The 55,360-nt window shown below is 68.8% G+C and carries 52 protein-coding genes and 3 pseudogenes (1 of these 55 cut by a window edge); 19 read left to right on the forward strand and 36 right to left on the reverse strand.

Translation table 11 applies throughout. From position 1 onward, the window contains the following. Positions 1-846 precede the first annotated feature (846 nt). A complete protein-coding gene (locus ACZ5U5_RS00005) occupies positions 847-1,269 on the forward strand; it encodes a hypothetical protein (protein WP_469014379.1) in 423 nt (140 codons plus the stop codon). A gap of 239 nt (positions 1,270-1,508) precedes the next feature. Here ACZ5U5_RS00005 and ACZ5U5_RS00010 read toward each other — a convergent pair whose 3' ends face one another. Beyond that, positions 1,509-2,195: a maleylpyruvate isomerase N-terminal domain-containing protein gene (locus tag ACZ5U5_RS00010; protein WP_469016793.1), complete on the reverse strand. Its 687-nt coding sequence runs from the start codon at positions 2,193-2,195 to the stop codon at positions 1,509-1,511. Between the two features lie 117 nt (positions 2,196-2,312). Here ACZ5U5_RS00010 and ACZ5U5_RS00015 point away from each other — a divergent pair. Beyond that, positions 2,313-2,528, forward strand: a pseudogene (locus ACZ5U5_RS00015) (TIGR03620 family F420-dependent LLM class oxidoreductase); the annotation flags it as partial. Between the two features lie 320 nt (positions 2,529-2,848). Continuing rightward, positions 2,849-3,115, forward strand: a complete 267-nt coding sequence (locus ACZ5U5_RS00020) for a hypothetical protein (RefSeq protein ID WP_469014382.1) — start codon at positions 2,849-2,851, stop codon at positions 3,113-3,115. Between the two features lie 174 nt (positions 3,116-3,289). On the opposite strand, the gene ACZ5U5_RS00025 is transcribed toward ACZ5U5_RS00020, so the two are convergent. The 3 genes from ACZ5U5_RS00025 to ACZ5U5_RS00035 all read right to left on the reverse strand — a co-directional run bounded on the left by ACZ5U5_RS00025 (position 3,290) and on the right by ACZ5U5_RS00035 (position 4,604). Further along, positions 3,290-3,652 (reverse strand): hypothetical protein, encoded by a 363-nt coding sequence (locus tag ACZ5U5_RS00025; protein ID WP_469014385.1) that lies wholly within the window; start codon positions 3,650-3,652, stop codon positions 3,290-3,292. Between the two features lie 99 nt (positions 3,653-3,751). Beyond that, a complete protein-coding gene (locus ACZ5U5_RS00030; protein WP_469014387.1) occupies positions 3,752-3,958 on the reverse strand; it encodes a hypothetical protein in 207 nt (68 codons plus the stop codon). 106 nt (positions 3,959-4,064) lie between these two features. Further along, positions 4,065-4,604: a GNAT family N-acetyltransferase gene (locus ACZ5U5_RS00035; RefSeq protein ID WP_469014389.1), complete on the reverse strand. Its 540-nt coding sequence runs from the start codon at positions 4,602-4,604 to the stop codon at positions 4,065-4,067. Between the two features lie 704 nt (positions 4,605-5,308). On the opposite strand from ACZ5U5_RS00035, the gene ACZ5U5_RS00040 reads away from it, so the two are divergent. Then, entirely contained in the window at positions 5,309-5,686 is a 378-nt protein-coding gene (locus tag ACZ5U5_RS00040) for a hypothetical protein (RefSeq protein ID WP_469014390.1), read from the forward strand. 36 nt (positions 5,687-5,722) lie between these two features. Here the strand turns inward: ACZ5U5_RS00040 and ACZ5U5_RS00045 are convergent, their stop codons facing one another. Then, positions 5,723-6,268, reverse strand: coding sequence for a pyridoxamine 5'-phosphate oxidase family protein (locus ACZ5U5_RS00045; RefSeq protein WP_469014392.1), 546 nt, complete (start codon positions 6,266-6,268; stop codon positions 5,723-5,725). A gap of 191 nt (positions 6,269-6,459) precedes the next feature. After that, positions 6,460-7,044, reverse strand: coding sequence for a hypothetical protein (locus tag ACZ5U5_RS00050; protein ID WP_469014393.1), 585 nt, complete (start codon positions 7,042-7,044; stop codon positions 6,460-6,462). 231 nt (positions 7,045-7,275) lie between these two features. Between ACZ5U5_RS00050 and ACZ5U5_RS00055 the strand changes: the two are divergent. Then, positions 7,276-9,047: pseudogene (locus ACZ5U5_RS00055) on the forward strand (aminotransferase class I/II-fold pyridoxal phosphate-dependent enzyme). 406 nt (positions 9,048-9,453) lie between these two features. After that, positions 9,454-9,618: an SRPBCC domain-containing protein gene (locus ACZ5U5_RS00060; RefSeq protein ID WP_469016796.1), complete on the forward strand. Its 165-nt coding sequence runs from the start codon at positions 9,454-9,456 to the stop codon at positions 9,616-9,618. Between the two features lie 65 nt (positions 9,619-9,683). On the opposite strand, the gene ACZ5U5_RS00065 is transcribed toward ACZ5U5_RS00060, so the two are convergent. From ACZ5U5_RS00065 to ACZ5U5_RS00080, 4 genes are all read right to left on the reverse strand, one after another. Further along, positions 9,684-10,901 (reverse strand): lytic transglycosylase domain-containing protein, encoded by a 1,218-nt coding sequence (locus ACZ5U5_RS00065; RefSeq protein ID WP_469014394.1) that lies wholly within the window; start codon positions 10,899-10,901, stop codon positions 9,684-9,686. Between the two features lie 29 nt (positions 10,902-10,930). Then, complete coding sequence (locus ACZ5U5_RS00070; RefSeq protein WP_469014396.1) at positions 10,931-12,187, reverse strand: lipase family protein; 1,257 nt, start codon at positions 12,185-12,187, stop codon at positions 10,931-10,933. A 101-nt stretch (positions 12,188-12,288) separates the two neighbouring features. Next, the gene (locus ACZ5U5_RS00075; protein ID WP_469014397.1) at positions 12,289-13,500 is read right to left on the reverse strand and encodes a glycosyltransferase; all 1,212 of its coding nucleotides are present in this window, start codon (positions 13,498-13,500) and stop codon (positions 12,289-12,291) included. Then, positions 13,497-13,742 (reverse strand): hypothetical protein, encoded by a 246-nt coding sequence (locus tag ACZ5U5_RS00080; RefSeq protein ID WP_469014398.1) that lies wholly within the window; start codon positions 13,740-13,742, stop codon positions 13,497-13,499. The genes ACZ5U5_RS00075 and ACZ5U5_RS00080 overlap by 4 nt, the downstream gene beginning before the upstream one ends. 607 nt (positions 13,743-14,349) lie before the next feature. Here ACZ5U5_RS00080 and ACZ5U5_RS00085 point away from each other — a divergent pair. Further along, positions 14,350-15,510: a DUF6801 domain-containing protein gene (locus ACZ5U5_RS00085; protein ID WP_469014400.1), complete on the forward strand. Its 1,161-nt coding sequence runs from the start codon at positions 14,350-14,352 to the stop codon at positions 15,508-15,510. A 105-nt stretch (positions 15,511-15,615) separates the two neighbouring features. Beyond that, positions 15,616-16,665: a COG1470 family protein gene (locus ACZ5U5_RS00090; RefSeq protein WP_469014402.1), complete on the forward strand. Its 1,050-nt coding sequence runs from the start codon at positions 15,616-15,618 to the stop codon at positions 16,663-16,665. 185 nt (positions 16,666-16,850) lie between these two features. Here ACZ5U5_RS00090 and ACZ5U5_RS00095 read toward each other — a convergent pair whose 3' ends face one another. Further along, positions 16,851-17,801 carry a DUF6801 domain-containing protein gene (locus ACZ5U5_RS00095; RefSeq protein ID WP_469014404.1) on the reverse strand — a complete coding sequence of 317 codons (951 nt, stop codon included), beginning with the start codon at positions 17,799-17,801 and terminating at the stop codon, positions 16,851-16,853. Between the two features lie 501 nt (positions 17,802-18,302). Between ACZ5U5_RS00095 and ACZ5U5_RS00100 the strand changes: the two genes are divergently transcribed. Both ACZ5U5_RS00100 and ACZ5U5_RS00105 read left to right on the forward strand, forming a co-directional pair. After that, complete coding sequence (locus ACZ5U5_RS00100; RefSeq protein ID WP_469014406.1) at positions 18,303-19,562, forward strand: DUF6801 domain-containing protein; 1,260 nt, start codon at positions 18,303-18,305, stop codon at positions 19,560-19,562. 102 nt (positions 19,563-19,664) lie between these two features. Beyond that, a complete protein-coding gene (locus tag ACZ5U5_RS00105) occupies positions 19,665-20,813 on the forward strand; it encodes a DUF6801 domain-containing protein (protein WP_469014407.1) in 1,149 nt (382 codons plus the stop codon). A 90-nt stretch (positions 20,814-20,903) separates the two neighbouring features. On the opposite strand, the gene ACZ5U5_RS00110 is transcribed toward ACZ5U5_RS00105, so the two are convergent. From ACZ5U5_RS00110 to ACZ5U5_RS00195, 18 genes are all read right to left on the reverse strand, one after another. Further along, complete coding sequence (locus ACZ5U5_RS00110; RefSeq protein ID WP_469014409.1) at positions 20,904-21,650, reverse strand: methyltransferase domain-containing protein; 747 nt, start codon at positions 21,648-21,650, stop codon at positions 20,904-20,906. 159 nt (positions 21,651-21,809) lie between these two features. Beyond that, on the reverse strand, positions 21,810-22,832 hold the full coding sequence (locus ACZ5U5_RS00115) for an HTTM domain-containing protein (protein WP_469014412.1): 1,023 nt from the start codon (positions 22,830-22,832) through the stop codon (positions 21,810-21,812). Continuing rightward, positions 22,829-23,467: a DUF5819 family protein gene (locus ACZ5U5_RS00120; protein WP_469014414.1), complete on the reverse strand. Its 639-nt coding sequence runs from the start codon at positions 23,465-23,467 to the stop codon at positions 22,829-22,831. The genes ACZ5U5_RS00115 and ACZ5U5_RS00120 overlap by 4 nt, the downstream gene beginning before the upstream one ends. A gap of 13 nt (positions 23,468-23,480) precedes the next feature. Continuing rightward, positions 23,481-24,062: a hypothetical protein gene (locus ACZ5U5_RS00125; RefSeq protein WP_469014416.1), complete on the reverse strand. Its 582-nt coding sequence runs from the start codon at positions 24,060-24,062 to the stop codon at positions 23,481-23,483. A gap of 27 nt (positions 24,063-24,089) precedes the next feature. After that, positions 24,090-24,746, reverse strand: coding sequence for a hypothetical protein (locus ACZ5U5_RS00130; RefSeq protein WP_469014417.1), 657 nt, complete (start codon positions 24,744-24,746; stop codon positions 24,090-24,092). Between the two features lie 11 nt (positions 24,747-24,757). Continuing rightward, positions 24,758-25,303: a hypothetical protein gene (locus ACZ5U5_RS00135; protein WP_469014420.1), complete on the reverse strand. Its 546-nt coding sequence runs from the start codon at positions 25,301-25,303 to the stop codon at positions 24,758-24,760. A 33-nt stretch (positions 25,304-25,336) separates the two neighbouring features. Continuing rightward, positions 25,337-25,933 (reverse strand): hypothetical protein, encoded by a 597-nt coding sequence (locus tag ACZ5U5_RS00140; RefSeq protein ID WP_469014422.1) that lies wholly within the window; start codon positions 25,931-25,933, stop codon positions 25,337-25,339. A 46-nt stretch (positions 25,934-25,979) separates the two neighbouring features. Continuing rightward, positions 25,980-26,480 (reverse strand): hypothetical protein, encoded by a 501-nt coding sequence (locus ACZ5U5_RS00145; protein ID WP_469014424.1) that lies wholly within the window; start codon positions 26,478-26,480, stop codon positions 25,980-25,982. 14 nt (positions 26,481-26,494) lie between these two features. After that, on the reverse strand, positions 26,495-27,706 hold the full coding sequence (locus ACZ5U5_RS00150) for an MlaD family protein (protein WP_469014426.1): 1,212 nt from the start codon (positions 27,704-27,706) through the stop codon (positions 26,495-26,497). Next, entirely contained in the window at positions 27,706-28,857 is a 1,152-nt protein-coding gene (locus ACZ5U5_RS00155) for an MlaD family protein (RefSeq protein WP_469014428.1), read from the reverse strand. Before ACZ5U5_RS00155 ends, ACZ5U5_RS00150 begins: the two co-directional genes overlap by 1 nt. Then, positions 28,854-30,089, reverse strand: a complete 1,236-nt coding sequence (locus ACZ5U5_RS00160) for an MCE family protein (protein ID WP_469014430.1) — start codon at positions 30,087-30,089, stop codon at positions 28,854-28,856. Before ACZ5U5_RS00160 ends, ACZ5U5_RS00155 begins: the two co-directional genes overlap by 4 nt. Next, positions 30,089-31,132, reverse strand: a complete 1,044-nt coding sequence (locus ACZ5U5_RS00165; protein ID WP_469014432.1) for an MCE family protein — start codon at positions 31,130-31,132, stop codon at positions 30,089-30,091. The genes ACZ5U5_RS00160 and ACZ5U5_RS00165 overlap by 1 nt, the downstream gene beginning before the upstream one ends. After that, a complete protein-coding gene (locus ACZ5U5_RS00170) occupies positions 31,129-32,163 on the reverse strand; it encodes an MCE family protein (RefSeq protein ID WP_469014434.1) in 1,035 nt (344 codons plus the stop codon). The genes ACZ5U5_RS00165 and ACZ5U5_RS00170 overlap by 4 nt, the downstream gene beginning before the upstream one ends. Then, positions 32,160-33,488: an MCE family protein gene (locus ACZ5U5_RS00175; protein WP_469014436.1), complete on the reverse strand. Its 1,329-nt coding sequence runs from the start codon at positions 33,486-33,488 to the stop codon at positions 32,160-32,162. The genes ACZ5U5_RS00170 and ACZ5U5_RS00175 overlap by 4 nt, the downstream gene beginning before the upstream one ends. Next, positions 33,485-34,318: an MlaE family ABC transporter permease gene (locus tag ACZ5U5_RS00180; protein ID WP_469016799.1), complete on the reverse strand. Its 834-nt coding sequence runs from the start codon at positions 34,316-34,318 to the stop codon at positions 33,485-33,487. The genes ACZ5U5_RS00175 and ACZ5U5_RS00180 overlap by 4 nt, the downstream gene beginning before the upstream one ends. A gap of 12 nt (positions 34,319-34,330) precedes the next feature. After that, positions 34,331-35,128, reverse strand: coding sequence for an MlaE family ABC transporter permease (locus ACZ5U5_RS00185; protein WP_469014437.1), 798 nt, complete (start codon positions 35,126-35,128; stop codon positions 34,331-34,333). Continuing rightward, positions 35,125-36,141 (reverse strand): ABC transporter ATP-binding protein, encoded by a 1,017-nt coding sequence (locus ACZ5U5_RS00190; protein ID WP_469014440.1) that lies wholly within the window; start codon positions 36,139-36,141, stop codon positions 35,125-35,127. The genes ACZ5U5_RS00185 and ACZ5U5_RS00190 overlap by 4 nt, the downstream gene beginning before the upstream one ends. 111 nt (positions 36,142-36,252) lie before the next feature. Next, positions 36,253-37,689, reverse strand: a complete 1,437-nt coding sequence (locus ACZ5U5_RS00195) for a DUF6801 domain-containing protein (protein WP_469014441.1) — start codon at positions 37,687-37,689, stop codon at positions 36,253-36,255. Positions 37,690-38,416: 727 nt separating this feature from the next. Between ACZ5U5_RS00195 and ACZ5U5_RS00200 the strand changes: the two genes are divergently transcribed. Next, complete coding sequence (locus ACZ5U5_RS00200; RefSeq protein ID WP_469014444.1) at positions 38,417-39,661, forward strand: PucR family transcriptional regulator; 1,245 nt, start codon at positions 38,417-38,419, stop codon at positions 39,659-39,661. Positions 39,662-39,664: 3 nt separating this feature from the next. Here ACZ5U5_RS00200 and ACZ5U5_RS00205 read toward each other — a convergent pair whose 3' ends face one another. Then, entirely contained in the window at positions 39,665-41,281 is a 1,617-nt protein-coding gene (locus ACZ5U5_RS00205; protein WP_469014447.1) for a hypothetical protein, read from the reverse strand. Positions 41,282-41,448: 167 nt separating this feature from the next. Here ACZ5U5_RS00205 and ACZ5U5_RS00210 point away from each other — a divergent pair, with 167 nt between their 5' ends. Further along, positions 41,449-42,948 carry a hypothetical protein gene (locus ACZ5U5_RS00210; protein WP_469014450.1) on the forward strand — a complete coding sequence of 500 codons (1,500 nt, stop codon included), beginning with the start codon at positions 41,449-41,451 and terminating at the stop codon, positions 42,946-42,948. A 117-nt stretch (positions 42,949-43,065) separates the two neighbouring features. Beyond that, on the forward strand, positions 43,066-43,362 hold the full coding sequence (locus ACZ5U5_RS00215; protein ID WP_469014451.1) for a hypothetical protein: 297 nt from the start codon (positions 43,066-43,068) through the stop codon (positions 43,360-43,362). Positions 43,363-43,411: 49 nt separating this feature from the next. On the opposite strand, the gene ACZ5U5_RS00220 is transcribed toward ACZ5U5_RS00215, so the two are convergent. Continuing rightward, the gene (locus tag ACZ5U5_RS00220; RefSeq protein WP_469014454.1) at positions 43,412-44,908 is read right to left on the reverse strand and encodes a HEAT repeat domain-containing protein; all 1,497 of its coding nucleotides are present in this window, start codon (positions 44,906-44,908) and stop codon (positions 43,412-43,414) included. Between the two features lie 666 nt (positions 44,909-45,574). On the opposite strand from ACZ5U5_RS00220, the gene ACZ5U5_RS00225 reads away from it, so the two are divergent. Beyond that, positions 45,575-46,714: an SGNH/GDSL hydrolase family protein gene (locus ACZ5U5_RS00225; RefSeq protein ID WP_469016801.1), complete on the forward strand. Its 1,140-nt coding sequence runs from the start codon at positions 45,575-45,577 to the stop codon at positions 46,712-46,714. 48 nt (positions 46,715-46,762) lie between these two features. Here ACZ5U5_RS00225 and ACZ5U5_RS00230 read toward each other — a convergent pair whose 3' ends face one another. Then, positions 46,763-47,329 (reverse strand): TetR/AcrR family transcriptional regulator, encoded by a 567-nt coding sequence (locus ACZ5U5_RS00230; RefSeq protein WP_469014457.1) that lies wholly within the window; start codon positions 47,327-47,329, stop codon positions 46,763-46,765. 160 nt (positions 47,330-47,489) lie between these two features. On the opposite strand from ACZ5U5_RS00230, the gene ACZ5U5_RS00235 reads away from it, so the two are divergent. Together ACZ5U5_RS00235 and ACZ5U5_RS00240 are read left to right on the forward strand one after the other, a co-directional pair. Next, entirely contained in the window at positions 47,490-48,965 is a 1,476-nt protein-coding gene (locus ACZ5U5_RS00235; RefSeq protein WP_469016804.1) for an MFS transporter, read from the forward strand. A gap of 190 nt (positions 48,966-49,155) precedes the next feature. Then, on the forward strand, positions 49,156-49,641 hold the full coding sequence (locus ACZ5U5_RS00240; protein WP_469014459.1) for a phospholipase: 486 nt from the start codon (positions 49,156-49,158) through the stop codon (positions 49,639-49,641). 141 nt (positions 49,642-49,782) lie between these two features. On the opposite strand, the gene ACZ5U5_RS00245 is transcribed toward ACZ5U5_RS00240, so the two are convergent. Both ACZ5U5_RS00245 and ACZ5U5_RS00250 read right to left on the reverse strand, forming a co-directional pair. Beyond that, positions 49,783-50,529 (reverse strand): phosphotransferase family protein, encoded by a 747-nt coding sequence (locus tag ACZ5U5_RS00245; protein ID WP_469014460.1) that lies wholly within the window; start codon positions 50,527-50,529, stop codon positions 49,783-49,785. A gap of 156 nt (positions 50,530-50,685) precedes the next feature. Then, complete coding sequence (locus ACZ5U5_RS00250; protein WP_469014463.1) at positions 50,686-50,922, reverse strand: hypothetical protein; 237 nt, start codon at positions 50,920-50,922, stop codon at positions 50,686-50,688. 206 nt (positions 50,923-51,128) lie between these two features. Between ACZ5U5_RS00250 and ACZ5U5_RS00255 the strand changes: the two genes are divergently transcribed. The 3 genes and pseudogenes from ACZ5U5_RS00255 (at position 51,129) to ACZ5U5_RS00265 (ending at position 52,864) form a co-directional block, all read left to right on the forward strand. Beyond that, a complete protein-coding gene (locus tag ACZ5U5_RS00255; protein ID WP_469014464.1) occupies positions 51,129-51,899 on the forward strand; it encodes a methyltransferase domain-containing protein in 771 nt (256 codons plus the stop codon). A gap of 217 nt (positions 51,900-52,116) precedes the next feature. Further along, positions 52,117-52,407, forward strand: a pseudogene (gene gvpJ / locus ACZ5U5_RS00260) (gas vesicle protein GvpJ); the annotation flags it as partial. Between the two features lie 187 nt (positions 52,408-52,594). Further along, positions 52,595-52,864 (forward strand): DUF1905 domain-containing protein, encoded by a 270-nt coding sequence (locus tag ACZ5U5_RS00265; RefSeq protein WP_469014466.1) that lies wholly within the window; start codon positions 52,595-52,597, stop codon positions 52,862-52,864. Between the two features lie 118 nt (positions 52,865-52,982). Here ACZ5U5_RS00265 and ACZ5U5_RS00270 read toward each other — a convergent pair whose 3' ends face one another. Both ACZ5U5_RS00270 and ACZ5U5_RS00275 read right to left on the reverse strand, forming a co-directional pair. Then, positions 52,983-54,194: an alpha/beta hydrolase family protein gene (locus tag ACZ5U5_RS00270; RefSeq protein ID WP_469014469.1), complete on the reverse strand. Its 1,212-nt coding sequence runs from the start codon at positions 54,192-54,194 to the stop codon at positions 52,983-52,985. A gap of 269 nt (positions 54,195-54,463) precedes the next feature. Then, positions 54,464-55,360 carry the 3' portion of a glycoside hydrolase family 6 protein gene (locus ACZ5U5_RS00275; RefSeq protein ID WP_469014470.1) on the reverse strand. 837 nt of this gene lie beyond the right edge of the window, so only the last 897 of its 1,734 coding nucleotides appear in the window; its start codon lies beyond the right edge, outside the window; the stop codon is at positions 54,464-54,466.

The following is a 55,360-nucleotide window of genomic DNA, read 5'->3' on the forward strand; positions in this document are numbered from 1 at the left end:
GGCCAGGGAAAAGGCGCGCAGGGACTCTTCCAAGGCTGCGGCGTACGCGCACTCGAAGGCCGGCACCCACTTCTCCACGCGCTTGTCGGCCCGCAGTTGGGCAACGAGTTCGGCCGGAGCGCCCACTGCAGGGGCGAGGACGGTGGCGGGTGCATGGTCGGACTGCGCGCTCATCGCATCCTCCCGGCGGGCCCTGTCCTCACAGAACGCGCACGGGTGCCTCACGGATACGGGCATGCCCAGATCCCCTCCTACTGGTCAAGGTGCGGGCTAGGGCCTGGGCGTGCCGGCACAGCGGGGTGCCCTGCTTGTACCACGTGGCGGGCCACGTAGTTGAGGAGTTCGGCCATGGCGCGCACCGACCCGCTCGGGTCCCTGATCAGCAGCCGGTCGGCGACCTGCTCGCGGGGCAGCGTGTACAGGTCGTCGGCGTCGGTGTCGGCGTCGATGTCGGCGTCCGAATCGGGCTCCAGCTGTCACAGGTAGCGGGTGGCCGCCGTCTGGACGCTGATCGTGCTCCGGGTTACCTGCGGATGCGACTGAGCGTCTCAGTTGGCGAGTTGAACGCATGCCGGGCGGTTCGCAAGAGCCCGCCCCAGCTCGTAGAGCCACGTTCTCTGCTGCGTCCGCCGACGTGCGGCAGGGCCGCGCTCCGCGACGTGGCGGGCGACCTCGTCCACGCCAGGGCTGGCGTACCGCTCTCATGAGACGAACCTGCCAGGCGCGATGGGTGGGGCGGCTGCGGGGCGCCGTCGGTGGCTGGGCGCAGATCTTCCTCAAATACGGGTTGGCTCCAGAGGGCGCGGGAACGCCAGGGGCAGAGGCGGGTCGGCCCTTGGGGGAGGCATGACACAGCAGAACAGTCAGGACCACGATGCAGAGATCATCGCTCTGCTCATGCGGGAGTACGAGTCATTGCGGGCGGAGGTCGCCCAGCGTGTGACGTCGAGGATGCAGATACTCGGCTTCTCAGGAGTGATCGCTGCCCTCGTCGCGGGAACGGGCGGAGTCTCCCTGGACAGACCCTCGGCGTACATCGCCGTCGCCACGCTCCTGCTGGGGGTGCTGTGGCTCAGGGACTGCAACCAGGGGATTCAACGCATCGGCAAGCATCTGCGCAACGTGGAAGAGGAGGTGAACCGCCTAGCCACGCGTGCATACGGCAGCGGTGCGCTGTCGTGGGAGACGAAGCGGCACGAGGGCCGGCAGCAGGAGCGGCCGGTGTGGCGTCTCCTGGGCCGGCTGGGCGGCTGGACCGGCCGCCACTGAGTCTTCCAGCTCACCCAAGCCGTCGACGCCGCCCGCTCCATTCGCCAACTCACGCGCTCACTCGCCAACCGAGACGCTCAGTCACAGCGTGTGCCAATGCGCAATGGGTGTCACCGACAGCATGGTGGAACCTCGGCGTTCACCTCGTGCGAAGCACGCTGATTGTCAGCAGCGAGGCAGGCCAACTGTCACAGACTGCGAATTTGCGAACTTGTTGTCATCCTCCCGCGCCACAGCGATCATCCAAGAAGCGGGAACCGATCAGCGTCGCTGCCAAGTCGGTGTTTCTCAGCGGCGGTCAGTGGCCGTCGACCGGTGGCGGCCAGCGCGTAGTGCTCATCGCTCCAGTTCACGGGTACCGGACGACCGAGCAGACCATCGAGAGTGGCCCGTACACGCCCCAGCCCGACGGCTGCCGGCGGAGATGTACTGGCCGGAAGGTGAGCAACGAGGTCAAGATGATGAATCGTGGCCTCAACGGCGAGGGTCTCCATCAGGTTGCCGGCGGTGAGTACGTGCCCCTGCGTGCTGACGAACTGCTGGGGATCGCTGCGCTCAGCCGCAGTGACGGCCGCTGCTGCAGTCACCAGATACAGCTCTCGCAATTGCTCGAACTCCGAGAACATACTGGCGCCCACCCGAATGTAGCGCTGCTCGTTCGCCGCGTCTGCCGTGCCTGGCCGCCAGTCCGCCCAGTAGGTGACGTCATCGCGGTCTGCAGGCTCATCAGCGGGCGTATGCAGAGCCACCAACCCCCTCTGAGCGTCGGCCACGCAGTGGAAGACCAGATCCCGCACGGCCCACCCCACGCATCCACTTGGCAGCCAGGACTCCTCCTCACCGAGCAAGGACACCACACCCGCAAAGGATGCGTACGCGCCCTTCAGAGCACTGAGCGCCCCGCGCTCCGTCTGTCCTGTGTGCATGCTCCCCCGTACCTGGTCGAACCGCGAAGCTGTCCGGCTTCCCCGCAGCAGCTCACCACTGATCGTAGGCGGCTCTGCCTTGCCCGACCCTCGTTCGGCTGATCCGACCGCGCAGGTGTCGGCGGTCCAAGTCGCAGACTGGTGGACGCCATCGTCGTCTACGGAGACACAGAAGCGATCCGCCGACGCGTTCAGCAACACCTCCAAGCTGGAGCCGATCACGTCTGCCTGCAAGTACTGACCGCCGACCCGGCCAGGCTGCCGCAGCGAGAATGGCGCGAGCTCGCCCCCGTTCTCGCGCCCCGCCCATCCGGGACGGCCACCCCACAATGAACAGCCGGACGCGGGAGGCGGCTCGAGAAGTCGCATCGCCTGCCCAGTCAAGAGCCTGGCTCGCCAGCTGAGCCGCGCAGTCACAGACGGGCATCACCTCACGAACCGTCTCGTGAGAGCCGGGAGACCAGATCAGCGTCGTTTCCATTTCTTCTGCATCTCCGCGGCGCAGCGCGACGTCCTGCATCAACCCGCTGTCACCGCTGTCACCGCTGTCACCGGTATGGCCCACCAGTTCGGGCGGCACCGCCTGCACGGCCGGAACGATTGGCAGCATCCCGGCGCATCACGCCGGTACACCGTCAAGGAAGGGAGACGTCATGCGCCGTCTCAGCACCGCCCTGTTGGGAGCCGCCGTCATCGTCGGCGTCCTCGCCGTTCCCGCCCACGCAGTCGATGCCACCGCAGCACCTGCCGCATCCGCAGCTGCTCCCACCGACCCCCTGCCTCCGATCTCAATTCCGGAGATCAAGTTGCCCGAGATCAAGCTGCCCGAGATCCCCGGCGTTGAACTGCCCGAGATCAAGCTGCCCCAGATCCCCGGCGTTGAGCTGCCCCCGATCCCCGGGCTCCCCAAGTTGAGCTGACTGAGGCGCGGAGCCCCACGAGGCGGCAAGAAACAAGCGAGCCAGTGCCGACCGGCGCCCCAGTTGGTACGGCTACCCACCGAGCATCTGCCAGCGCTGCACGAGTGGCAGCCTCGCTTCGGGGCCAGCGGAGCATTGCGCTGAAGCAGGCTCTCATCCCGGTGTTGTGCCGGGTCAGCGCCGCCCGGGTACGAGGTCAGGCGGGATCAGCCGCTGGTCGGGGTCCGTGTAGTGGTCGGCCGGACGGTAAGCGCGCTCCTGCGCTCGGTCGGGGAAGCGGGCGCAGGGGCTACTGCCCAGGCCTGTGACCTCCTTGAAGTCTGAATGCCAGCGGATCGACAGCCGGTAGTCGTCCTTGTCGGCGACCACACCGAAGTTCTGCTTGTTGATGGATTCGCTCCACTCGACGTCCCAGCCCTCTTCCGTCAGATGGCGCTGCAGACGGTCGAAGGCGTCCCGCACCCCGGACTCGTCCTTGATGACCGCGGTCCAGCCATGCTGGATGTTGTAGACCCCGTCGAGAGGGTCGTCGTTCATCGCTTCCAGGCCGTCCGGGTAACACTCGCCCGTCGAAGCGGAGTTGCTGGAGTGGTGTTCAGTGGGATCCTCCGGCCCAGACCGAGGCTTCAACACGGGTCAGAGATTCAGTACGCGGTAGGCAACCTGGTTCTGGGCCGCGATACGCCGCAACATCTCCGGCGGCGATTCTTTGTCGTACCACTCCGGCCAGCCATACATCGCAAACCAGGCGCCGGCGCCGAGCAGGGCCACTGGGGTAAGCAGGAGGGCAATCGTCCGGTGCCGCCTGCGTCTGGACGCGGACGAGGAAGCTGGTGCAGTCATGGACCTCACCGTAGGCAGCCCCGCGCCGATCCGAATCCGTGCACGTACTCACATCATGATCCCTGCGTACCCAGGTAGTAGATGGCTACCTGTTTGGAAGCGCAGCTCACCTGGGTGTGATTCTGGTGGCGGGTGGTTCGGTGGCCTTGAAGGCTTCTGCGGTGATGGCCCAGCGCTCATGGTCTCGCCATTCGCCGTTGATGAGCTGGAAAGCGGGCGAGTAGCCCTCGGCCTGGAACCCGAGGCGCTTGACCAGCTTGAGCGAAGAGATGTTGTCGGGCTGGATGTTCGCTTCCAGTCGGTGCAGCTGCAGTTCGTCGAAGGCGTGCTGGAGGACCAGCCTGAGGCCCTCGGTCATGTAGCCCCGGCCGGTCGTGGATGCGTATGCGGTGTATCCAAGGGTGCCGCTCTGGAGTCCGCCCCTGACGATGTTGTTGATGTTGGCTCCGCCGACGATTGCGCCCGTGTGGCGTAGGCAGACCACGAACCCTTCGTGAGTTGGCTGCTCGAACCGTGCAAGGCGGCTGTGGAATGCCTCCTTGGACTCTTCGCGCGTCCCCAGCCAACGGTGCAGCATGTCCGTGCTGGCCCTCCTCAGCGCTGTCACCTCTCCGTAGTCCGTGCGCACGATGTGACGAAGGGCCACCGCGGCCCTTGCAGGAGGTAGCTGGATATGGTCATCCGCTGATCTTAAGCAAACGTCATGCTCGACCAGCCAGTTCGCAGGACCTCGCGCGTGCGCCGCTGGGTCATGAATGTGTTAAGTGGCCAAGTCGTGTGGGCTTGAGCGCGCTACGGCAAGCGTTCGTGGTTACGGGCACTGCGCCGGCGGACGTGCGGACTCGTGCCATAGCGGATATGTGGGCGTTCCGCGACGCGCTCACCAGCTGGGCAGCGAGGCTCCTTCAGCCGAGCGCGGCACTCGACGTAGGACTGGTCCAGAAGCACTGTCCTCAAGCACGCCGTCCGCTTCGTGCCGGTGGGGCTCCGCCTGAGCGAGTGACGAATGGCGAAGACCTCCCTCAAGTGCGAGCACCGTTCGAGGCAGTGCTGCCGACACGTCACCATGGCCACGCACTTCGGTCGACAAGGTATGAAGGCACGCGAGCGGGCAAGGGGCTGCGGCAGTACGCTGGCGTGCCGCGTAGTGACAGGGTGTGACCTGCGAGGGAGGGGTACCAGCATGAATTTCTACCGGCCGGATGACGTCGGAGGAGGCTTGCGGTGACTTCGACGGAAATACCCGGGCCCGAGTCCGACTGGCAGCCGGCCACCAGCCCGCCTTACTACACGGGAAAGAACCCGGCCCATCAGTGGAGCGTTTGGGAGCACTGCTCCCCGCTCTTTCAGATGATCGGAGGGCTCGAACTTCCGGTACAGCCCGTGGCAAACCGCCTGAATCTGCACGTGGAGCGGTCGTGGGACGGACTGGATGATCTTGACGTCGTGCTGTTTCTGCTGCGGGGCTTCAGCTTCGCCGTCAGCAGGCACGTCGGCAATCCTGCCGGGGTCTCCTTCGTCTGGCTGACTCAGCCGCACGTGGACGCGGACAAGGCCCTGGATGCCCTCCTGGAGGTGCTCGGAGTGAGCGAGGAGATCGTGGCATTCCGCGGCGACTTCCAGGACACACCAAGTGAACGCACCGCTGAAGATGTTGCCACGCCCGGCCGGACTTCATGGTGGGCAAGAGTCCGGCGCACGGTCGGCACGCCAAAGACCACGGAGTAACACGCAGTCAACGTGCAACTCAAATGCGCAGCCCCGCTAAAAGCTGTAGCGGGTGTGGCTGAACACCTGGCCGTCGTGCCCGAAGCCGAACGCCGTGCCCGGCGCCACCGCGAACAGCAGGTCGTCGCCCGTGCGGATGCTGTCGCCGAAGCCGAAGAAGACCCCGTCCGGCGATGTGATGTGGTTTCCGTACTGCGACTCGAAAGCGCCGATGACCTCGTCTTGCCGCGAGGGATCCATCACCCGCTCCGCCGTTCCCTCGATCACGATGTCGAGTCCTTCGGAGAGTGAGTTGTGCCCTGTGGTCAGTGCGCAGTGCGCATCGCCGGCCAGGTTCTTCGCCTTCTGCTCGCCACGCCCGGTACTGAAGTGCAGCGCCCCGTCGTACCAGGCGGCGATCAGCGGAGTGACGTGCAACCGGCCGTCCGGCCGGATCGTGGTGATCCAGAAGATTTCGGCGTCCTGCAGCCTGCGCTGGACCTCGGCCCAATCGGTGGCCGTGACGGCCCCCGCGCCCGGGCGTGGGTTGAGCGCGGAGCTGTATCGGGCGTCAAGCTCGGTCTTGGGTTGCTTCTGCGTCATGCGGAGCTCTTTTCCTTCTTCTCGCGGCGAAGGCACGCACGTCGTAACGAAGACTACGCACGACAGCCTGGCTGCGCTCGGCTCAGGTTCTGTGTCGACCGGAACACTCACCACGCCGGGTCAGGCGGCGGCTTGCCTCGACGCATCCCGGGAGTTGGGGGCCACCACGGTGCAGGGGGTTCGCCCGGCCCTCAGTCGAAGATGTCCAGGGCGTCCGGCCAAAAGCCGTCGGCGCTGAGGCGGGAACGCATCGGGACTGGATCCGGGTAGGTCTCCGCTGCGGCCCTCGCGCGTACGATGTCCGGACCGCCGCACGCTGCGACCGCGAAGGCGCCGAACGTCTTGGCGAACGCCACCGGGTCGCGAAACTCCACGCCAAACGCCTGGCCGCTCCGCAGCGGCACCCAGACCACCCGATCGAACCGTGCCCACTCCAGCACCAGCTGCTCGTCCGCGGTCGACCGCCCCTCCAGCCACAGCCGCGCCACGTGCAGCAGGTTTATTTCCTCCATCGGCAACCGCTTGCGCCTCACCCGCAGTTCACGCACCGTCAGTTCGACCCGCTGATCCTTCTTCGGGTACCAAACGACGCCGATCCCGAACGGCACCCACAGCAAGATGCCGATCATCGGCCAGACCAACGCGTCACCCCACGACCGGAGCAGCCCGCCGTCCAGCAGGTACAGGACCCCGAAGACCAGAACCCACTTCGCTGTCATCCGCCAGAACCCGGTGCCCTGCCGATACAGGACGCGCCGCTTCTCCGTCATCACCATGGCCGCACGCTATCCGTCGCGCCCGCGGGCGTCTCAGGCGCCGGTCGGCTCGACCGGGGCGAGCGGCGCCACGGCAATTGCTCACGTACTCAAGTACGCGTACTCATGTGCGGCCGCAGGGCACCCCCAAAGATGTGCTCATGGCGCGAACTCCGGTAAGGGCTCGCCCCAGCTGCTGCTCAAGGGCAGAGCGCCGCCCGGGCCTGTTGCCCTTTGCCGAAAGAGACATGCATGAGTCGCGACCTGCACATACGAGCTGCCACTCCCGAGGACCTGGACTGGATCCACGAGTTGCGGCATCGCGTGTACGCCCAAGAGCTCGGTCAGCACACTCAACAACCGGAGCGGCGGTTGTACGACGCATTGGACGGTGACAACGTCTACCTGGTCGCGGCCCGGGGGCCCGTCCGTATCGGCTTCGTCAGTCTCACCCCACCGTGGCTGGGCCGCTACGGCCTCGACAAATACCTCACCCGCGACGAACTGCCGCTGTTGTCCGAGGGCGGAGTCTTCGAGATACGCATTCTCACCGTGGAGCCGCGCTGGCGCAGCACCATGGTGGCACCCCTTCTGATGTACGCGGCCCTGCGCTGGATCTCCTCCCGGGGAGGCCGCACGGTGGTGGCGATGGGCCGCACCGAACTGCTCGACATGTACCTGGCGGTCGGCCTGCGGCCCGTCGGACACACCGTCCGCAGCGGTGCGGCGACCTTCGAAGTACTGACGGGCGAGGTGGCCGGGCTGACGCAGGTGGCCGCCACCCGGTATCGCGCCGTCCTGGAGCGGCTCGGCTCCTTGGTGGACTGGCAGTTGGACATGGACTGGGCGCCCGGGCCGGACGGCTGTGAGCACGGCGGTCACTGCCATTGGAACGGACTTTCGCACCTTGCACCGGCGCCACGAGGTCGTCGCTGCCGACGTGTTGGACGCCTGGTTCTCGCCCTCTCCAGGGGCATGTGCGGCGCTCACGGAGGACCCGGCCTGGTCCGCCAGAACTTCGCCTCCCACCGGCGCCGATGGCCTGCTGTCGGAGCTCGCGAGGGCCCGGGCGCTACCGGTGGAGACGCTCGTGGCCGGGGCCGGGTCGTCAGACCTGATCTTCCGGGCGTTCGGCCGGTGGCTGACTCCGGAGAGCAGAGTGCTGCTGCTGGACCCGGGGTACGGCGAATACGCCCATGTCACCGAGCGCGTGATCGTGTCGCGTGGATCGCTTCCGACTCCACAGGAGGGACGGGTGGCGCATCGACTTCGCCCGCCTGGCCTCTGTCGTCGGGGCGGGCCGTTACGACCTGGTGGTCGTCGTCAACCCGAACAACCCGACCGGAGGCCACGCATCCGCCGCCGAACTGCGCACCCTGATCGAGGCCGCCCCGGCCGGGACCCGCTGGTGGCTCGACGAGGCCTACCTCGGCTACGTGGAACTGGCGGAGTCGCTCGCCCCACTGGCCGCGGTGGACCCGCGGGTCGTGGTCTGCACCTCGCTGTCCAAGATGTACGCGCTGTCCGGCGTGCGTGCCGCCTTCCTGGTGGCCGAACCCGCCACCGCGGCGCTGCTCCGCCGGTGGACGCCGCCCTGGGCAGTGAGCCTTCCCGCGCAACTCGCCGCCGTGGCCGCCCTGCGCGACCCCGAGCACTACCGCTCCTGCTGGCTTCGCACCCACACCCTTCGCGGTCAACTGGCCGCCGACCTCGCCCGGGTGGACGACACCGCCGTGGTCGAAGAGGGCGTTGCGAACTTCCTCAACATCACCCTGCCCTACGACGGACCGAGCGCTGCCCGCCTGGTGCGGGAGTGCCGCCGACACAACGTCTATCTGCGCGACCTGTCACCCCTCTCGCCCCAGTACGAAGGGCGCACCGTACGCGTCGCCGTCAGGGACGCGGCGGAGAACGCGCGCATCCTTGCGGCGTACGAAGCCGCGCTGCAGACGCTGCGACCCGGCTCTCTCACGCGGCAGTCCACCGGGACCCCGGTTGACGCCATTGCCGGCCACGTACGGTGACCAGCGTCGCCTCCCTCGTGCCCTTCCTCGGCGGGGCTCTCGCACTTGGTGGGATCGTTGCGGCACTCTCCGGTCGCCGCGAACTGCTGGTCCGTTGGTGCTGCTGGGCGGTCGGAGTGCCCCTGGTCGCCTGAGCTTTCTGGTGGGGAAGCCCGGCGGTGACGGCCCTTGCGCTCGTGGTCGGGGTGATCGCAGCGATGGAGTTCGGCGGATTGGTGGGTCTGCCCCGGCCGGACCGAGCGGTACTGTCCGCGGCCGTCTCCGGCGTGGTGCTGACCTCTTGGCTGGCCCCGGGACACGAGGTGCGGGCGGTGGCGGTCGGCGCGCTGGCCATCGCCGCGGTCCCGCTACTGGCCGGTGACTCCTGCTGGCCTACCGGTTCACCGAGGGCACCCTCGACACCACCATCACCTGGACCCTGCACCCCGAGAACGTCGGCACCCGCCTCGTCCTGACCCACGCCGGCTTCGACCTCGACTCCCCCATGGGACGCCAGGCGCTCGCGGGCATGGGCAACGGCTGGCCCCACGTCCTGGACAACCTCGCCCAGACCCTGGCCGCCACCGACTGACCCGCTCACCACAGCCCGGCCACCACCCGGCGGGCGCAGTCGTAAGTACCCGGGGCTGGTCAGGCCTACGAGCTGCAAGCGTCCGGAGGCCGTGAGTCGGTCGGCGAGGGCGATCCCGTCGATGAGGGTGACGGCGAAGGAGAAGAGGGGGCCGAGGGCGTCGGGGTGCCGGAAGGGAATGGCTCGCGGGTCGGGGTCGGGGCTTCGGAGGGGGTCGGAGAGGGGCAGTCCGGGGCGGTGGGGTCCGGGTCCGTGGGGCTCGAAGTAGTAGGTCTGGGGCGTGGACCTGGCGCAGTGGGGCGTGGGCCGGGGCGAGTTGGGTCCGGTGAGGCGGAGTGGCCGGGGTGGGGGTTCGTTGGGTTTGTGGGCTGGGGGCCGATGACCAAGCCGCCTCCGCCGGCCGGGCGCGTGGCGGGGGTCTTGCCGCCCGGGCCGGGGCTGGTCGGCAATGGGCCCCGGCCGTCGGGGATCTCGTGGGTGCCGCGGCGGTAGAAGTCCAGCCAGGACAGGACCGTGCGCAGGTAGGCGGATGAGTGGTTGTAGCTGAGGATCGCTCGGTCCAGGTCCGCCTTGCGGGTGAGGTTGCGGTCGCCGGCGCACAGGTAGCGGCCTGCGGCGAGCGCGGCGTCGTGGATGTTGTTGGGATCAGCGCGGCCGTCCTTGTTGGCGTCGGCGCCCCAGCGGGCCCAGGTGGAGGGGATGAACTGCATCGGCCCCACCGCACGGTCGAAGGTCGAGTCGCCGTCGTACCTCCCGCCGTCCGTGTCGGGGATCCGGGCGAATCCGCTGCCGTTGAGGACGGGACCGAGGATCGGGGTGAGGGTCGTGCCGTCCGCGTCGACCCGGCCGCCGCGGGCCTGCCCGGACTCCACCTTGCCGATGGCCGCGAGCAGTTGCCACGGCAGGCGGCAGCCGGGGTCGGTGTCTGCGAGAGCGTCCTCGGCGTTGCGATAGGCGGTGAGGACCGTGGCCGGGATGCCGGACTGGGTTCGGACCTCGGGCGTCTCGTCCTCGCCTGCGCCGCCCGGTGTGCCCTTGCTGCCGCGCAGGGGCGGGAGTTCGGTGTGGTAGGCGTCGGCCGAGGGGCCCGCGGGCGGGAGCCACCCGCCGTTTTCGCCGGTGGCGCTGTCCGGGGCGGCGCCGCGGCGGGGTGCCGCCAGTGGGCCGCCCGGTGCGCCCGATGCGGTGAGTCCTGCCACGGCGACGGCCGCGACGACGGTGCCGGCCATGCCCCGGCGCACGCGGCCGCTGCCTTTCTTGCGGTGCTTGTTGCTCGTTGCCATGACTCACTCACCTCTCGGAGTTGCGACGCTCAGCAGTTGGGGGCGGCGGGCCGGTCCGCGAAGCGGTCAGCGAGATACGTCATCGCCTCGGCGTTTGCCGCCTGGATGGGCCAGAGGTGGTCGGCCACGGGCGGATGGCCCGTGGTGTCGTACGTCTTCCAGGTCAGCGGCACGCCCTGCGCGCAGTACTGCTTGTGCAGGGCGTCGGCCTGGTTCGGTTCGACGAGGGCATCCTGGGTGGCGTGATACTGGAGCACCGGCACCTTGATCTTCGGGCTGCTGCCGAGGGTGTTCTCCGTGTAGCGGGCGACCCAGGGCGCGTCGACGAGCGGGCTGCGGGTGACGTACGCGGACAGCGGTCTGTTGCCGTACTTGTTGATCATCTCCAGGGCGCAGCCACCCGCTTCGAGGTCGGCGACCATGGCGCGGCCCGCGTCATTGAGCACGTCGCCGAACTTGAGCTCGGGATAAGCGTTGTTGAGGCCGATCAGGGCGTAGAAGAGGAACCCGGAGCCGGGGCGGCCGTTGAGCGGCAGGGCCACCTCCATCAGGCTGGCGGGGACGCCGCCCGCGACGATGCCCTTGAGGTTGAGCTCGGGCGCGTAGTCGGGCTGGAACTCGCCCGCCCACAGCGCGGCACCGCCGCCCTGGGAGTAGCCGCGGAAGGCGACCGGTGCGTCGGCGGAGAGCCCGGTGGCGGGCAGCCGCTGGGCGGCGCGGACCGCGTCGATGAGGGCGGGGCCCAGGGACTTGCCCACCATGTACGTCGTCTTCGGTCCGGGCCGGTAGCCCTCGTAGTCGGGGACGGCGACCGCGTAACCCGCCCTGAGCATGGCGTTGATGACCCACTGCTCGTAGAGGGCGCCCTTGGCGATCATCCGGGACGGGGTGCAGCGGAAGGCGGGCCCCTGCGTGCCGGGCCCCCAGCCGACGATGGGCCGCGAGGCGGGCGTGCCGCCCTTGGGCACCATGACGGTGGCTGTCACCGCATGCGGCTTGCCGAGCGCGTCGGTGGAGCGGTACATCACCTGCCAGGTGTCGGCCAGGGCGCGCGGGGTCGGGGTGCCGGGCTCGACCTTGCGGGAGCGGATGACGTCGCCGGGCTTCCCGTCGGGCATGGCGGACGGCGGTACGTAGAAGTCGTCGGGCGGCAGCGGCGCAGCCTCGCTCGCTGGAGCGTGGCGGGGCCGGCTGCCCGCCGTGCCCGGAAAGAGCGTGCAGGCCGCGAGGATCAGGGCGAGGACGGCGGCGAGTCGTCCCGCCCTGCGGGATATCCGTGTCGGCATGTCAGTTCCTCTGGAGCTGGTGGCGTGTGGTGGCCGGTGGAACGGGGTCGCTCTGGCGGCCGGTTGCGGCTGGCGTTTCCTCGGCGGGCGTGCGCGCTCGGCTATATCTGCAGTCCCTGCCGTGGGTTCTCCTGCTCCGCGATGGCGAGTTCTTCAAGATGTGTCGCCGCGGTGGGCGCCCCGCCTGCCTCACGGAAGGAGCGGCTGACGCGGCGAGCGGCGGCGGTGTAGTGGGGTTGACCGAGCACGGCGTCCAGGGCGGATCCGACGGCCTTGGCGTCGGTCCGGCCGAAACGCACCCGCACGCCCGCGCCCACTGCGGTGACCTGGGCAGCGATGGCGGGCTGGTCATAGCGGACCGGTGCCACCACCAGGGGGACGCCGTGCCACAGGGCCTCGGTCACGGTGCGGTGCCCGGCGTGACAGACGAGGGCGTCCGTGCGGGCCAGCAGGGCGAGTTGGGGTACGGAGGGGCAGATCAGGAGATTGTCGTCGTCGCGGGGCTGGCCGAGGACACCGTCGGGGTCGACGACCACTGCCCGCATGGTGCGTGATCGGGCGCGTATGCCGTCGACGCACTGGGCGAGGAAGTGGGCGCCCACCGTGGTGTCGGCGGTGTCGAGGCAGACCAGGACCAGCGCCCGGTCGTCGTCCCGCTCGATCCACCCCCAGGGGAAGTCGGCGGTAGCGGCGTGCGAGTCGGGTACCTGGCCGAGCGCCGGGCCGATGAAGGACACCGGACCGCGGTTCGGCGCGTGCGGGCCGGTGAGTTCGCTGGTGGAGAAGACGAGCGTGAGCCTGGGTGAGAACCGCGGATCGTAGCGGGCCGAGGGGTCGCCGAGGCGCAGCCGGAGGCCGTCGAGAAGGTCGGTGAGCCACTGGTCGGACTGCGGGGTGTCGCCGGGACCGTGTGACAGCTCGGCAAAGGTGGCCGATGAGGTGGCGTAGGGGACGCCGAGCCGTTCGGCGACCAGTGCGCCCGCGAGGGTCTGCTGGTCGACGACGAGCAGGTCGGGCCCGAACTCCAGGACGGCGGCGGTCACTCCGGGCGCCATGGCGTACGCGAGCGGGGCGAAGAAGTCCTGCCACAGGAACCTCAGGGCCGCCACGCCGCGCAGGTCGCGCGGTCTGCCGGGACCGGGCGTAACCGCGCAGGGGAAGACGGGGTCGTCGGCGGCCACCAGACCTTCCAGGACGGCAGGCAGGCCGGCCCAGGCCACATCGTGCCCCCGGGCGGCGAGTTCGGCGGCGACCGCCGATGCCGGGTTGATGTGGTCGGCGAGCGGCGGCACCACGAAGAGGAAGCGGCTCATCGGGCATCGCCGCCGCGTACCGGCCGCGCACCGGAGCGGATGCGCAGGCCGGCGGGGGCGAACCCCGCAATGCCCAGGGCCGGTTGAGCATTGCGGGTGTCGGTGAGCCGGGCACTCCGGTGTTCGTCCGCGTCGGAGACGGAGGGGGCCGGCTGGCGGCGGGGCAGCCGGGCGAACTGCTCGCGAGCGTGCCGGATACCGATCAAGAAGCCGGGTATGCCGCGGCTCCCTGTCCGGCGCACCGCGCTCATTGATTTCCCGTCCGCGCGGCCGGAAGGGCTCAACCCCGGGACCGTGTCCGGGATTGCCTCACAAGACAGCATCAGAACTCCGACCGCTCGGCGACACAGACACAAGCACGAAGTGCGGGCACAGGCACCGGCACCGGCACCGGCACCGGCACCGGCACAGACTCGGGCGCGGGCACGGCCAATTGCGTTGAATTGACACTCGAACCGAAAGCGGAAGCTAGTCGCGCGTCGAGAAGCTGGTCAAGAGCCATTTCGGTGCGTACGGAAGATCTGTTGTGGGGTGAGTAAAGAGCGCGGATCAGTTGTCACCCGGGCCCACTCGGGCTCGCTCAGGCCCACGCCGGGAAGTTGGCATCGACGTACAAGTCGGTTTGCGCACTGCTCACCAAAGGATGAAGTAGCCGTCAAAACCAGGCAGCTGAATTCTGCTGGTAATTGACACCTTGACCGCCCAACTACCCGTCAGTAGTTTACCGATCCCAAACAGGACCGTATCTGGCGAAGATAACGACATGTACGGCCATTCTTTCTTCACCCGTTCTGCTCGTTCACGCAGTACGAGAGGCAGCTCATGAGAGCTCATCGAAAAAGAGCCGGGGTGCGCGGCGCCCTGGCAGCGGTCGCGACCGCCGGGCTGGTCACCGGCCTGATCACCGCCACCGGAGGTACCGCCTCAGCCGTTCCGCTGAAGCTGAACCAGAAGTACACCTGTAAGTTCCCGATCATCAACAACGATCCGATCGAAGTTGAGATCACCGCCGACATGCCCACCACCATGAACGTCGGCGAGACAGTCCCCGAGTACGACATCAAGGCCGTCACCAAGGTCAGCGCCCGCGCCGCACAAGGCCTGGGCGTCATGGGCGCGGTGACCCTGGAAGGCAAGGCCACCGCCGACGTCAACGTGACACTGCCCGGCGGCACCGGCAACCTCCCCATCAAGGTCGTCAACACCGTCGCCAAGGCCAACATCCCCAACCCCGCGGCGGCATTCACCGTCGACGCCACCGGCAAGTCGCCCGGTTCCCTGCTGACCTGGGCCGACCCCGGAACCGCCAAGTTCGACGTCACGGGCCTCAAGCTGCACAACATGATCGCCCGTGACGCGGCGGGCAACGCCGTCCAGCTCCCGCCGTTCGGCGATGAGTTCGAGACGGCCTGCACGCTCGACACGGGTCAGCCGACGCTCCTGCACACGATGGAGATCCAGGGCGGCAGCACCGACCCCGGACCCGACCCGGACCCCGGGCCCGACCCGGATCCCGGACCTGACCCGGACCCGGGCACGGACCCCTCCACGGGCAAGCAGAACGTGAACACCAAGGTGACCCCCAAGCAGGGCGGCGGTCAGCTCACCATGGCCCAAGCGGGCGACACCGTCGCTCTGTCCCCGGTCCAGGAGGGCGCGGGCGGCAGCTCGACCGGCGATCTGCAGAAGGTGACCGTCAAGGACGCACGTAACGGCGCCACCGGCTGGTCGCTCACCGGGAAGGTCACCGACTTCACGGGCGGCGCCGGAAGCATCGGCGCGGACAAGCTCGGCTGGACTCCGTCCTGCGAGACGGCGGCCGGGTCGGCAAGCACCTGCGTGCCCGGCACACAAGGCACGGTCGGCGGGACGGGCGCCACGCTCGCGAGCGCGCCCGACGCGGCGCAGACCGGCGGCGAGTTCACCGTCGGCGCGGGCCTCGCGCTCGACGTACCGGCGACCGCGGCCGCCGGTGACTACGCGGCCGTGCTCACGCTGACGCTGACCTGATCCAGCGCTCCGCCTGGTGGACCGGCCTTCGTGCGACGGCCGGTCCACCTCTTCGGCGTTCCACCGTCCGCGCAACTTCCCGCATCTCATCGTTCTGGGGGCCGCATGCACCTCGTTCGTACGCAGCTCATGCATCGCAGATACGCCGCCGTGCTCATCGCAGCCCTGGCCCTGGCGCTCGGCCTGCTCACCGCGAGCCCGCCACCGGACGCGTTCGCCGCCGACAACGGCCGCTGGTCCGTCTTCCCCGCCGACAAGACCGGCAAGGAAGCCAAGGAAGGCAAGAACAGCGAGGCCGACAAGAAGGGCGGCAAGGACCGGGCCCACCGGGCGTACTTCCGGATGAAGGCGGATCCGGGGCGCACCGTGCGCGACAAGGTCACCGTCTCCAATCTCGCCAAGGAACCGGTGACCTTCCTGCTCTACGCCGCCGACGCGTACAACACCCCGCGCGACGGCGGCTTCGCGGTGCGCGAGCCCACCGAGAAGCAACGCTCGGTCGGGGTGTGGACGCGCCTCGAGCGCTCCGAGGTCACGGTTCCGGCGGGCGGCAAGACCACCGTCCCCTTCAGCGTCGCCATTCCGCGTACCGCATCGCCTGGCGACCACCCCGGAGCCGTCGTCGCCCTGGACAAGCGCGTCGCCCGCGCCAAAGGCACCGGCGTGGGCATCCGGCAGGCGGTCGGCGCCCGCATCTATCTGCAGGTCAACGGCGAGCGGGCGCCCGGCCTGAAGGTCCAGGACGTCCGTTTCGACTACGAGGTTCCGCTGGTGCCTGGCCTCGGCAAGGACGCCACGGTCGCGTACACGCTCGTCAACAGCGGCAATGTGCAGCTCGAGCCGAGGGTCGACCTAAAGGCGAAGGGCCTGTTCGGCCGGACGTCCTTCGACAGTGCGGGCAACAAGCTGCCGGCCGAGCTGATGCCGGGCCAACAGGTGCGGATTACCCAGAAGTGGGCGGCGCCGCCTCCGCTGGACTGGGGCAGCGTCGAGCTGACGGCCAGTGACGAGGGCGGTGAGCTGGTGGAGAGCGGGAGCACCGCCTACCGCACGGTGAATTGGGGTGTCCTCGTGACGCTGGCTCCGGTGGTGCTCTTGGTGGTCGTGGGGGTGGTGGTGCGGCGCCGCAGGACCCGCGCGGCCGCGCGGACGTGAGCCTAGCGGCCCACTTCGCCGTGCGGATATGTCCCGTACGACCCCTTCCACCACGCGAAGACGCCTCGTACGGCATGACCGCGGGCCCGGAGCGCCGTCGCTGCTCCGGGCCCGCTCTCTGCGCTGCCGTACGGCGGGAGCCTCCTGGAGGGCAGGGTGCCCGGGAGCGCCGTACAGCAGCAGTCTCAGATGGTCTGCTCGTCCCTCCTGATGCGCCGGGGCAGGTAGTGGAAGGCCGCTATGCCCGCGGCGGTGAGCCCTCCTGCCGCCGCCAGCATCAGGCCGACGCCGGATATGCCGGTCCCCGCGAGTTCACCCGAACCGCCGGTCACCTGAGTGCCCAGCTGGGTGCCCGAGGATCCGGAGCCGCCGCTCGATCCCTCGCCGCCCGAGGTGCCCGAGCCGCCGCTCCATGAACCGCCGGTCGTGGTGCCGGGGTCGGTCGGGTCCGCGGGATCAACGGGATCGGTCGGCGGGTCGGTGGGCGGGTCCGTCGGAGGATCGGTGGGCGGTTCGGTCGGTGGATCCGTGGGCGGATCCGTGGGGTCCGTACCGCCGTCGCCGGTGATCGTCATGGTGTGCAGGAGCGTCTTCTGACCGGCGTCGAGCGTGCACTCCGCCGTGAACTCGTCGCCGTTCGGCGGGAGCGGCACGGGCTTGCCCGCCGCGTCCCTGGCGATCATGTTGTGCAGCTTCAAGCCCTTCATGTCGAAGGCCGCATCGCCCGGCGAGCCCCAGGTCAGCAACCCTCCGGGCGATTTGCCGGTCGCCGTCACATCAAAGGCCGCGGCGGGGTCGGGGATCTCGGCCTTGGCGACAGTGTTGACGACCTTGATAGGCAAAGTGCCGTCACTGCCGGGTTGGGTGACGACCACGTCGGCGGTGGCCTTGCCCTCCAGCGTGACCGCGCCGAGCACCCCGAGGCCCTGTGCGGCGCGCGCGCTGACCTTCGTGACGGCCTTGATGTCGTACTCAGGGACCGTCTCGCCGACTTTCATCGTGGTGGGCATGTCCGTGGTGATCGCGGCTTCGATGCCGTCGTTGCTGATGATCGGGAACTTGCAGGTGTATTTCTGCGTGAGCGACACCGGCTCGGCCGATGCGCTGCCACCCCCGGCGGTCAGCGCGATCACCATCCCGGCAACCCCGGTGAGGGCCGGCCCTCGTGCCGGCCTCGCCCTCGTTCTTCCCCGTTTCTCTCCCCTGCCGTCGTCTCCCATGCGATCTCCCATCTGTGGCCCCACTTCTGAGAATTGGCACAATCCAGAAATGACTACTGGCAGGTAAGGGGCCCGTCAACCCGATCGGCACAGTTCGACGACGTGCGGCGAAGAAGGCTCCACAATTTGTCATCCGTGCACCGCCCGGTACTCACGGGAGCCACAAAACTTCCGGGCCTTCAACTTCCCTCTGGCAGAAGGCAGGAGCAGGCCTTGACCGCCCAACTACTCATCAGTAGTTTTCGTATTCGAAACACCGCCGTAGCGTCTGCAGCAATTCAGTCGGCAGATTCCCTCGAAGCGGCGCGTTTCACGTCTCCCGATTTCACCGGGCAGCTGGGCCGGCGAGTCCGGAATCGCAGAGATGGCATACCCCACCTTCGTTTGTGCCCATTCACGTAGCCCGAGAGGTAGCTCATGGGAGTGCACAAGAGACACGCCAGGGCACGCAGCGCCCTTAGCGCGGTGGCGGCCGCCGGCCTCGTCACCGGCCTGGTCACCCTCAGCGGCGGTTCCGCCTCCGCCGACCCGGTCAAGCTCACGCAGAAGTACACCTGCAAGTTCCCGATCATCAACAACGACCCGATCGAGGTGGAGATCACCGCCGACATGCCCTCCACCATGCAGGTGGGCGAGTCGGTGCCCGAGTACGACATCAAGGCCGTCACCAAGGTCAGCGCCCGCGCCGCACAAGGCCTTGGCGTCATGGGCGCGGTCACGCTGGAGGGCAAGGCCACCGCCGACGTCAACGTGACACTGCCCGGCGGCACCGGCAACCTCCCCATCAAGGTCGTCAACGATGTCGCCAAGGGCGACATCCCCAACCCGGCCGCAGGGTTCACCCTCACCGCCAACGGCAAGTCGCCGGGCGGTCTCCTGACCTGGGAGAAGGAGGGGACGGCCAAGTTCGACGTGACCGGCCTCAAGCTGCACAACATGATTGCTCGCGACGCGTCGGGCGCCCCCGTCCAACTGCCTCCGAACGGGGATGAGTTCCCCGCGGACTGCACCTTGGACGCGGGTCAGCCCACCGCGCTGCACACCATGACCATCACGGGCAGCAGCACGGATCCCACGGACCCGCCGACCGATCCGCCCACCGATCCCCCGACCGACCCGCCCACGGACCCGCCGACGGACCCGCCCACCGACCCGCCCGGCGATGACCCGGTGAAGCTCAACTTCGGCATCAAGGGCAACTCGTTCATCAAGGCGGCCAACGGCAACGCCCCGCTCACGGGCGGCATCGACACCCGCTACGACCTGAACAAGGGCACCTTCGACGCCGATCTGACGCTCGACCCGACCAAGGGCAAGTTCACCATCATGGGCTTCCTGCCCACGACCGCGGACATCGCCTTCGAGCAGACCGGCAAGACCACCGGCACGCTGGACACCGCCGGCGCCCTGAAGTCGAAGTCCGAGATGTTCGTCAAGCTCTCCAGCGTCAACGCCTTCGGCCTTCCCATCGGCGGCGGCGCCGACTGCAAGACCTCCTCGGCCGCCACGGTCGACCTTGCCAGTGAGGGCCGCTTCCAGCCGTACAAGGGCGGCAAGCTCAAGGGCACCTACACCCTGCCCGGCATCAAGGGCTGCGGCGTCCTCAACGACATCATCAGCACGTTCATGGCAGGACCCGGCAACACCATCGACATGGACCTCACCTACAAGAGCTGAGAGCAGATCACAGCGGTGAGTCCGCATCCCGATCCGGCCCCCCGCCTCCTTCGAGGCGGGGGGCCGGACCCGTTCCGCAGAACTTGGAGAGGCAGTGCTGACATGCGCGCCCCAGGGTGGCGGGTCGCCCCCGCCATCGCGCTGCTTGCCGGGCTGATCGGATTCACCACCGGCCCGCCGGCCGCCGCGGACCCAGTGTCCCTGACACAGACCTACACCTGCATGTTCCCGCTCATGGAGGAGGATCCGCTGACGGTCGTCATCACGGCGGATCTGCCGGCCAAGGTGCAGGTCGGCGAGCAGATCCCGGCCTTCCGGATCACTTCGGTGTCCAAGGTCAGCAAGACGGCGGCCACCGCCCTGCGCACAGTCGACGGCACCACCCTCGAAGGCATCGCCACGGCGGACGTCACCGTGCACATGCCGGAGGGCCCGCTGAACATCGCCCTCGACAACACCATCCCGAAGACCCCCCTGCCGCAGCCGCCCGCCGATTTCGATGTGACCGCCACCGGCCAGGCCCCGGCCCTGACGTTCCGGCAGCCCGGCAGCGTGAAGATCGATGTCAACAGCCTGCTCCTGACGATGACCCCGCGGGACGCGACCGGCGCTAAAACGGCCCTCGACACCTTCGAGACCGAGTGCACCCTCGATCCCGCCGAACAGAACAAGACGCTGCACACCGTCCAGGTCGAAGCGGGCCCGACCGACCCGAGCGCCCCGCCGGACCCGGGCGGCGAGCCGGTGCAGCTGAGCTACGGCATCAAGGGCAGCTCGTTCATCAAGGCGGGCAAGGGCAGCGCCCCGCTGGCCGGCGGCATCGACGCCCGCTACGCCCCGGAGAAGGGAACCTTCGACGCAGATCTGGAACTCGTTCCGACCAAGGGCAAGTTCACCCTCCTCGGCCTCCTGCCCGCCACCGCGGACATCGCCTTCGAGCAGACCGGCAGCACGACAGGCACCCTCAACACGGCAGGCAGCCTCAAATCGCACTCCGCGATGAACGTCAAACTCGCCGGTGTGAGCGCGCTCGGCCTGCCCATCGGCGGCGGACCGAACTGCAGGACCGTCGAGCCCGCCGGGGTCGACCTCGTCAGCGAGGGCCCGTTCGAACCGCGCACCGGCGGCAAGCTCAAGGGCACCTACACCCTGCCCGGGCTGAAGGACTGCGGTGGCTTCAACGACATGATCAGCGCATTCGTCGCGGGCCCCGGCAACACGATCGAACTGAACCTCACGTACGAGAAGTAGCACTGAACCTCACGTACGAGGAGTAGCGGAGAAGGAGCGGGCACGCGGGTCCGGACAGCAACGCTGCCCGGGCCCGCGCTCAACGGGCCGTCAGCGGCCCATCAGTGCGAAGACCCCCCAGCCGAGGTATTCGCGCTGGTACCGCGTGTAGCGGGCGGGCTCGGTGGTGAGCTCGGCCCGCACCTCGGCGGCCAGCGCGTCATCGGGGTTCGCGTCCAGCCAGCGGCGGAGGTTGAGCCACTGCGCCGCCTGATACCGGTCCCAGCTGTCCTGATCGGCATGGACCATTTCCACGACGTCGTAACCGAGATCGCCGAATTGCTCGATCAGCTCCGGCAGTTCCAGGAAGTCGTCCTTGCTGGTGGCGTGGCAGGCCTGGGCAGTTTCCTGGTCCGGCACTTCCCGACGCCAGTACGGCTCACCGATCAGCATCAGGCCGCCGGGGCGCAGGCTCTCGCCCAGCAGCTCGACGGTGCCCGCCACGCCGCCACCGATCCAGGTGGCGCCGACGCACGCGACGAGATCGACCGGCTCGTCCGCGACGAAGCCGGCGGCGTCGTCGTGCACGAAGGTGACCCGGTCGGAGACGCCGAGTTCGGCGGCACGGGCGCGGGCCTTCTCGGTGAACACCGTGCTGATGTCCACTCCGGTCCCGGTGACGCCGTGGTCGCGGGCCCAGGTGCACAGCATCTCGCCCGATCCGCTGGCGAGGTCGAGTGCGCGCGTGCCGGGCGCCAGGTGCAGCGCCTGGCCCAGGACGGCGAGCTTGCCAGGGGTGATCGGGTTGTGAACGCGGTGGCTACTCTCGCGAATGGTGAAGATGCGTGGAAGATCCACTTGAGGTTTTCCTTCGGTTTGATGAGGTCATGGCGTGCACGGGGGACCGTCGACCGGAGTCGGCAGTCGTGGCTCGGACCGTCATCAAACACACCTCGTTCGAACGCATGGATCTTGAGCCGCCGAGTGTAAGCACCCCGGCGTGACGGCTCCACCGAATTACGGGATCATCGCGTGGGACGAGCGCAGCAGCCGCACCGCGCGGGCCGCCCGCAGCCAGAGCGCCGTCGGCAGGAACACCAGATCCCCCACGATGGCGATCGCCGAGAACATCGGCAGCGCAAGCAACAGCCCGATGCCCACATGCGTGCCCAGCATCACGACCAGGACCGCGTACTTGAGTCGCGGCACGAACGCCAGCACCGGGAACAGCAGTTGGGAGGCGACGGTGACATACGCGAGCAGCGCCAGCACACTCCCCTGCCCCGCCAGCCAGCCGGAGAGCTCCGGGAACGTCGCGAAGTCGTCCAGCCGCAGGGCGTAGTGCAGCGCGCTGCCGTCCCGCCACGTCTCGCCATGAAGCTTGTAGAGGGCCGCGGTGCCGTAGACCACCATCACCTGGAAGGCGAGCAGCGCCATGCCCGCGTTGTGCAGGACGGTGACGATGCGGCGACGCAGCTCCTCGTACGGGGTCACGGGTGCGGGAGTCGCACGGGCGGCGCGGCGGGCGTCCAGGGACCAGCGGCGCCCCGACGCGCACAGCACCAGGTAGTTGGCGAACAGCAGGCTCAACAGCTCGAACCCGCTGCTTGCGACCGTCGAGCGCATGTAGAAGCCCGCGACGACGAAGGCGAAGAGGACCGCCATGAGGCGGGTGTGCCAGCCCAGCAGGTACAGCACACTGACTGCGACAGCCAGCACATAGGCGGCCCAGAAGTAGTCGGGGCTCGGGGTGCCCAGCCAGCTGTACCACCAGGAAAGCCGGCCGTCTGCGCCGCGTGCCTCGATCGAGGCACGGAAGAGTTCGGGGGTGTACGGGGATCCGGGGCCCCAGAGGCGGTCCGCGTGACCCGCCTCGCGCAGCAGGTTGAGCAGGAACAGGCCCGCGACGCCGATCCGCAGGACCGCGGCTCCGTACAGCCCAAGCGGCGTACGGATCACGGCGTGCAGTCGCTCCCGCACGCCCCGGCCGCCGTCCTCGGCCACGGCGGGCCCCGCAGCCGGGGCCTGACGTAACGTCACGGGACCACCTCCCAGGTGCCCAGCGGGCGGCGGCTCTCGGCCGGTGCAAGGCCACCAGGTGGGGCGATGGACACCGTGCGCAGGCGCAGCTCGACGGCGTCCGGGCGTGGCTCGCCGAGGTCTTGCAGGCGTACGACGACAACATTGCGCAGATACTGCGCCGCAGGGGTCAGCGGCGCCCTCAGTTGGGTGTGCGGCGAGCCCGCGAGGTGGGCGCCGACCGCTTTGCGCAGGACGGTCTGGTCCTCCCGGCTGGGCAACGGGTTGCCCCGGTGTGCGGCGATGTCGCGGGCGGTGAGGTCGATCCATCGGCCGGGGCGGTCCGCGCGCCAACTGCGCGCCTCCAGATGGGCGTTGATGCGGGGCGGGTCGGGCGCGAAGATGTTCCAGTCCTGCGGGAACATCGGCTGCAGCCACGCGCCGGCCTCTGCCGGGCGGGTGTTGGCCGAGGAGAGGGCGGGGCTGACGTACAGGACCAGGAGCTTCATGTGCGCGAGCGCAGTAGCCATGATCAGCAGGGCCGCGACCCTCCCCGCCGCCCGCAGCGGGCCGTCGAGCGGGACGCCTTGGGGCGCCAACGGGTCGAGCGGCGCGACGAAGCGGTCCGCGGCCAGGCGGTCCGTGGTGTCGTCCACGGGCGTCCCGCCCTCACCCGGCCGACGGTGCCGAGGGTCCGACACCGGGCAGGTTCTCGCACTCCGGTGCCTTGTCGAAGGCCTGCTTGAGCGCGGGGTCAGTACGGAAGTCATGGGCGGGACCCTGGTACCCGCCCGCCTTGTCCATGCCCTCGCCTGCCTTCTTCAGCGCCGCCTTCAGGGACTTCTCGTCGGTGACTTTGGCCTTCTTGAGTTCGGAGGTGGTGCCGACGAGGCTGCTGCGGGCGCCGCGGAGGTTCTTGAGTGCCTTCTTGTACGCGGCGTCGCCGCCGTCGACGGGCGGTGCGCCGTCCTGCCGCATCTTCTTGTCCAGCGCCCCCAGTTGCCGGTCAAGCGCTTCCATGAAGGTGACGACCTCCGCGTGGTACTTCTTGGCGTCCTTCTGGTCCGCGGCGGGAAGCTTCAGCTCCGACCCGACGTCCTGCACGCTGTCGCACATGTCGGAGGCCCAGTCGACCTGCGGGCCGTCGTCAACGCGTGAACTGCACCCGGACATCGTCGCCGCGACCACGACCCCGATGGCGGCGGACAAGAGCGCGGCCGTGTGCCGCCGGCTGCGTCTGGTGTTCCTCATGTCTGGCTCCCCTTCGTCTGCTGAACTTCACCTGCTGAACGTGTCGATGTTCGCGATCTGCCAGGTACCGCCCCGGTGGACCACGTCCACGGCGAACATCGCTGCCGCGTGGCTGGCCGAACCGCCCTTGGCCGTACTGGTGTTGCTCTGGTCGGCGAACACCAGGGCACGGGCTCGGCCGCCGTCGATGACCTCGACTCCGCTGTGCGTCACGGTGGTGCTCAGGACGAGCTTCTGCCGCTCTCCCTGGGAGCGGACCTGCGCGAGCATTTCCCGGTGCTGGGCGACCGCCTTGCCGGTGAGGTACTTGTCCGCGGCCTTCTCGGTCCGGCCCGGATTGGCGTGGTCGTAGGAGAAGACCGCGTCGACGGCCTGGCCGACCGTGCCTTTGACCTCGCTGGTGCGGGCGGTGTCGGTCAGCGCCGTATTACGCAGGGCGGGCAGGTCGCGCTCGGCCCCGGCGCGGGTGTGGGCGATGACCGCGAAGGCCGCGGCCACCACCGTGAGGAGCGCGAGCAGCAGGGGCCAGGGGACGGATCTGCGCGGTCTGCGGTCGCTCTGGGCAGGCCTTTCCCGGGGTTTCGGTCGCGGACGCGGGGCCCGTGGTGCGGGGGCGGGTGTTTCGCGGGCCTTGACCGCGGCGAGGCGCCGCTGCCGGTTGACCATATGGCGTGTGGTCGACATGGATCGGCCCCTCAGTCGGACGGAGTGTCGGTGGGCGTCTCGCCTGCGGGGGCCTGGCCGAGGCCGCTCAGCTTCCAGCCGTCGCCGGTGCGGCTGAGCTCGCCGAGTAGCCGGCTCTCCTTGGTGCTCGGTTTCTTCTTGGGCGGGTCGACGGTGATCCGCATCGCGATCAGGACGCCGGCCCGACCCTCGCGCTCGTCCAGTTCGGTCACGGCCCCGGACAGCACCTCGGCCGTGGTGACCGTGCGGGCGGTGCGCACCTGCTTCTCGAACTCGGGCCTGCCCTTGCGCAGTTCGTCCAGGAGACTGCCGGTGGCGGACTGCTCCCAGGCGTCCAGGCCGCGCTCGAGGTCACGGTGGTCGAGGGTGTTCATGTTCAAGGCGGCCTGTTCGCCCGCCGCGAGGACCTCGTCACGGGTCTGTGCGAACCGCGTGGATTCGTCGTGGGCCGCCGCATACCAGGACGAGCCCGTCCACCCGGCGAAGCCCAGGGCGAGGGCGGCCGCCGCGGAGGCGAGCGAGAGTTTCGTACGGTGTCGGGGTGTCGTACGTGCCATGTCCCTCTCCGGTGGTGGCCTAGCGGTGGTGCCCTAGCGGGCCTTGATATCGGTGATCGTCCAGTGGCCGTCGGCCAGGCGCGCGGTGATCGAGAGCTGGGCGGCCGCGGTGGTCGCCTTGGCGCCTTTGCGTTTGGCCCGCTGGTCGAGGAAGACCAGCAACCGCGCCGTGTCGCCGGTGAGCTCCACGGCTCCGGCCCGTACCACCTGCGTGGTCAGCGACAGCTCCTGCTCGGCCACTTGCCGGCGGAGTTTTGCGAACAAGGCCCGGTAGTCCTTGGCCGCTTCGCCTCGCAGCACGTCCTGCGCGCGCCGCTCGGTGGTGGCCAGGTCCTCGGGTGTGTAGGTGAACACCGTGGTGAGCGCGTCGCTGACGTCCGCGATGACTTGGCGGGTCCGTTCGCTGTCGGTCAGCGCCTGGTTGGCGGAGCCCGGTGCATTCGCGGTCCGGTCGGTGAGGACCAGGAGGGTGCCGCCGGTCAGGAGCAGCGCGGCAAGTAGAAGGGCGAGCAGCGTGCGGCCCCTGCGGCTCTTACGGCGGGGCTCGGGCCGCGTCCCGGTGTCGGCGTCGCCCCCCTCCCCGGCCGTGTCGGCTTCCGCCCCACGCTGAGGCTTCAGTCCGGCGCTCATGTGCATCCCCTCATTCGGCTGCGCCCCCTCATTTCCCTGCGCCCCCTCATTCCGCTGCGACCGGGACCGCGCTCAGCGAGCTGAGTTTCCAGTCCGCTCCGCTGTCGTCGAGGCCCGCCTCGAAGCGTTTGCGGTCGGTGGTGGATTTGCCGGTGCGTGCGGTCACCTCGACGCGGACGGTGGCGATGACCTTCGCCGTGCCCGCCCGGCGGTCCAGGGCGATGACCGCCGCGTCCGTGACCGTGCCGCTGGTGCTTGTGCCCTCCTGTTCGAGGGCCTCGGCACTGTCGTCGCCGGTGCGCCGCAGCTCGTCGGCGAGGGGCCCGTTTGCTGCCTTGGTCCAGGCGCGCAGTGAGGCCCGTACGTTCTTGCCGTCCATGGTGTTGAGCACCGCAATGTGCCTGCGGGCGGCGTCCAGTGCGCTGTCACGGTCACGGGCGTAGGCCAGATCGTCGTCGGCCCGTGTGTGCGCGTACGTCCATCCCGAGAAGCCGCAGAACAGCACTCCCGCGAGCAGTGCGGCCGTCCATGCGCCGCGTCGCCCCATGGCTACCCTCCCCCTCATGACGCGCCCATCCCGAGCAGCCCGCCCAGGTCGGTGGGGCTCTTGGCGGGCGCCTGGCTCCGCCCCGTCCCGTCCGACCCGGGCCGGGCGGGCTCGGGCACGCCGCCGCGCGGTGCGTTGCCCGAGCCTCGGACGTTCTGGCCGCTGGCGGAGCTCGCGGTGCAGGCCGCCTTGGTGTTGGCGGGGGCCGGTGCGGTGTCCAGGCCGTTGCGGTAGGTGGTGCCGCCGTATCCGGCGGTACAGGGCAGCGGTTTGAAGAACGTGGTGGTCATGCCGAAGCGCACGCCGTCGGGGCCGACGGCACTTGCTCCGGCGGAGGCGACCTGAGGGATGCGCACCATCAGTTCACGGGTGCCGCGCTGGCGGGTCACGAGGAGCTCGGAGGTGGTGGTGAGGTTGGCAAGGACGACACTCAGGCCGGGGTCGGTGTCTTGCAGCAGGGCGGTGAACTGGGTGGCCGCGTCCGGGGCCTGGGCGATGAGACGGCGCAGGTCGGGGTCGGACTGCTTGAGCTGGGCGGCCAGTTCGGCGGTGCCGCTCGCGAAGGACTTCAGGGAGTCGGACTGCTCGTTCTGGGTGCGCAGGACCGTCTCGCCGTCGATGAGGAGCCGAGTGGTGGCGGGCAGGGATTTCGTGGCCGCACGGATGAATTCGCTGCTGGTGTCGATGAGGATCTGCAGGTCCTGTCCGCGCCCCTCGAAGCTCTTGCCGAGTTCGTCGACGACGGTGCGCAGTGCGGCGGTGTCCACCGAGGAGGCCAGCCGGTCGACGCTGGTGAGTACGTCGGTGACCGGGGCTGGGGTCTTGGTGGCCCCGCGCGGGACGACCGAGCCGTCGGCGAGGTAGGGCGCCTCGTCGGTGCGCGGGCTCAGGTCGAGGTACTGCTCGCCCACCGCCGAGAGGTTGGCGACCTTCGCGTCCAGGTCGCTGGGGATCTTCGGCGTCGATTCCTTGATGCGGATGCGGGCCTCGACTCCGTCGGGGGTCAGCCCCACGGTTTCCACGCGGCCTACGTCGACGCCCCGGTAAGTGACATTGCCGTGGCTGAACAGGCCGCCGGTCTCGGCGAGTTGCACCTTCACCGTGTAGTAGTCGCGCGCGCCCACGTAGCGCCCCAGATCGGCGTACGTGGTGGCGATGTAGGCAAGGACGAAGATGCCGAGCACGAGGAAGGCGATGTTCTTGAGGTGGGTGGTGCGAGTGAGCACTAGGAGTCGCCTCCTGAGGTTCCGGTGACCGCGGGCAGCGGCAGGGACGATCGCGTGGCGGTGCCGCCCCCGCGGATGGGTGGCACGATCTCCGTGCCGGGGGCCGCGGCAATCTTCAGGTACACGTTGAGGTAGTCGCCCTTGACTCCGGTGAGCACCTCGTCGGTGAACGGATAGGTGAACATCACCTGGAGCGATTCGGGCAGGTCGGCGCCCGAGTCGGCGAGGTTCTTCAGGACCGGGGCCAGGGCCTTGAGGTCGGCGACCAGGTCGTCCTTGGTGCGGTCGACGGTGTCGACGGCGACCGTGGAGAGCGAGTCCAGGGCGCGCAGCATGCTCACGAGGGAGGAGCGCTGGTCGCTGAGGACTTTCAGGCCGGGCGGCAGGTCCCGCAGGATGTCGCCGATCTTGCGGTCGCGGGTGGCCAGGGTGGTGGAGAGCCGGTTCATGCCGTCGAGCGCGTCAGTGATGTGCTTCTTGTTCTTGTTCAGGCTCTTCGCGGTGGTGTTGATCTGCCGCAGCACGGAGCGGACCTCGCCCTCCTTGCCGCCGAGTGCCTTGTTCAGTTCGCGGGAGATGGTCTGGATCTGCTGTACGCCGCCACCGCTGAGGACCATCGACAGGGCGCCGAAGACCTCCTCGATCTCGGGGTTGCGGTTGGTGCGGGCCAGCGGGATCACGTCGCCGTCGCGCAACTGGCCCTGGTTGGCGGCGTAGGTGGCCGTGATTCCCCTCTTGGTGTCCTGGAGGTCGGGGCGGGCGCGCATGCCCTTGGGGGCGACGAGCTGCACGTACTTCTCGCCCAGGACGCTGGATTGCTCGAGGTTGGCGTAGGCGTTGGCGGGCAGCCGTACGCCGCCGTTGACCTTGAGGGTGACGCGGGCGGCCCAGCCGTTGTCGGCGAGGGATATCCGGGTCACGCGGCCGACCTCGACGTCGTTGACCTTGACCGCGGAGTGCGGGAAGAGGCTGACGACGTCGCGGAACTCGGCGGTGACCTCGTAGGGATGGTCGCCGAGGTCGGCTCCGCCGGGCAGCGGCAGATCCTGCAGGCCGTCGAAGTCCGGCAGGCCGCCGGCGCCCAGGGCCAGGCCGACCAGGGTCACGCTCAGGGAGAGGCCCATGGCGATGCGTGCGGTGTGGCGCTTCATGGCCTGCCTCCCCCGGCGTGGTCCGACGTGCCGTACACGGTGCCGACCGGCGGCAGCGGCAGCACGGGCAGACTCTTGACTTGCTTCCGGGGGACGGCCACGAGGTCCTCGGCGCCGCCGCTTGCGCTGCCTCCGTTAGCGATACCGCTCGCCGAGGCCAGTTCGTTGATGTTGGCGCGGCCGTCGATGGTGCGGGTGCGCGGGTTGTAGGCCTGGTCGAGGTTGGCGGCGGCCAGCGGCAGGACATCCAGGGCTTCGGCCACGGACGCCCGCTGCTCGACGACGGACCGGGTCAGGCCCGCCAGCTTGTCGACGTTCGACTTCAGGCGGCCCCGGTTGTCCTTGATGAAGCCCTTGACCTGACCAAGGGCCGTCCCCAGTTCCTTGAGGGCGCCGGCGAGGTCGGTCTTGTCCGCGGCGAGGAAGCCCGCCACCTCGGACAACTGCTTCTCGGCGCGAGCCACTTGGCCGTCCTTGCGTTTGAGCATGCTGATGAACTCAGCCAGCTGCTCGACGGTGGTGACGAGGTCGCCGCTGTTGCCGTTGAGGACGGCGGACGCGCCGCCGAGCTGGTGGATGGTGTCGCCGATGTTTTTGCCGTTGCCGTTCAGGTTCTTCGCTCCGGCGTCGACGAGCCCGGCCAGAGCACCTTCCTTGTTCGCGCCGTCGGGGCCCAGGGCGTCGCTCAACTCGGTGACACTCTTGAGGAGTTCGTCGACCTCGACGGGCGTCGCCGTGTGCTCGGCGCTGATGACGTCGCCGTCGCGGATCTGCGGGCCGCTGCTGTAGGCGGGGCTGAGCTGCACGAACCGTCCTGACACCACGCTGGGGGCGACCACGACGGCCTGCACCTGGGCGGGCACTTTGACTCCTTCGTCCAGGGTGAGCCGCACCCGGACCTGTCTGCCCTGGGGCCGGATCTCATCGACGCTGCCGACGCGCACCCCCAGCACCCTGAGGTCGGATCCTTCGTGGACGGCGACTGCCCGGTCGAAGTAGGCAGTGAGGTGCTTGCCGTCCCCGCCGCGCGCAAGGGCGGTCACCCCGACGATCCCGCCCGCCGCGAGGAGCGCGAGGACGATGAGGATGACCACGAGCCGTCCGCCCCACAGGGCACCGGCGGCATCGGCGACCCGCTCCCCCAGCCCGCGACGCGCGCGTCTGTGTGCGCGCTCGGATGCTTGAGTGCGGGCGGATTCTTGGGTGCGGGCGGCTGGTCGTATGCGGGCCATCAGTGTCCGCCTCCCTGTTTCGGCGGCATGCATCCGCCGGCCGGGCCCGTGCCCGCGGGCAGATAGTCCTTGGGGACCAGACCACACAGGTAGCCGTCCATCCAGCGCCCGTTGCCCAGGGTGTTGCCGACGAGCCGGTAGTACGGTCCGGCGGCGGCCAGAGCCTTGTCGAGGTTCCTCTGGTTCTTGCTCAGGACGCCGGTCACGCGGTCGAGCGCGGCCAGCGCGGGCCCCAGCCGGCGTTCGTTGTCACCGACGAGGCCGCTGATCTCGGTGCCGAGGTCGCGGGCGCCGACAAGGAGCGCGTGGATGGACTTACGGCGGTGGCGTACCTCCTCAAGGAGCAGGTTGCCGTTGTCGAGCAGCCGCTCGAACTGCTTCTTCTTGCTGTTCACGGATGTGGTGAACTGGGCTGACCCATCGAGGAGTTCGGACAGATCGTCGTTGCGCGTGGAGACCGTCCGGGAGAGCGCGGAGAGGCCCTTCATGGCCTTGCGGACGTGCGGCGGAGTGTTCTTGAAGGCCCCCGACACGGCCTTGAAGCTCTTGGCGAGCTGGTCCTCGTCCAGCGCACCGGTGGTGCGGCTCAGCCCGTTGAATGCCTCCATCACGTCGTACGGGGAGGTGGTGCGGCGAGTGGGGATGCGCTCGCCGGGGTCCTGCTTGCGGCTGCCGAGCGGATCGACCGCCAGGTACTTGGCGCCCAGGAGGGTCTTGATGGCGATACCGATGGTGCTGCGGTCACCGATCCAGGCATCCTTCACCTCGAAGGTGACCGCGACCTTGGGGCCATCGAGGGCGACGTCCTCCACCTTGCCGACACGCACGCCGGCGATGCGTACCTCGTCGCCCGCCTTGAGCCCCACCGAATCGCGGAAATCGGCGGTGTAGCGGGTGCCGCCGCCAATCACGGGCAGCGATTCGGCGTTGTACGCAAGCAGCCCCATCAGGGTCATGGCCAGGAGCCCGGCCAGGGCGACGGCCACCGGGTTGCGCTCGTTGACGGGTCTTATGCGAGGGCGTCGCAGTCGGGACAGCTTCATGCGCGGCACCTCGCATCCTTGATCGCGAGTCCGGTCGGCGGCGGGCTGTCGTCGTAGGTGGAGACGCCGCTGACCGTCGCCTCGCAGAGGTAGAGGTTCAGCCAGGAGCCGTAGGAGGCCATGCGGGAGATGGCGGTCATCTCCTGGGGGGTCTTCTCCAGGAAGTTCTCCACCAGGGGCGCGTTGTCGGCGAGGGTCTGGGACACCCGCCCCAGGTCGCGGATGCCGTCCTTCAGGGGCGCCCGGCTCTTGCCGAACAGGTCCGCGGTGCTCACGCTGAGCTTGGCCAGCGAGTCGACGGACCGGCCCACGCTCTTGCGGTCGTCGGAGAAGCCGGAGACCAGCTTCTCGACCGTGCCGATGAGTTCGGTGAAGCCCTTCTGCCGGGTGTTGACCGCCTTGAGGACACGGTTGAGGTTGCTGATGACCTCCCCGATCACCCGGTCCTTGGCTGCGACCGTGGTGGTCAGCGAGCCGACGGTCGCAAGGAGGCTCTCGACCGTGCCGCCCTCGCCCTGCAGGACCTGCACGATCGACCCGGCGAGCGCGTTGGTGTCCTGCGGGGAGAGTCCCTGCATCAGCGGCTGGAACCCGTTGAAGAGCTGGGTCAGGTCGAGCGCGGGGGTGGTGCGGCTCAGCGGGATGGTCCGCCCCGGCTCCAGGGTGCGGCCGACCGGTCCGGCGCCGCGGCGCAGATCGACGAAGCGCTGCCCGAGCATGTTCAGATACTTGATGGACGCCGTGGCCGAAGCGGGCATCCGCCGCTCCCCCTCCAGCGTGAACTCGACTTGCGCGTACCGGCGTTGGACGATCTCGATCGAGGACACCTGACCGACCTTCACCCCGGCGATGCGCACCGAGTCGCCCTCGTTGAGCCCGGTGGCATCGGTGAACCAGGCCTTGTAGCTGCGGCTGCCGCCGACATCGCTGCCCGAGACGCTCAGGGCGAGCACGGTGGTGGCCAGGGCGGTCACCACGATGAAGATCAGCGATTTGACGGCGGGTCCGGTCAGGCTGCGCTGTCCGCTCACTTCAACTGCACCTCCGCCCCGCGGAAGGCCGGTCCTGCGAGCACGCTCGACCAGTCGGGCAGGGAGCCGCGCCGGTCCTTGTCCGGTGCGGCGAGAAGTTCGGTGACAAGGGTGTTCTCCTGGGGCGAGTTGGCCACGCCGAGTCCGCCGGACACCCCGCTCAGGGTGGTGGCCGTGCTCTGCTGCGCGGCGTAGGAGCCGCCCGTGTAAGGGACGGGGTAGCAGCGCGGACCGCCTCCTGCCTCGTAGCGGGGTGTGTCCCGGCCCGGCGTGTAGGCGCCGCGCGAGGGAACGACCCGCACATCGACGCGCAGGCCCGGCCGGTCGGTGCCCTTGCCCAGGGCGGCGTCCATCGCCGGCACGAAGTCGGCGACCGTGCTCAGGGTGCAGGGGAAGGCGGGCGCGTACCGGGCGAGGATCTCCAGGGTCGGGCGGCTGGTGGCGGTCAGCCGGATGAGGTTGGCGCGGTTGCCGCGCAGCCAGCTGCCGGTCTCCTGGGAGGTGCTGGTGACTGACGCGTACAGCGTGGACAGGTCGGCTCGCTGTGCGGCGATGGTCGCGCTGGTGGTGGTGGCGTCGTGCAGCGCGTCGACCAAATCGGGGGCGGCATCGGCGTAGGTGTCACTCAGTTCGACGAGTTGCTCGATGTCGCGGTTCAGGGAGGGCAGGTGCGGGTTGAAGTCCTTCAGGTAGCCGTTGAGCTCCACCAGCGACTCGCCGAGCTTCTGCCCCCGCCCTTCGAGTGCCTGCGCGAGCGCGGACAGCGTGGCCGACAGCTTCTGCGGCTGTACGGCGGTCAGCAGGGGCAGCAGGTTGTCGAGCACCTGCTCCAGCTCGACCGCGCTGCGGCTGCGGTCCTGCGGGATGACACTGCCCGCCGTGAGGGGGCGCGCCGAGGGATTCTCGGGCGGTACGAGAGCTACGTACCGCTGCCCGAACAGGGTGGTCGGCAGCAGTTGGGCCTGGACGTCGGACGGCACCCGGCCGATCTTGTCGGGGGCCAGGGCGAGGGTGAGCCGTGCGGTGCGGCCGCCCGTGTCGATCCTCTCGACTTCGCCGACGACGACGCCGCGCAGCTTGACCTCGGCGCGGGGGTGCATCTCGCTGCCTGCGCGGCCCGTCTCGACGATGACGGTCGCGGAGTCGGTGAACTCTTTGTCGTACACGGCGATCGAGAGCCACACCAGCAGGGCGGGCACCACGAGGTACACCACTCCGGCGAGCCGTCTGCGGCGGGCAAGGGCGCCCTCCGTGGGGCGCGTGCGCGCCGCAGGCGCCGCGGCCGGGCGGGGCGGGGTCGTCGGCGTCTTGGGCGGGGCACTCATCCGGCCACCTTCACCGTGGTCGTGGCGCCCCACAGGGCCAGGCTGAGGAAGAAGTCGGTGACGCTGATCAGCACGATCGCGGTGCGCACGGAACGGCCGACGGCCACCCCCACCCCGGCTGGGCCGCCCGAGGCACGGAAGCCGTAGTAGCAGTGCGCGAGGATCACGAGCACGCTGAAGATCAGCACTTTGAGGAAGGAAAGGAGCACGTCCGTGGGGACCAGGAAGAGGTTGAAGTAGTGGTCGTAGGTGCCGGTGGACTGCGAGTTGAACAGCACGGTCGTCGCCCGTGAGGCCAGGTAGGAGCCGAGCAGGCCAATGCCGTACAGCGGGATGACCGCGATCGCGCCGGCCACGATGCGGGTGCTGACCAAGAAGGGCGTGGAGCGCACGCCCATGCTCTCCAGGGCGTCGACCTCTTCGTTGATGCGCATGGCGCCCAGCTGGGCGGTGAACCCGGCGCCGACCGTGGTGGACAGGGCCAGGGCGGCGACCAGCGGGCCGATCTCGCGGGTATTGAAGTAGGCGGAGACGAAGCCGGTGAACGCGTCGGTGCCGATCTGGCTGAGCGCCGCGTAACCCTGCAGCCCGACGACGGTGCCGGTGAAGACGGTGATGCCGATCATCACGCCGACGGTGCCGCCGATCACCCCCAGGCCGCCGCTGCCGAAGGCGACCTCGGCGAGCAGCCGCTGGATCTCCTTGGGGTAGCGGCGCACGGCGCGGGGGATCCAGATCAGCGCCCGCAGGTAGAAGAGGAGTTCGTCGCCGGGCCGGTCGAGCCAGGCGAAGGCGCGGCTTTTGCCGCCACGATTGCTACCGCGTTGCATCAGGGCCATGGGTCACAGCCCCTTCGGGGGGACGAGCTGCAGATAGAGGCCCGTCAGGACCATGTTGACGAAGAAGAGGATGAGGAAGGTGAAGACGACCGACTGGTTGACCACGTCACCCACGCCCTTGGGGCCGCCCTTGGGATTCAGCCCGCGGTAGGCGGCCACCACACCGGCGATGAAGCCGAAGATCAGCGCCTTGAACTCGCTGATGTAGAGGTCGGGCAGCTGGGCGAGCGCGGAGAAGCTGGCCACGTACGCGCCCGGGGTGCCGTTCTGCATCACGACGTTGAAGAAGTAGCCGCCCAGGGTGCCGACCACGGAGACCAGTCCGTTGAGAAGCAGCCCGACCAGCATCACGGCGAGCACCCGGGGTACGACCAGGCGCTGGACGGGCGAAACGCCCATGACCCGCATGGCGTCCAGCTCCTCGCGGATGGTGCGCGAGGCGAGGTCCGCGCAGATCGCCGACCCGGCGACGCCCGAGATGAGCAGGGAGACGATCAGCGGGCTCGCCTGCTGGATGATGACCAGGACGCTGGCTCCCCCGGTGAAGGCCTGGGCGCCGAACTGCTCGATCAGGGAGCCCACTTGGAGGGCGATGACCGCTCCGAAGGGGATCGTCACCAGCATCGCGGGCAGGATCGTGACGCTCGCGATGAACCAGAACTGCTCGACGAACTCCCGCCACTGGAAGGGCCGTTTGAAGGTCAGGCGGACCACGCTCAGAGCGAGCGCGAACAGGTGGCCGATCTCGCGCAGCACGCCAAGCCCAGGCAGAGGCTGACGCGGGGCGGGAGGTGTGCTCATGTGGCCGCTCCTCTGACCACCCGGGGCGCGGCGACCGCGGGGGCGTCGCCCTCGCGCAGGCTGGCCTCGATGGCGCGGCGGGCCGCGGGTGGCAGTTCGTGCAGCAAGCCCTGGACGCGCTCTCGGCGCCGGCGTACTGCCTGGCGTTCGGGCAGCCCGGGGGTGGGTGCCAGTTGCGGCACGATGGTGCGCTCGGCCGGGGGCCCGGCGACGATGCCGTGCGCGGCCTCCAGGTCCAAGGTGGCCTGGTCCTTCTCCTCGGACATGCCTATGGGCCCTGCCCTGCGGGCACTGAGGAACTGCTCGACCACCGGCTCCTCACTGGTCAGGAGCACTTCGCGGGGCCCGAAGGTCACCAGGTTGCGGCGGAAGAGCATCCCCATGTTGTCCGGGACGGTCGCCGCGATGTCGAGGTTGTGGGTGACGATGAGCATCGTCGCGTCGATCTCGGCGTTGATGTCGATGAGCAACTGCGAGAGGTAGGAGGTCCGCACCGGGTCGAGCCCCGAGTCCGGCTCGTCGCACAGAATGATCTGCGGGTCGAGCACCAGCGCCCGCGCCAGGCCCACGCGTTTGCGCATGCCGCCCGATATCTCCCCGGGCAGCTTCTTCTCGGCTCCCGCAAGGCCGACCAGATCCAGCCGCTCCATGACGATGCGGCGGATCTCAGACTCCTTCTTGCGGGTGTGCTCGCGCAGCGGGAAGGCGACGTTGTCGAAGAGGCTGAGCGAGCCGAAGAGCGCGCCGTCCTGGAACATCAGGCCGAACAGCTTGCGGGCCTCGTACACGTCCCGTTCGCGGCTGTTGACCATGTCGACGCCGTCGATGAGGACGTGCCCCTGCTCGGGGCGGACCAGGCCGACGATCGACTTCAGGAAGACCGTCTTGCCGGTGCCGGACGGGCCGAGCATCACGCTGACCTCGCCGCGCGGCAGGGTCAGGGTCACGTTCTGCCAGATGTTCTGCTTGCCGAACGACTTGGTCAGTCCTTCGACGACCACTTCGACTCCCATCGCACCTCCTTGATCAGGGTTCGGGGTTGGGCACGTTCGGGGTTGTGCACGGGTCAGGTCTCGACCCCGGGCTTACGGGTTGCGGCTTACGGCTTACGGCTCACTCGGCGATCAGAGGTCGGGAAGCTCAGGGATCTTGCAGGCGGATCCGGCGCCGCAGACGCGCCCCTGGCGGATCTTCAGGGCGTTGCCGGGCCCGGAGACCGCGCCGGAGAGCAGCGCGTCGAAGTCCTCGCCGTTCGCCCGGCACCCGCTGAGTGCCGGGATGTCCAGCTCGCCCTGGAGCAGCCCGCCCTCGCTGACCGGATAGCTGCCGGTCAGTTCCGTCTTCACGGGCCGCGAGGTGCGGCAGCGGGACCCGACATCCAGAGGCACCCCGTTGATCCGTACGTCGTACAGGCGCAGATGCTGGCGATAGCCGACCCTGGTCACCGGCGCCTTGCCCGGCCGGATGATGTTGACGATGGTCGCCGGCTCGGGCTCGAAGCGGACCTTGGCGGTGGTCGGCTGAAAGCCGAAGGTGAGGAACGTGCCCTGGGTGTCGGGCAGTTGCATGAGGCCCAGGTGGTCGTACTCGACGTAATCGGGCGCCCTGACCTCGCGCATCCGCATGGCCAGGTGCATCAGACCGACCCGTTGCGCGCGCGGGTCGTTCACCAGGGCCGAGCTCTTGAGTTTGCGCAGGGTGGCGAAGCCCGTCGGCACAGCGCACATCGAGGTCGGCTCCAGCTCGCTGACCTCCCCGCCCGCAGGCACCGGCGGCAGCCGCTCCGGGTCGAGCCTGCCCTCGGGCGGCTGTGCGGGGCAGGTGTCCGCGGCGGCGCGCGGCTGCGGCCCGGTGTCGATGCCCTGAGGGGTGTTGTGTGGAGCGTCGCTGTCCGGGGTGGTGGGGCCGCTGGGCGGCGCCGAAGGGGTTTCGGAGGAGGGCGCCTCGACGGGGACGGTCGCGAGCAGGGTGTCCGCGCCGCTGGCCGGAGTGCAGGCCATCTTGGCCGGGGCGGGCCGCGCGCCCGCATCGCCGGTGCCTGCACCGGCGGTCGCAGTAAGGGTGAGGTGCAACTTCCCTGCCGTGAAGGTGACATCACCCTCGGAGCCGACCGTCACCCACGGCGCATCGCCGCTGAAGCCGATCTCAGCAGCGCCCTCTGCGGGCAGCCGTACCTCGGCGGAAGCCAGGTCCACCCACTCGGCCTGCGCCCGCTCGCGCCCCTGGGCGACCGTCGTGTCCAGCACGGCCGCCCCCACGACCGACGCCGTCCCGTCGGGCAGCAGCTCGGCCACGACCGGCTGTGGCAAGGTCGCTCGTACCCTCACCTCCGTGGGCCTGATCGGCTTGCCGACCGCGCCGCGCTCGGGAAACACGGCACTGATGGTGACCTCGACCTGCCGGGTGCCCGAGGGCAGGGTGCACGTGTACGCGGCCGTGATCCGGGCCTCCCGCTGATCCCGCGCGGCCGAGCCCGAACCGGGCAGCAGGCCGAGCACACACGCCGCCACAGCGACCGCGGCCACCCGTGCGGTGCGGCGACCGCTCAGGGCATCAGTCATCGCTGCTCTCCGATCAGAGGGCGGACCCCGCGGCAGGGGGGCCGCCGCGGGGTCCGATGGAGTGGTCCTCACGTGGTCCGCGGGGAGCCGGGGCCACTTGCGCGAAGGGGCATCCGCACGTGGAGGACCGAAGCAGGCACCGGGCAATACCGTCCAATAGGGCCCGACCTGCTTCCTGTTCGACTTTCGAAACGGACCTTACGCACGGGTAACTGAACGGCGCAACGGGCGAATTGCAAAAGGCCCGCGGACCGGAAACACCAGGCATTTCCTTGTCCCTGGCACAGCAAATCCACGAGCGACTTCGTCCAGAGATGAGTACTCCCTACCCGACCTCTTGACGAAGGGCGAACCCACGCGAGCCGACCTCTCCTCGCGCGAACACAACGCGAACACGACCGGTGACGGGCACCCGGTTTTGTCACCCTGCCAACAACATGCGGAAGAGGTTCATCCTGCAGTGAGCATTCCGCTGCCGACCTCTTGACGGGGCCCGCTCAGGCAGGGCGCCCTGAACACGTCACCAGCGGAACGGGGTTGTCCGAAAGAGAGTGATGAGCAGGGTGCACACCGGCTGTCCATGGTCTACCGTGCCAGGGGTTCCACAGCGCCAAGATCACTTATGACCCGCCGCCAGCCGGAGAACACCGGGGTCGACAGGGACCGATTCCGCCCCCGGACACTGCCGGTCAGCGGTTTCGATCACGGGCGGAGTAAGGGGAGTTCCATGACTACTGCATTAAAGGCGGGGGACGCGGGACATCCGGCGTCCACCCTCCCTCGCGAGTTCGCCGCGATCATGCGCCCAGAACTGCCCGGACTCATCCAGGAAGTCATCGAGGAGATCCACCGGTCCTACCCCGAATACGCGGAAGTCCTCGACGGCCCCTATTCCCGGGCCGTGCACCTCATTGTCGAGCACAATCTGACGAGCTTCGTGGATCAGGTCGCCGCCCCGGACACCTCCACCGTCCAACGCGACAAGGTGTGCCGCATGTTCGGCCGCTTCGAGGCCTACGAGGGCCGCAGCCTGGACACCATGCAGGCGATCTTCCGGCTCGGCGCCCGGCTCGCCCTCAACCGGGCCAAGGGGGTGCTGCGGCGGCTCAACCTGCCCGCCGGCCTCATGCTCTCCTTCGCCGACGCTCTGCTGGCCTACGTGGACAACCTCATGGAGGTCTCCCGCGAGGGCTATCAGGAGGCGCGGGCGGAAATGGAGCAAGGCCAGGACATCCAGCGCCAGCGGCTCCTGAAGCACCTCCTTTCGGATGTGTCCGTCCCCCGGGCGACCCTCGTCGAACTCGCCGAACGCGCCAAGTGGCAGCTGCCCGACGAGGTCACACCGATCGCCTTCAGCACGGAGGGCCGACCCGACCGAGGCGCCATCGCCGAGGACGTCCTGGTCGACCTGGGCTCCTCGCTGCCGCACGCCCTGATCCCCGGGGCCGTCGACGAGCACCGCCGCGCCTTCATGGACGCAGCCCCGCACACCATCCGCGCGGCCGTGGGACTGACCGTACCGCTGACGGACGCGGCGGAATCCTTACGCTGGGCCCGAAGAGCCCTGAGCCTCTCCGAGGCGGGCGTCCTGGAGGGCGGCGCCCCCTACATCCACTGCGAGGACCATCTGGTGGCTCTCACCCTCTTCGCCGATCCCGGCCTGGTCTCGGCGCTCGCCAGGCAGCAGCTCGCCCCTCTGGCGGGCCTGACGGCCAATCAGCGCGACCGGCTCATCAGCACCCTGCGCGCGTGGCTCGACACCCGCGGGAATGTCCTGCAGATGGCCGACGCGCTGCATCTGCACCCGCAGACGGTCCGCTACCGGCTGCGCAACCTGGAGAAGGCCTTCGGCGCCCTGCTGGCCTCACCGGACGACCGGTTCGCCACCGAACTGGTCCTGCGCGCCCTGGAGTTGCGCTCCCGTCGCAGTACCACGGCTCACCGTCCGGGGCCGCAGCCCCTCACCGGCTGACCATCAGAAAGACGAATCCGCGCCGCAGGACACATCAGATGGCCCAGCCGCTTGACTGGTCCTGATCAGCCGCCCCTCCACCGTGCCGATCACCAGAACACCGTCCGGACCGGCACTCAGGCAAGACGGGGTATAGACGTGCCCACCACGGATGAGTGTCCTGCGCCGCACCACCGTGCCGTCCGCCGCATGCAGCGTGAGCAGCTCGCAGGCGCCGGCTCCTAGCACGGCGTGGACGAGACCTCCGTGCACGTCAACTCCGGTGACCTGCGCGTCGAAGCGGTGGGCCCAGACCACGGCACCGCCCGGATAGGCGCGACGTACCAGGTGGGTGCCGTCGCGCGCCGTGCACGTGTGGACGATGCCTGACCCGGCGTCGTCATCGACGTACACGGCGGGACCGCCGCGCAGGAAGGGACCGAGGGTTACGTCCCAGGCAAGCGGAAACAGCCGCTCGATCCCGCTGGGGCCCGCCCGCACGACCCACTTCTCCAACAGTTCCACCCGTACGTCCGCGCCACCGACGCCGTAGAGGAAGAACAGATGGGGCGAGCGTCGCACCGGAAAGTCGAAGGAGCTGCCGCACTCCCCTAGTGCCACGCTGGCCAGCTGACGCCCGGAAGGCGTGAGCACGACGCTCTCGTACGGCGGCCAGTTCGGTCCGGGGAACAGTTCCCGGGAGTCCCGGGCCACCCAGGCACCATCCATGCGCGAAGCGATGGCAACCGGGAAGTCGTACCGCAATTCGGTGAGTTGGGCACCGTCGGAGAGGGCGAAGCGGCGCACCAGGGTGCGCCGGTTGCTGCTGTCGCCCTCCAGGACGGTGGCCCAGACGCTCTCCTCGTCCGGGGTGACATACCAGCGACAGCCATTGCGGAGAAACGGGCTGTCGTCAGGCACCAGCACGGACCACTGCAGGACGCCGTGCGGCGACCAGCACTCCACCAGGGCGCCGCCCTCCGACGAGGCCAGCATCCGGCCGTCCCCCAGCACCTCCACCAGGGACGTTCCGGCCCGCCGGGCCCAGGCGCGGCCCTTCTCGGCGGCGACTCCGGCAAGACAGCGCTGAGGCTGATCAATGTCCGGCCCCTTGATGCTGGTCCAGTCGACTTCCACCGGCACCTGCGGCCAGGAGACCTGTGCCGCCAGCACGTCAGCGGTCACGCCGTGCCAGTCGTCGCGCTCGACGGCGGAGCGTGTGTAGGTCACTCGGCCCAGATCCTCGTAGTCGATGACCGGCCGAGCGAACGTCACCTCCAGGTGGCGCGCGTCCCGCCAGCGCAGACAGGTGACACCGGCCCCTGCGACGGCCACGTCGGTGCGGCGCCGGGTCTCCACCTCGTACAGGTGCAGTCCGCCCCTGAGCTCGAACTCGTCGCCGTCCTCCGTGCCCACGGCGAGCAGGGGCAGGACGGGATGGAAGGTGAGACCCTCGATGCTCTGCCGCAGCACGAACTCGTCCCACAGGACAAGATCGTCCGCCCGGTAGACGACAACCCGACCCAGACCCGAAGAACCGCTCGGGTGACAACTCACGGCGATCCAGCGGCCGTCCGCGCTCACGTCGGTCGTGTACGGGTGACCGATCTCGGGGAACGGGTCATCGGGTATGAGGTGCACCGCAGGACCTTATCGTCCGAAGATCCCCGGTAGCCGTCCGACCGCAGGACGCAGGCCCCCTGCGACCAAGCATTCCGGAGCCGCCGCAGGCCGAACACTATGACCGAAACGACCAGGGCATAGCTATCGGATCCACCTCGTCCTTAGCATCCTCCCCGCGGCGCACCATGCGTCGCGAAAGGACAAGGAGCCGCGCCTTGAAGAGCTTGAGATCGTTGCCGTCCCGCCCCCGACGGCCGCGAACCAGCAGACAGCAACGTGCGGCACTCGTCGCCGGCCTCGCCGGTGTCGTCGTTGCCGGCGCGCTCATCGGTACACCCAGCGCCCACGCCGAAGCAGATCGCCCCCACCAGGCCACTTGCCCACCGGACTTGAAGGACACGGCGACGTGTTACACCGGCCAGGACGCGAACAGCGCGTACTACTCCATCGCCATCCCCCGAGACTGGAACGGCTCGCTCGTCGTCCATGCACACGGCGGTCCTGACCTCGGTGACGGCTCCGACCCCGAGCGCAGCGCCGGCGATCTGGAGCGTTGGTCGGTGATGGTCAAGGAAGGCTATGCCTGGGCCGGCTCGTCGTATCGTCGCGGTGGGTACGGCACCCGGATGGCCGCCGCGGACACGGAGAACATACGGCGCCTGTTCGTGCAGAGGTTCGGGAAGCCGAAGCGCACCTATGTGCACGGGCAGTCCTGGGGCGGGGACGTCGCCGCCAAGGTCGTCGAGACCTACGCCTCGAAGCGCGGCCCGTACGACGGAGCCCTGCTGACCAACGGCCTCCTGGCGGGAGGATCGCGTGGCTACGACTACCGCGTTGACCTGCGCGCGGTCTACCAGTACTACTGCCGCAATCATCCCCGGCCGAGTGAGCCGCAGTACCCCCTGTGGGAGGGCCTGCGCGCGGGGTCGTCGATGACGAACGCCGGCCTGAGCGCCCGGCTGCAGGAGTGCACCGGATACACCTCGCCTCCCGAGGAGCGAACCGCCCTGCAGCAGCGCAACCTGCACGACATCCTGGCGGTGACCGGTGTCCCGGAGCGCACCCTGGAGTCACACCTGCGCTTTGCGACGTTCACTTTCCGCGACATCGTGCACAACCGCCTCGGCGGCCGCAATCCGTTCAGCAACATGGGGGTGCGGTACTCCGGATCCCACGATGACAAGGCTCTCAACGCCGGCGTGGCGCGGTTCCGTGCGGACCCGACCGCCGTACGCGACCTGTCCTACGACAGCGACCTCACCGGGAAGGTGTCGGTTCCCGTCCTGACGATGCACGCCATCGACGACCCGACCGTCTTCGTGGAACATGAGGCGGCCTACCGCGCGTCCCTCGCCGGTGCGCACCGAAGCCGGTACCTGGTGCAGACGTTCACCAAGGAGAGCGAGCACAGTGGGCTGAGCAACTCTGAGTACGCCAACTCCATCGCCGCACTCGACAGTTGGGCGCGCACAGGCAAGAAGCCAAGTGCGGGGAGTATCGCAGCGTCCTGCCCAGCATTCGATCGCACCTACGGGACCGGCTGCTTCTACGATCCTGCCTTCACCCCGGCCCCCTACGCCTCACGGGTCGCCCCCCGGCCCGGCGGCTCCAAGTGGCCTGCCATGACGGCTTGGCAGGAGACGGCGTGGAGCAGGATCGACGGCGTCGGTATCGCTGCCGAGTAGGACGCCGTCAATTCTGTATCGCCACGACACCGTCCTGCGGACACAAGGCTGTCGCCTCCTTCCCGCTTGAGTTCGTTTGGCGGCGACAGCCCGACGCGGCGCTCATAGAATCCCGGAATGCCCAAGCCGATACCGATGAGCCGCCGCATGTGGATTGCCGTGTGGGCAGTGCTGTGCGGAGGCGGCCTGGCTGCCACGACCGCACTGAACACCTCCAGGCCACGGGACGCGCAGCCCACGAAGCCCATCAGTGCCGAGTGCGACCGGTACATCGCGAACATCGAGAGGCAGCTGGCCAAGGCCGAGCAGAAGGGCGACGACGAGGACGGGGTGGTGGCCTTCTCGCGAGTCCGGGTCGGCGCCGAGGACGACTGCCGCGACGAGTTCCGCGACCACTTCGCCGCCAATCGGTGAGTGTCACCCGTTCCCGCTGTCACCCGTTCCCGTTGTCACCCCTGCCTCGTCAGTTGTTCCGGCAGTCGTCCAGGGCACGCAGCGCATCTGCCGCCGCCTCGCATACGAAATCGCATGGGTCCGAGTCCAGGGCGGTGAGCCGGTCGCGCAGCCGCTCCTGGTCTGGGGGAAGCGTGCCCGCATCCTCCACCCAGTGGGCGATCCCCTCCGCGGCAGCCTGGCGCACCCACGTGTTCGCGTCGTCCAAGTGCCGCACGAAGAGCGGCAGATCGTGCGGGGTGTCGGCGTCCTTCGCTTTGTGCGGGGCCAGGAGCGACAGCGCGGAACGTCGGACAAGAGGGGAGGCGGTCCGGTCCACCAGTTCCCGCAACCCGGGCAGGGCTTCCGCCAGGCCTGCGAGGACCCTCTCTGCCACCCCCACCAGGGTGGCGTCGACGTCGAGACGAGGCACCAGCGCCCGGGAGACCGCCTCGCGTTCCCACGGCCGGAACCCCGTGTCCGCCATCGCGTCCAAACCCCGCAACGCGCCTTCGTACACCTCGGGGGTGGCATGGTCCAACAGGGGAAGCAGCAGCCACACGGCGTCCCATCTCCCCATATCACCGTAGGCCTTTGCTGCTGCCGCGAGTGTGGGGGCGGCCGTTGTCGGGTCGGTGAGCAGAGCCCGCAGGAGCCTTGTGGCGGCCTTGCCGCCGACGGACCCCAGGGCGGCGGCGGCCGTCGGCGCCGCCCGCTGATGCCTCAGCCAGTGCGAGGCCGGACCCAGCAGCCGTTCGTCACCTGATCGCCCCAGCAGGAACAGCAGATGTATCGCCACCTCCGGGTCTCGCTCCGCTGCCAAGGCAGCGAACAGCGCGTCCTGTGTCTCTGGGCGGTTCACCCGCGCCAGTCGAAAAGCCAAGGCGCAGCGGACCTCGCTGGAAGGGCCGCCAGCCAGTTCCCTCAGCAGCGACCGCAACAACCGGTCGGTGTGCAGGTCCGACAGCATCAACACGGCATACACGCGGGCGGCGTCCTCACCCCACTGGGCCGTACGGACGACCTCCGCCTCGACGTCCGGGTCCTTCTCGAACATGAAGACCATGGCCCGCGCCAGACCCCAGACGCCGTGTGCCGGATCACCCATCAGCCGGACGAGAGCGGGGACATCACCGGGAACGCCGAGCTCCCTCAATGCCTCCAAGGCGTTGATCCGCAGGTGGTGGTCCGGATCGCCGAGCAGTCGCGCATAGGCCTCCACGACCTCTCGATCGCGCAACCCGAGCCGGATGGACGCCAGAGAGGCCTGCCTGCGCACCCACGGATCGTCGTCGCCCATCAGCGCGGGCAGAGTCTGTGCCCCGGCCGCGGATACCCCCAGCCTGCCCAGACCCACTGCCGCGCCTTCCCGCACCTCGGGCGCGGGGTCGGCGGCTGCCCGTACGAGCACCGCGGCGTGCTCGGCCTCGCCCAGTTTGCCGAGTCCCTTCGCAGCAGCTGCTCGTTGCCAGGTGTCGCCCGTCTCCAGCTCCCTGAGAAAGAAGGCAACCTGATGTTCTCTCGTCATGTGCACCCCGGGAAGTAAGACTGCCGAGCCCACGGGAGGTTGCACCGCCGTACGTCGTGGCATTGTGGATCAACTGATGATTGGATGCTGAGCGTCCGTGTAGGGGGATTTCCATGCGTCTTCGTGCTGTCACCGCCACTGCCGCTCTCATCCTGTGCGCCACAACCGGCACAACAGCCTGCTCATCGACGCAGGATGCAGGAAACACGAAAGCGCCTACCGGTCGCACCACGACCAACCCTGCATCCGCGGACGACCTCAAGGGCAGCATCACGACCGGCAAGCGCCGGGCGGCGGCGCCCACAACGACCAATGGGCCGGAGGCGGATAGCCGCCCCGAGTGCGCCACCTCCGCCGCTGAGATCCCGAAGGAGTGCGCTCTGGACCTGTCGTTTTCTCAGAGCGCCGAGGGCCAACCGGCCACCGGATCACCTCACACGCCATAGATTCGCCCATCGACCCTTCAGCCGCGCAACTTGCCCTGCCTGCCTCGCATTTCGGGGGTGACGGCCCGTTGACGAGGTTGCGGCGCCCCCGTTCGTCGCTCTGGGCTACGTTGGCCCCATGGCGCCAAGCGCTTGTAGGGCAGGGGGCAGCGGGCACCGGTGGGTGTGTCCGCGATGCTCCACCGTAGGTTGATCGTGGGCGGGAGCGGTGGCGGTGGCGATGCAGGCGGTTGCGCTGACGGGCGGGCCGGTGGAGTTGCGCGGCGCGCTGGATGTGGAGATCACGCCGGCCGGGGTGATGCCGAGCCGGTTGCCCGCATGGACCAAGGAGCAGTATCAAGATCCGTCGGTCCACGGCGTGAGCGTGATGCCGTCGGGCGTACGGCTGGTCTTCCGCACCGATGCCCGTGTGCTGGAGTTCGAGGTGCTCACCTTTACAGGGCAGCTCGACGGTGACCCTGAGCCTCGCCCGACCGGGATGCTGGAACTGCTGGTGGACGGCACTGTGGTGGAGCGTCGGCAAGCGCCGGTGGGCCATGTGATGCGCATGGCAGGCCCCGGCGGTGCACAGCGCCTGGTACCGGGCGAGCCGGGGACGGTTCGGTTCACGGGCCTCTCGGCCGGCATGAAGGACGTCGAACTGTGGCTGCCGCAGCAGACCCCCACGGAACTGGTGGCCTTGCGCGCCGACGGCGAGGTGCTGGCGCCGCGTGCGGACGGCCGGCGCCGCTGGGTGCACCACGGCAGTTCCATCAGTCACTGCCTCGAGGCTGATGGCCCGACCGGCACCTGGCCGGTGGTGGCAGCCGCGCTCGGAGGGGTTGAGGTGATCAACCTCAGCCAGGCAGGCAACGCCCTGCTGGACCCCTATATCGCCCGGACCATCCGCGACATGTCCGCCGACCTGATCAGCCTCAAAGTGGGCATCAACATCGTCAGCCTCGCCGCCTTCCGGCTGCGGACGTTCGGCCCGGCCGTCCACGGGTTCGTGGACACCATCAGGGACGGCCACCCGGGCACCCCGCTCCTGCTGATCTCCCCCATCAGCTGTCCGGCACTCGAGGACACTCCAGGGCCCACCACGATGGAGCAGGACGGGAAGATCACGGCCACCGCAGACCCGGCCGAGGTGGCTCGGGGCGCGCTGTCGCTGGCAGTGGTCCGGAACGAGCTCGAACGGATCGTGACGCTGCGCCAGAAAAGCGACCCCCACCTGCACTACCTCGACGGCCGCAACTTGCTCGGCCCGGACGAAACCGACGATCTCGCCGACGGACTTCACCCCACCGCGCCCGCATACCGGCGGATGGGCAAACGATTCGCCGCCCACGCCTTCACCAGCGAGGGCCCCTTCGGCTGAGCGTCACACTCTCGACCCAGCACCCCGGGGCACGGGGCCCGGTCGCCGTCACAGCAATCGGTCGACCAACCCGTCGATGTATTCCGGAGTGAGCGGGCCCATGCCGAACAAGATGCGGATGTACATCGGGGCCAGGATGTGGTCCAGCACATCGAGCGCGTCGGGCGCGTCCTCGCCCCGTTCGCGGGCGCGATCGAGCATGGACTGCAGTTGCCGGGTGCGCTCGGCGCGGAGGTCATCACGCGCCTCCAGGCCCTGCTGACCGCTGCCGGTCAGGGCGACGGCCAGGCGCACCACCGCCACACCGTCAGGTCCGGTGATCTCGCGGGCCACTTGGGCCGCGTACGTGCGCAAGTCGCCGTCCAGGCTGCCGCTGTCAGGCATCGGTGACTGCGCGTTGAGGCGGGTGAGCGCCACGTCGGTGAGCAGGGTTTCCAGGTTGCCCCACCGGCGGTAGATGCTGCTGTCGGCCACGCCCGCGCGGGCTGCGACCTCGCCGACGGTGAAGTTGCCGTATCCACGCTCGCTGATCAGGTCGGTGACGGCCCGGTGCACCTCCGCGCCGACGCGGGCGCTGCGCCCGCCGGGCCGTCGGGCTCGCTGTCGCTCGTTCATGCCCCCACCTTAACGCAGTCAGGACTTGCGTTTGTGAGGCAGTCTCTCTACAGTCCCCTAACGCAGCCCCGAACTGCGTTAGAGCGTTCACGTGCGTTCAGGTGTATCGCCGCCCCGCCTCGACCGTGGGCGGGTGCGCCAATAATTGAGAGGACTACTCATCACTGCATCGCTTGCGGCCGTAGGCAGTCGGTCGAACAGAACCGTGCTGCTTACGGTGACCTGCCTAGGCCAGTTCATGGTCCTGCTCGACAACACGATCGTTGGAGCGGCGCTGCCCGACATGCAGCACCGGCTGCACACTCAGCTGACCGGTCTGCAGTGGATCGTCGACGCGTACGTACTGCTGGTCGCCATGCTGCTGCTGTCCGGCGGCATCTTCTCCGACCGGTTCGGCCGCAAGCGGGTGTACTTGAGCGGCGTGGTGGTGTTCACCGTCGCGTCGGTGCTGTGCAGCCTCGCGCCCTCGGTCGGTTGGCTGGTCGCCGGCCGGGTGCTCCAGGGCATTGGGGCCGCGGCGCTGAGCCCGGCCTCGCTGGCCCTGCTCGCCGCCGCCTTTCCAGAGCCGCAGGACAGAGTCAAGGCCATCGGGCTGTGGGCCGGATTCAGTGGAATCGGCCTGGCCGCAGGCCCCGTGGCCGGCGGTGTGCTGACGGAAGCGTTCGGCTGGCCCGCCATTTTCCTGGTCAATCTGCCCATCGGCGTGCTCCTGCTGCTGCTCGGCCTGCGCCACCTCGGCGAGTCCCGCAATCCGACCGCCCCCGCAATCGACATCCCCGGAACGGTTCTGTCCGTTCTGGGGGTGGGGGCGCTGACCTACGGGCTGATCGAGGGTGGTGCCCGCGGCTGGACGGCACCGGTGATCCTGGGAAGTTTCGCCGTAGCGGCGATTCTCCTCGCCACCTTCGTCGCCCTCGAAGCGCGGCGCTCTGCTCCGATGCTGCCGCTGCGGCTCTTCCGGCAGCGGCTGTTCACCGTGTCCAACACCGCCATGGTCGTGGTGGGTTTCGCGCTCATGGGTTCGTCGTTCTTCTTCTCCCAGTTCTTCGTGTACGTCCAGGGCAGCTCGATCCTGCGCGCCGGCCTGCAAACCCTCCCCCTCTCCCTCGCCATGGTGATCGTCAGCCCCTACGCGGGGCGGCTCGCCGCCCGGTACGGCTTCCGCATCGTTGTCACCACCGGCTTGGCCTTGGCCGGAGGAGGGCTGCTGGCACTGGGCACGGTGCACGCCGACACCAGCTACGACAACGTGTGGTGGCGACTGGGCGTCATCGGCATCGGCTTCGCCCTGACCTTGTCCCCGCTGACGGGAGCAGCCATCCAAGCAGTCAGCCCGCAAGAGGGCGGCCTCGCCTCAGGCATCAGCAGCACCACCCGGCAGATCGGCGCGGTGCTCGGCGTGGCGGTACTCGGAGCCATCGTCCGCACCCGGCAGACCGGCGGCGCCTCCTTCGAAACCGGCCTCAACAGCGCCTTCATCGCAGCCGGCGCCGCCACACTGGCCACCGCTTTGCTCACCGGTTTGTGGCTGACAAGGTCCAAGCCCGCGGAAGACTCCGCCACGGCACAACATTCCACCGCTCCGGACGCTGTCTCGGCCTCCACGTCCAACGAAGCATCCAAGCACAGCAGTTGACAACGGCCACCCAGGTCGGGAAGGCGCCTCGCTGAGGGTTCTACCAGCGGGGCACCTCCCGACTGTCCGGGCCTCTGGCCCGCCCCGCCCCGTTTCGCAGAGTTCACGCGTGCGTCTTGTTTGTTGAAGTACCAACTGTGGGCATGACAAGGCTTGTTGAGACAGACGCGTCTCCCCCACAGGAGGTCCCATGCGCCGCCGAGTCACCGCTCTCGCCGTAGGCACCGCTTCCCTCACCCTGGCCATAGGCGTAGCCGCCTCCCCCGCTACGGCGGTGCCGGCCGACAAGGCGCAGGTCCTCAGCGGGTGGACCCAGACCGACGCGGGCAGTTACAACGCGTGGGTGTCGGCCAACGGCAACCAAGGAGCCTGGAGCGCGTATCAGTTCAACTGGTCCACCGACTACTGCTCCAGCTCCCCAGACAACCCCCTCGGCTTCCCCTTCAAAACGGCCTGTGCGCGCCACGACTTCGGATACCGCAACTACAAGGAAGCGGGCACCTTCAACGCCAACAAGGCCCGCGTCGACAGCGCCTTCTACGAGGACCTGAAGAGAGTGTGCGCCAGGTACAGCGGCGCAACGAAGACCACCTGCAACGGGACGGCCTGGACGTACTACCAGGCCGTCGACAAGCTCGGCTTCACCGGTGTGGTGGGCGACAGGAGCGCGGCCTGACCGGCGACTCACCAGCGCGACGGGCGGTGACAGCGTGCATGTCACCGCCCGTTCCACGTCCCGCGGCCACCGCCCCGCGGCCACCGCGGGGTCGCCCATCACCTTGCAATAGAGCCCGGTTCGGGTTCGTGGCCGTGCTCCTCACATCCGGGATCTCAGCACGTCGACCTCGCAGCCCGGCGCTGACGGGTCGAAGCCGTGCTCGACCAGCCAGCGAACCCCCAGCAGGCTGCGCAACGACCCCCACGAGCGGATCACCTCAAGGTCGACGTTGGTGCCGTAACCGGCGAGGAGGTCGTCGAGGCGCTCTTCGTGTGCGAGCGTCAAGGTGGCGATGTCGTACAGGGCATCACCCTGGCCTGCCTCGGACCAGTCGATGATGCCCGTGATCTCGTCGCCGTCGACGAAGACGTGAGCGATCTGCAGGTCGCCGTGTGTGAACGCCGCAGTCCACGGACGGAGCGCGGCCTCGGCAACCTCACGGTTACGGGTGATCAGGTCGGCGGGCAGGACATCGTTTGCTACGAGCCACTCGTATTCGGAGTCGAGTTCCGCCGTCAGCTCGTCGAGGTCCCGGCCGGCCCGCCCGGGCCGGGGCGGCAGTGGCGCATCGTGCAGCTTCCGGAGGGCAGCGCCCGCCGCCGCCCACGCCGACGGGGGTGCGGTCGACGGCTCGCCCAGGCGACCGAGCACCATCCCAGGGACCGCGGCGATAGCGAGCACGGGCGGTTTGCGCCACAGCACCTCCGGGGTCGGGACCGGCGCCAGCGCCATCACCTCGACCTCGACGTCGGTACGCGCCTGATCGGCGTCGATCTTAAGGAACACGTCGCCGACCCGCAGCGTCGCGCGTTCGTGATGGGCGACGATGACGTTGACCTCATCCATGGCGACCAGTATCCCGAGATGTTCGTCGGCGTCACCGGATTTATGGCGTGTGACTTCGCGACAGAGCACGTCCTCGGCAGCAACGGCTCGAGGGGCGCGGTCGGCGCATCTCCCTACCCTGGTTGCTGGTTCGGCGTGCACCCGGTGCGTTTCATTTCAGCCCTCGCCCCCGCCCTGTCGAGTGATACGTGAGCGCTGTACCCGTAGGACCAGGTAGGTCAGTAGGGCGGCGGTGAACATGATCAGAACGAAGGTCTGGAGCGCGAACCACAACAGACCACCAAGATCGAAGATGGTCGCGAGCAGATTTAAGAGAACCGCGACGGAGAAGCTGCTGCACGCCCAGTCCTTCGCTCTGATCTCCATCGTGGTCGGTGGGGTGTGGGAGACCATCCTGGATCCTCCAAATCATGGTTGTGCCCTCCAGTTCGCGGTTGAAGCCCGTCTCCACACCCGCCGTTGACGTTAGGCTCGGCAGCGGAGGTGCCGGCAGGTGTACGGGCACGGATGGCACGGGTAGGTAGCCGCGCGTGGCGTATATCGCCGCGTCACAGTTGCGGGTCTGCGTTCGCGATCTTACGACCGGGGGGTCATGCCTGATGAGTACAGCGGGGTCTGGAAAAGCAGCGTTAAAGACAGGGGTCAAGCAACTCCTGGGCCGTGTCGGCTTCGACATCGTTCGGAGCACCAACAGCCGTGGCGGGGTGGACGACTTCATTCCGTTCGAGGCCACGATGCGGGCAGCACGGGCGGCCGGTCTGTCGGTCGGCGACTACGTCGACGAGGTCATGAACGGGACGCCCGGTGCCACCCAGTCCACCATCGATGAATTACGCGCCCTTGGCGTCTTCGCTGCCAACCCCAGCACGGTGCTGGAGATCGGCCCCGGCTCCGGGCGATACCTGGAGAAAACGCTGAAGGAGTGTTCGCCCGGCCGGTACGAGATCTACGAGACTGCCCGCCCCTGGGCCGACCACCTCGTGGACACGTACAAAGTGGTCGCCCGACCGACCGAAGGAAGCAGTCTCGCCCCGACACCCGACGCCAGCATCGACCTCGTTCAAGCCCACAAGGTCTTCAACACCGTGACCTTTCTCTGCGCCTCCCGCTACTACTTCGAGATGGCACGCGTCACGCGCCCCGGTGGTCGCATCATCTTCGATGTGATGACGGAGAACTGCCTGGACCCGGCCACGATGCGCACCTGGGCGACGAAGGGTGGAGCGGGGCACGGCTCCTACCCGGCCGCCATGCCCCGCCAGACATGCGTGGACCTCTTCGCGACCCTCGGCTGCAGCCTGGAGGCGGGATTTCTGGCCCCTATGGGCGTCGCCTCCACTGAGGTACTCGTGTTCAAAAAGAGTGCCTGAACTGCCCGCGCATCCTGTTCCCCTACTCCGCGGACCGTGTTCCTCTCAGCGCGTGCAGACGCGAACTTGTTTCCCGCTCCACCCGCAGGGCAACCGGCAGAGGCAGCACCCGGCGAGGTGCGAAGTCTTTTGCTCAGCAGAGGAGCAGTGGAGAGGCCCGGAGCCACACGCGAGGACCCGAACCACTAGGTTCGGACGGTATACGGAGGTAGCGGCGATGTTCCCGGCACAGCAGGGGGGCTCCTCACGGGGAACCAGCGGGCTGTACGACGTCCTGGAGCTCATCCTTGAGCGAGGACTCGTCATCGATGCCGAGATCCGCATCTCGGTCATCGGCATCGAGCTCATCAAGATCGACGTGAGGATCGTCATCGCCAGCGTCGACACCTACCTGCGGTTCGCCGAAGCCTGCAACCGGCTCGACCTCGAAGGGGGCCCGGCCCAGCGTCCAGGTCTCCCCGAGCTGATCGGTGACATCACCGGGGGCGGATCCCGGAAGGAGACGCAGCGCACCAGTTCCACCCGCCGGCCCGGTGAGTGACGTGCCAGTGCTTCTGCCTAGCGCGGCGCGTCGACGCGTCTCGAAGTAAGCAACCCAGCGGCGTTTTCGTGCGCCAGCGATGAGTTTCGCCTCCTGCCTCTGTCCTATCTGGTGAACGCCAAGGCTGGCGCATTCTGAACAGGTGGTATTCGAGATGGACGAGCAATTCACCGCGACCCTGCAGAAAAGCCCGAACAAGGGAGGCTGGACCTACATCGTGTGGCCCCAGTCAGCCGAGTACTTCGGCACTCGCGGCCTGGTGAAGGTGCGGGGCACGGTGGACGGTCATCCGTTCCAGAGTTCGTTCATGGCTCTGGGGGACGGCACGCACAAACTGCCCGTGAAGGCGGACGTACGCAAGGCGATCGGCAAGGAAGAAGGCGACACCGTGACCATTCGCCTGGAGGAACGGCTGGACGCCTGACTCCGAACACGACTGCGCCCTCTTGGTTGTCGGCTGCTTCGGGTGTTGGCATGATCGCGAGATGAGCGGAAGCGTGGACGGGAGCCTGCGCCACGTCACCAAGGTGTCCGAGCGAGCCTCACGGAAGGAACGTCACCGCCGGGAAGGCCGGCGACGGGCCGTCGAGCAGGTGCCCCCGGCGCCGGCGCAGGTGCTCGTCGAAGAACGCGAGCGGATACGCCTGCTGGATCTTCACCGCCTGCTCGGGATCGAGGGTGCCGATCATGTCCTGGAGCTGTTGCCTGCTCCATCCGTACAGCTCCGCGACCTGTGGGAAGAGCTCCTCGTTGTCCCCGTACGAGATGTGGGCGGCGCCCCGCGCTTGGATGTCCAGCCGCCAGCCCCGCAGGTGCGACCAGAACGCCGCGGCTTCGGGGACCGTGGCCCGGGTGAACTCGGCCGACATCATCATGAAGGGCCGGTGCAGGTCACCCGCCAGCGGCGGCTTCATCTGCATCGGGCCGTCCAGGCTCAGCCCGGCCCGTATCCGCTGGTCCGCGAGCATGGCGCAGGCGGTGGCCGTCCCGCCCTTGGACCAGCCGAACATGCCCATGCGCCGTACGTCGAGGGAGCCTCGCAGTCCGGTCGGCAGCTTTCTGTGGCCGGCGTCAGGATTACCCCCGGCGGCGAGCTGCTCAACACAGTCCAGGACGAAGCGCAGGTCAGCGGCGAAATCTCCGGGCATCGTCGGCGCCTCCCTGTCATCGAGCGGGACGGCGACGCGGCCGTCGGGGAATTGGGTGTAGGTGTCGTACTGGTGGGCCACCGTCACCACCGCGTACCCGTGGCTGGCGAGCTCCAGGACGATGACGGTGTGGTCGCCCTGGTAACTGTGCGCGCCGTGGGAGAACACGACGACGGGCAGCCGACCGCCTGTGCGGCGCACCGGAGCACCCACCCGGCCGGCAGTCAGCGGCCCCAGCGAGGCCAGATCGCTGAACCCTGCGTCGGCGAGGAATGCCTGAAGTGCGCCGGCCGGCATCCAGGGCGCGACCGGGTACCGCCTGGCAGCCCGCGCGGGGTACCAGACCGTGGCCATCAGCTCGCGGAAGCGGCCGGGGCCCGCGATGCCGTCCGGACGCGACCGGTCGATGAGGTGCAGGGGGATCGTGCCCACCAGGTACGGCCCCCTCGGCGCCGGCAGCACCAGCCGCCGCGCGGTCGGGCCGGCCCATGCGGAGTCGGCAACCCCGACGCCTGCGAGCGGTACGGCTGCCCCGACGGCCAGGGCGGCGCCCATGACGTGGCGGCGCGTCAAGCCCCTCCGGCTGATGAGCGGCGTGATGGTCATGGGCCCTCCCCTGGTGGCGGGTCGTCAACCCTGCCCCGCGGCCGATCCGCGAGCACAGGTCGACGCTGTCACGTGCCCCGCCCCCGCGGCATCAGCCCGTCGATCACCCACACGCCGATCGCATCAGCCCGCGGGCTTACGACCACGGACTGGTCCGGTCGGCAGAGCAAACCGGCGCTGACGATCAACTGTGTCCGCCGGGGCCCGGGGCGGCGGTACGCTCCCGGACCCCGGCGGAGTGCCGTGTGCCGTTGCCGTGCGCCGTGTGCCTACAGCGCGGGGTAGGCGTTCTTCATGAGCTCCTGGAACTGGGCGGAGAACCAGTGGCCGGACACCGGTGCGTTGGGCAGCGCCCCTGACATGTTGTTGTTGTTGCGCGGGTTACCGGTGTAGGTGGGGTCGCACATGCGGTCGAAGCCCTTGCCCTCGTCGTTGTCGATGGCCTTGCTCGAACCGTCGGACTCACCCGGCGGCTTCATCCACACGTAGGCGTCGATCCCGGTGGCCGGGTTGGCCTGCGGCCGCTCGCCGAGGCCTGCTCCGGACTGGTTGCACCAGTTGCCGAGATGGATGCGGCGGTCGTAACGCCCGCCGTCCACGTAGGTGTCGACGTTCGTGGTGGCGCCGGGTCCGGAGGGCCGGGCGGTGCCGCCCCAGCCGTTGCGGGACGTGTCGATGAGCATGCCGAGGTTCTGGTCGAAGCCGAGCGAGACCAGCTTGGTGCGCATGGCCTGGGCGTATGACAGCTCATCGGTGTAGCGGTTCCAGTCGACCCACTTGGACTCGCGCACCGACTTGCCCGCGACGTTGTCGCCGATGGCGAAGTTGTTCTCCTTGAGTGCGCTGTAGTTGGCCGTGTTCACGATGAAGCCGTGGACGTCGGACAGCTTCGCGCCGTTGCCGGAGGCGGTCGTCTTGAACAGCTCGGCCGAGGGGCCGAAGTTGTCGTCCCAGCCGAGCCAGCCGTGGTGGCCCGCGTCGATGTAGTTGTAGACGTTCTTGATGTCACCGAGCTTGTCGAGGGCGTAGCCGACGCCCTTCTGGTAGTTGCCGTTGGCCTTCATCACGTCGCAGTTGGGCGTGGCCGTGGGCCGGCCGGAGACGTTGGTGATGAGGTTGGGCAGTGAGTCGATCTCGATCGTGGTGACGATGCGCAGATCTTTGTA

Source organism: Streptomyces sp. NPDC033177 (assembly GCF_055577715.1).

What these genes read in the sequence shown, in the direction of transcription:
- ACZ5U5_RS00245 (WP_469014460.1), bottom strand. Translation starts at nt 50,529, where the DNA reads ATGGATGAGGTCAACGTCATCGTCGCCCATCACGAACGCGCGACGCTG.
- ACZ5U5_RS00025 (WP_469014385.1), bottom strand. Translation starts at nt 3,652, where the DNA reads ATGAACGACGACCCTCTCGACGGGGTCTACAACATCCAGCATGGCTGG.
- ACZ5U5_RS00100 (WP_469014406.1), top strand. Translation starts at nt 18,303, where the DNA reads ATGGGAGTGCACAAGAGACACGCCAGGGCACGCAGCGCCCTTAGCGCG.
- ACZ5U5_RS00020 (WP_469014382.1), top strand. Translation starts at nt 2,849, where the DNA reads ATGCGCCGTCTCAGCACCGCCCTGTTGGGAGCCGCCGTCATCGTCGGC.
- ACZ5U5_RS00255 (WP_469014464.1), top strand. Translation starts at nt 51,129, where the DNA reads ATGAGTACAGCGGGGTCTGGAAAAGCAGCGTTAAAGACAGGGGTCAAG.
- ACZ5U5_RS00220 (WP_469014454.1), bottom strand. Translation starts at nt 44,908, where the DNA reads ATGACGAGAGAACATCAGGTTGCCTTCTTTCTCAGGGAGCTGGAGACG.
- ACZ5U5_RS00065 (WP_469014394.1), bottom strand. Translation starts at nt 10,901, where the DNA reads ATGGCAACGAGCAACAAGCACCGCAAGAAAGGCAGCGGCCGCGTGCGC.
- ACZ5U5_RS00215 (WP_469014451.1), top strand. Translation starts at nt 43,066, where the DNA reads ATGCCCAAGCCGATACCGATGAGCCGCCGCATGTGGATTGCCGTGTGG.
- ACZ5U5_RS00145 (WP_469014424.1), bottom strand. Translation starts at nt 26,480, where the DNA reads ATGGGGCGACGCGGCGCATGGACGGCCGCACTGCTCGCGGGAGTGCTG.
- ACZ5U5_RS00105 (WP_469014407.1), top strand. Translation starts at nt 19,665, where the DNA reads ATGCGCGCCCCAGGGTGGCGGGTCGCCCCCGCCATCGCGCTGCTTGCC.
- ACZ5U5_RS00030 (WP_469014387.1), bottom strand. Translation starts at nt 3,958, where the DNA reads ATGACTGCACCAGCTTCCTCGTCCGCGTCCAGACGCAGGCGGCACCGG.
- ACZ5U5_RS00180 (WP_469016799.1), bottom strand. Translation starts at nt 34,318, where the DNA reads ATGCAACGCGGTAGCAATCGTGGCGGCAAAAGCCGCGCCTTCGCCTGG.
- ACZ5U5_RS00140 (WP_469014422.1), bottom strand. Translation starts at nt 25,933, where the DNA reads ATGAGCGCCGGACTGAAGCCTCAGCGTGGGGCGGAAGCCGACACGGCC.
- ACZ5U5_RS00130 (WP_469014417.1), bottom strand. Translation starts at nt 24,746, where the DNA reads ATGTCGACCACACGCCATATGGTCAACCGGCAGCGGCGCCTCGCCGCG.
- ACZ5U5_RS00095 (WP_469014404.1), bottom strand. Translation starts at nt 17,801, where the DNA reads ATGGTGATCGCGCTGACCGCCGGGGGTGGCAGCGCATCGGCCGAGCCG.
- ACZ5U5_RS00135 (WP_469014420.1), bottom strand. Translation starts at nt 25,303, where the DNA reads ATGGCACGTACGACACCCCGACACCGTACGAAACTCTCGCTCGCCTCC.
- ACZ5U5_RS00050 (WP_469014393.1), bottom strand. Translation starts at nt 7,044, where the DNA reads ATGGTGATGACGGAGAAGCGGCGCGTCCTGTATCGGCAGGGCACCGGG.
- ACZ5U5_RS00185 (WP_469014437.1), bottom strand. Translation starts at nt 35,128, where the DNA reads ATGAGCACACCTCCCGCCCCGCGTCAGCCTCTGCCTGGGCTTGGCGTG.
- ACZ5U5_RS00165 (WP_469014432.1), bottom strand. Translation starts at nt 31,132, where the DNA reads ATGAAGCTGTCCCGACTGCGACGCCCTCGCATAAGACCCGTCAACGAG.
- ACZ5U5_RS00125 (WP_469014416.1), bottom strand. Translation starts at nt 24,062, where the DNA reads ATGAGGAACACCAGACGCAGCCGGCGGCACACGGCCGCGCTCTTGTCC.
- ACZ5U5_RS00250 (WP_469014463.1), bottom strand. Translation starts at nt 50,922, where the DNA reads ATGGTCTCCCACACCCCACCGACCACGATGGAGATCAGAGCGAAGGAC.
- ACZ5U5_RS00200 (WP_469014444.1), top strand. Translation starts at nt 38,417, where the DNA reads ATGACTACTGCATTAAAGGCGGGGGACGCGGGACATCCGGCGTCCACC.
- ACZ5U5_RS00155 (WP_469014428.1), bottom strand. Translation starts at nt 28,857, where the DNA reads ATGAAGCGCCACACCGCACGCATCGCCATGGGCCTCTCCCTGAGCGTG.
- ACZ5U5_RS00070 (WP_469014396.1), bottom strand. Translation starts at nt 12,187, where the DNA reads ATGCCGACACGGATATCCCGCAGGGCGGGACGACTCGCCGCCGTCCTC.
- ACZ5U5_RS00190 (WP_469014440.1), bottom strand. Translation starts at nt 36,141, where the DNA reads ATGGGAGTCGAAGTGGTCGTCGAAGGACTGACCAAGTCGTTCGGCAAG.
- ACZ5U5_RS00075 (WP_469014397.1), bottom strand. Translation starts at nt 13,500, where the DNA reads ATGAGCCGCTTCCTCTTCGTGGTGCCGCCGCTCGCCGACCACATCAAC.
- ACZ5U5_RS00240 (WP_469014459.1), top strand. Translation starts at nt 49,156, where the DNA reads ATGCGCCGCCGAGTCACCGCTCTCGCCGTAGGCACCGCTTCCCTCACC.
- ACZ5U5_RS00005 (WP_469014379.1), top strand. Translation starts at nt 847, where the DNA reads ATGACACAGCAGAACAGTCAGGACCACGATGCAGAGATCATCGCTCTG.
- ACZ5U5_RS00225 (WP_469016801.1), top strand. Translation starts at nt 45,575, where the DNA reads ATGCAGGCGGTTGCGCTGACGGGCGGGCCGGTGGAGTTGCGCGGCGCG.
- ACZ5U5_RS00195 (WP_469014441.1), bottom strand. Translation starts at nt 37,689, where the DNA reads ATGACTGATGCCCTGAGCGGTCGCCGCACCGCACGGGTGGCCGCGGTC.
- ACZ5U5_RS00230 (WP_469014457.1), bottom strand. Translation starts at nt 47,329, where the DNA reads ATGAACGAGCGACAGCGAGCCCGACGGCCCGGCGGGCGCAGCGCCCGC.
- ACZ5U5_RS00265 (WP_469014466.1), top strand. Translation starts at nt 52,595, where the DNA reads ATGGACGAGCAATTCACCGCGACCCTGCAGAAAAGCCCGAACAAGGGA.
- ACZ5U5_RS00090 (WP_469014402.1), top strand. Translation starts at nt 15,616, where the DNA reads ATGCACCTCGTTCGTACGCAGCTCATGCATCGCAGATACGCCGCCGTG.
- ACZ5U5_RS00210 (WP_469014450.1), top strand. Translation starts at nt 41,449, where the DNA reads ATGCGTCGCGAAAGGACAAGGAGCCGCGCCTTGAAGAGCTTGAGATCG.
- ACZ5U5_RS00160 (WP_469014430.1), bottom strand. Translation starts at nt 30,089, where the DNA reads ATGGCCCGCATACGACCAGCCGCCCGCACCCAAGAATCCGCCCGCACT.
- ACZ5U5_RS00270 (WP_469014469.1), bottom strand. Translation starts at nt 54,194, where the DNA reads ATGACCATCACGCCGCTCATCAGCCGGAGGGGCTTGACGCGCCGCCAC.
- ACZ5U5_RS00040 (WP_469014390.1), top strand. Translation starts at nt 5,309, where the DNA reads ATGATCGGAGGGCTCGAACTTCCGGTACAGCCCGTGGCAAACCGCCTG.
- ACZ5U5_RS00010 (WP_469016793.1), bottom strand. Translation starts at nt 2,195, where the DNA reads ATGCACACAGGACAGACGGAGCGCGGGGCGCTCAGTGCTCTGAAGGGC.
- ACZ5U5_RS00045 (WP_469014392.1), bottom strand. Translation starts at nt 6,268, where the DNA reads ATGACGCAGAAGCAACCCAAGACCGAGCTTGACGCCCGATACAGCTCC.
- ACZ5U5_RS00175 (WP_469014436.1), bottom strand. Translation starts at nt 33,488, where the DNA reads ATGAGTGCCCCGCCCAAGACGCCGACGACCCCGCCCCGCCCGGCCGCG.